The organism is Nitrospira sp. NS4 (genome assembly GCF_049546785.1).
GTDB lineage: Bacteria > Nitrospirota > Nitrospiria > Nitrospirales > Nitrospiraceae > Nitrospira_D.
The window spans coordinates 227,206-284,876 of record NZ_JBMWAN010000001.1 but is presented as its reverse complement, the minus strand read 5'-3'; the positions used below and the strand labels follow the sequence as shown (position 1 = coordinate 284,876).

Genomic DNA, 57,671 nt, shown 5'->3' with positions numbered 1-57,671 from the left:
CAGAGCTTCCTGGGCTTGCTTCAAGAGGCCTTTGTCGAAGACCGCGATCAGGTCAGCCGTGGTCCTGGCATCTTGATAATGCTGATGGATGGCTCTGGCCAGCTCGTTGCGGGTGCGCAACAGTTCCGCCTCTTCGCGGCGTTTCTCGCCCAGCGATGCGGCGATCTCTCCCTGCTTCCGGTACCACAGCGGCAGGGGAACCGACAGGCCTCCTTGCACCGCTTCCCGTCCGATCTCCCGCCAATAGCTGCCGTTCACGGTCACGCTGGGAATCCGCGATTGCCGCTCGAATTCGACCTTCCAGTCCGACTGCTCCACCGATTTCAGGAGGCGTTGAATGGTCGGATGCTGGGTCGCCATGCGGGCCATCAATCCTTCGATCTGCAGGTCTGTCATATTGCCCGCGAATTCGCCCCGGACGAGGTAGGCGGATTCCAGCGCGCCGCCGGTCAGCGTATTGACCACGACACGATTCACGCGGACCGCGTTGTCCGCCCGCGAGAGTTGCTGCCTGGCCTTCAGGACTTCGACTTCGGCCTTGATCGATTCGAATTGAGGCCCCTCGCCGGACTTGACCCGGGCCTTGACGATCCGGGCCACGCTTTCGACGATCTCCAGATTCTGCCGGGCGAGGGCGGCGTCCTGCTGGGCCAGGAGCAGGTCATAAAACGCCACTTTGACCTGTGTCGTCAGATTCAGTCGGGTCTCCGACATACCGGCGTTGGCCGTTGCCAGTCCCGCGTCCGCTACTTGCTGACGGGCGGCCCGCATCGCCGGCCATTCCAGCGGCTGTCCGAGGGTCACGTTGTATTCTGTGATGCTCTGCCGTTCGATCGTATCTGCGACATGGGCTCGACCGGCGTCCCGGATCTCACCATAGCCCAGGTAACCGGTGACGCTGGGGTTGGGATAGGCGCCGGCGGCGGTCTGCTGGCCGCGCTGCCGGTCAATGAGCCCTTCTGCGGACGACACCGCCGGATTCCTCGCCAACGCCAGGTCAAGAATCGAGTCGAGCGTATAGATGTTCGGGGGCGGTTCCTGCGCCAGGCCGGGCGACGAGAGGAAGGCTGCCCCCCACAGTGCGGCGCTGAGGCAGACGAGAGAAAGAGAGACACGAGTACGCATATACATCACTCCGATGACAGACCATCCCGCTGCGATGACCGTCTCTGTTGGTTGGTATGTTCTATACTAGTACGTTGGCCGGCTCCTGCGCCACCTTTCAATGGGCCGTTATCGGCTGGAATGCCGCCTCACTATAAATGGGTGGAACAGGTCGTTATCATTCGTTGGGTGTGGCTCATGGGGCGCCACGAGCGGCTGCGTATGTTGTCAGCCTCTGTGCGGTGCCGTTTGGCGCGAACCTGCAACGCGCCGGCTTCATGATGGTGCGATGCGGCGGCGGTCATCAGCGCTCGATGCCGGTCTGCACCGTTCAAGAGGAGACGTGTGGACACATCGGGCCGGTTTTCACGTTGTGTGAGGCAGCGCACATGGAATGGCATGGTGTGAGTGACTTGAGTAGGGAAAACCTTATTGAGTGAGCCGGATGAGTTTGGCCGAAACCGTGCCCCTTGCTCCGCGCATCCCTTTCGCGTTCATTGACATCGGGCCCCTATCTGAATCGCATTCCCGATTGTTCAGAATCACCGGATCGATCACGTCCCCGCAGTTGAGACAGAGCCAACCGTCAAAAGCCCACCATTGGTCGTCCCCAAACCGTGTCGCCACGCTCAGCCCGTGACATCGACGGCATTTCACGCTGCGGCATCCCTTCCTTATCAGGCAATGGATTACGAGGCTCCTGGCGTGCTCTCCCCAGGGTCAGATCAACCAGTGAACCGGGCATTCCGGCAGATCCCGCACACGGGGGTATCATGCAACGGGAGGTGCCGTCGGTTCCCGTTCACTGATCGATCTGACCGCGCTGGATACACACAATAGTCCGCCTCAGGTCCTCTGACGCAGAGTCGGCGAACACATAGTCGCATTTCATCTTCAATAATTCCGTATTGAACGGTTTGACGATATACTCCCGCGCCCACATTATGACCGCGCCGCGGAGCTTCTCGATATGGCGCGCTTCCGCCATGACAAGGACCGGAACGACGGGGTGACGGTCTTTCATTTCCTGGAGCACCGCCATCCCGCCAAGCACGGGCATGTCCAGCTCCAGCAGCATGCCGGCGAAGGGGCGGTCGGGTGTGGCTTGGGCGAGAAGCGCCAAACCTGACAGGGCGTTGGTTTCGCCGACCGCATCGAATCCCCACTGAGTCAGTCGATGGCAGGCCTCCAGTCTTGTCTGATCATCGTGATCGATGACCAGAATGCGGCGGGGCTTGGCCGTCGGCTCCACCGTTTCGGGGTTCTCTTGTGCGTGCGTGGTCTTTCGATCGAATGTTCCCCGTGTCATGGTGTGACTCGATGTCCTCCCTGGCAGTTGGTCCAATTTCAACGGTGGTCCCGGTGCATGACCGGTCCGGTGCCGTGCCGCGTGTGACGGGAAAGCGGCTGAGGCCTGGCCGCACGGTGAGACAGGATGACCGAGTCGCTGATATCTCCGCACATGAGACACCGCCATCCGGGGAAGGACAGATGGCCCCCGCCGGATCCCCAGTCGACAAACACTTCGGACACAGTCGGTCCCTGACAGCGCGCGCATCTCATCTGACCACCCTCACTGACGGCGGACGTCTGTACCTGCATCCTCACGCTCCCGTGGATGGTGTCCCTGCTTGCGGCGGGGGAGGCTCATTGAAACCCCGATCGGAGTGGATCCGTTCTCCGCGCCCGTAAGTGACCAGCTGCCGGTAAAACGTGTCGCATTCACTGCAATAGGTCTCTCTCAGCAAGACATCAGCAAGCGGCGGCGGCAGGGGCTGGTCCCGGGAAATGCCTGGCGCATCCTGCCCTACGGCTTCTGAGCCGCTTCCGCTGCATGGGGCGGTGATGCGCCGGCAGAACCCACAGTGTGTGACGATGGAGGCCATCGTTTCTTTCTCTCTCGCGCTGTCTTGCGGATGCCTGAACGGGACGAGCATTCCCCAATCGTTAACGGCCAAATTGTCCTCCTGCCGACGGAGGCCTGTGCTGTGACCGCAGCGAGGTGAGGCCCGGTCTCGCCAGAGGATTCTGAATGTTCTGGATCGTCGTTCTCAGAGAGCCTTGCAGATCGTTCGTTGTGCCTTTGACGAGGTAGCCTGCGGCGCCTGCCGCAAATGCCGCTTCAAGATAGGTGTGTTCGTCGTGGCCTGTCAGGAAAATGACGTGCGTGTCAGGTGCCACATGTTTCAAGAGTGGGAGCGCTTCCAGGCCGGTGACCTTGGGCATGTCGATGTCGGAAATAATCACGTCGGGTTGCAGCGAATGAGCCACTTTCAGTAATGCTTCCCCGTCGGCGACGGAGCCGACGACCTGAAATTCAGGCTCCAGGAGGATGCGGAGGAGTTCGCAGATCTGGGGGTGATCATCGGCCAACAAGATACGTGTCCGTGGCATGGTGAGCCTCCGTCCCGTGAATGTGCGCGATGGTCCTGAATCGATCCCCTGCATCACGCCCGCACTGTACAAGCCGGTGGACCGGGGAGGTACTAGGCATTTCCCTGGGTCGGGCGGGAGAAAACCCCGGTTCATTCGGAGGAAAGACCCGGAGACCGGTGAGGGACGTGCTACGAGGAGATCAATCCGTGCGTCAGCGCGTATCGGGTGAGTTCGGCTGTGGTATGAAGATCGAGTTGCTCCATGAGCTGGGTCTTGTGGAACTCGACGGTCTTCGGTGAAATGTCCAGTGCTGTGGCAATTTCTTTCACGGTGTTGCCCTCTGCCACGAGTTGCAGGACTTCGCGTTGGCGGGGCGTTAACGGTTGTCCGGTTGTGAGGGACGGTTTGCGCCCGGTCACCATGGACTGTACCAGGCTTTTGGCAATAAGCGGGGTGACGTAATTATGCCCGTTCATGACCGATTGAATGGCCTGAAGTAGTTCCGATCCCGCGGATCGTTTGAGCAGGTACCCGGTGGCTCCCGCTTTGAAGGCTTCGGTGAGGTACGCCTGGTCCGCATGCATGGTGACGAAAATAATCTTGGTCTCCGGGAGTTCCCTGTGCAGCTTGCGGGCCGCATCGATGCCGTTCAGCTGGGGCATGGAAATGTCGAGCGTCACAATGTCCGGCAGAAGCTGGTGTGCCATCTTCAGGAGGGTGCGGCCGTCCTCGGCGGTGCCGACGATGTCGCAGCAACCCTCCAGGATTTTCCGGTAGCCGTCTAAGACCAGCGTATGATCGTCGGCAAGGAGCACCCGCGGTTTCATCATATGTTCGTCTCCGCAAGGGGGATCATGGCCTGCACCCGCGTTCCCGTTCCGATGGCTGACTCGATCCTCAAGATCCCCCCGACCAGGCTCACGCGCTCTTTCATGCTCAAGAACCCCAGCCCTCCCGTGTCGCTGTGCGGAGGGTCGGCGTGAAACCCGACCCCGTTATCGGCGATGGATAAGGTGAGGCCCCTGCTCGAACGCCCCAGCTCCACCTCGACGCGCGAGGCCTTTGCATGCCGAATGATATTGACCAGACTTTCCTGTGCGACCCGATAGATGCAGGTCGCCACGTCTAGAGATAGCCTCTCCGGCAGCTGGTCGCAGTCGATGTGCGCTTCAATCTGGCTGCGGGCGGCGACATCTTCTACCAGCCGTTGCATTGCGATGGAGAGGCCGAGATCGTCCAGGATCGACGGGTGGTATTGATAGGCCAAATGGCGGACATCCTCGGAGAGTTCCCCCACGCGGTTCGACAGGGATCTGACGGCCTCTGTGTGGAGTGCGGGCAGGTGTTGCTCCAACCGCTCCAGTTCAATGGCGACCAGAGCCAGCCGCTGATTGATGTCATCGTGCAGGTCGCGTGAAATACGGCGGCGCTCCTCTTCCTGGATGCGAATGAGTTGTGAGGCCAGCCGCTTCAATTCCTGACGGCTGGATTCGAGCGACCGTTCGGTCTGCATGCGCTCCGTCACCTCGGTGACCAGCGCGTCGTTCACGTCGGCCAACTGCTGCGTGCGCTCCTTCACGCGTTGTTCGAGTTCGTCGTTCAGCCGCTGGAGGAGCCGCTCATGGTTGCGGCGCTGGGTGAAATACCAGACGGGCACCCACATGGCCCAGATGCTGAATGCGCGATTGGAAATAGGCACCCAGAGCGGCACATTATGCGGATTCTCGCTCAGAAGTCCTGCCACGACGATCAAGACTGTGACGGTCCCGGACACGATGAAGGGAAACCATTGCTGTGGCGACAGGAGCGACAGCAGGACAGGGGCGAGGTAGAGAATGTGGTTCGCCACTCCCAACGGGGTATGGAGATCGACCACAAGGAGGCCGGCCGTCAGCGCGGCGACACCGGATGAAACCGCCCATTGTTTCACTTGTGCATTCATAACAGGATGTGACGTGAATTATCCTCTCCACGCGCCGACCGTTCAAGCCACCCCCGGGGGCTGGTTGTGAAGGTCGCTGAGGTGCCAGCTGCTGGTGGGCGGGTGCCCTCCTACGGCTTATCCGTCGATAGTTTCTTGCCCAGCCGGCGTGCGAGACGGACCATCCCGGGAGAGCGATCGGCGGGATTCAGGAGCACGTTGAGCAGATGGACCTGTGAAGAGTCCGCGAGGGCTGCGGCCAGGCTGCGCTCGAATTCCCGTTGTGTCGTCACGCGCGAGCCGACGCCTCCGCCGATCACGTCGCAGAGACGTTCGTATTGCCACTCGTGGACGTCGTTGAACGGCCCTTCGAGAATCTCCCGTTCGGTGGAGTAGCCGCGGTTGTTTAAGACGATCACGATGGGCGACTGCCCGTAGCGGACACAGGTGGCAAGCTCGGTGCCGGTCATTTGAAAGGCGCCGTCACCGACCAGGACGATGGGGCGCAATGCGGGTTCCGCGAACGAGGCGCCGAGTGCCGCGGGAACGGCAAATCCCATGGAGGTGTAATAGGCCGGAGAGAGAAATTCGAACCGGCGGTGGACGCGCAGGTCGGCAGCGGCAAAGAGCGATTCTCCCACATCGGCGATGATCATGGTGTTTTCGGTCAGCACGCTGTCGAGGTGACCAAAGAGCCCCTGGAGCGTGACGGGGGCGTCCGGAGCGGGCGACGTTGTGACTGTGGCGGCCTGAGCGGGGAGGGTGCGGGAGGGACACGCGGGAAGCGGAGCGTCCACCAGCGCCCGGACGAAGTCCTGGAACCGGATGGCCTCATACCGGTGGTGCTTGATGGCCACGCGATCGGCTGTCGCGTGGATGGTGCGGCCTTCGGTCATGAGCGGCGACTGAGCATCCATATCTTCCACGTCGGAGAGAATGGAGCCGAGGATGAGCAGACAATCGGAGTCATTGATGAAGCGCTGCACCTCTTCGCGTCCGATGAGCCCTCCGTAGACGCCGACGTACAACGGATGATCCTCGCGAATGACGGATTTCCCCAGCAAGGTGGAGGCGATGGGAATGTTCAGCCGTTCGACGAGCCGTGTCAGGTGATCGTGCAGGCCGAACCGGGCCACTTCCGCTCCGACCAGCATCGCCGGTCGCCGGGCTGACGCGAGCATGGCTTTGACCTCGCCGATGGCTTCAGCCAGCGCGGCCGGGTCGCTCGGCTCATCTTCGATGGATGCCGGTTTCCCGGTGTGTGGCAGCGGCGTGTGGACCATGTCGCGGGGAATCTCGATATAAATCGGGCGGCGGTATCGGAGCAGGGCGGCAAAGGCCCGATCCATTTCCCGCTCGGCGGTCAGCGGATCCTCGAGTGCGACGGCGGCCACCGTCATACGCTCAAAGACTTCCCGTTGTGTCGAGAAGTCTCTGACCATGTGGTGCATGTACGGAGTGCGAGTCCGTTCCGAAAGCCCGGGCGATCCGGTGAGGAGGACCACGGGGGATCGTTCGGCATAGGCGCAGGCGATCGCATTGACGGTGTTCAGCCCGCCGACGCAATAGGTGACACAAACGGCGCCGATGCCGTTGATCCGGGCGTAGGCATCCGCCGCGAATCCTGCGCAGTCTTCACGCGTGGTGCCGATGTGCGTGATCGGAGAGGCTTCGATGAGTTGATACAGTGAGAGCACATAGTCGCCCGGGATGCCGAAGATGTGGCGGACGCCGAGTTGGTGAAGCCGGTCGAGTACGGTCGATCCGATTGTCGGGGTTCGGTTCATCGAGATGCTCCGGGCGAATCGGTCAGGATCACAACAGTATTGCCAGCAAACCACACTGGCCTAACACCGTCAAGCCTTGTCTTGCACGGAGGACCGCCTGTCGGGAGGCTGGGATTGTGCTTGACCTTTGGGGCTGCGCAATCGGATAAGAGTAGGATGACCACACACAGTGATATGCCGACAGCGCGAGTCACACTGACCCAGCCGCGAGGCTCAGACGGGCCCGGCCACCTCTGGGTCTATGCCGGTCATCTCGGAAACATTGACGGACAGCCGGTCGCAGGCGACCTGGTCGATGTCGTGACGCCGGCCGGCCGGTTGTGCGGGCGCGGCCTCTATAACCCGGAATCCAAGATCAGGGTTCGCTTCCTGACCTTCGGGGATGTTCCTATTAACGAGCAGTTTTGGCGGGAGCGCATCCGTCAGGCCCTGCGCCTGCGGAAGCGGATCGTGAAAGATGCCACCGCGTACCGGTTGATCCATGGCGAGGGGGATCGCCTTCCGGGGTTGATCGTCGATCGGTACGACCAGGTGCTCGTCATGCAGACCCTGTCGTTCGGCATGGACCGACGCAAGGACCTGCTTGCTGAGTGGCTGGCTGAAGAAACGGGGGTTCAGACGATTTACCTTCGGAACGACGCCAAGAGCCGGACGCTCGAAGGACTGCCGCTGGAGCGGGGATTCATCAAGGGGGCCGGGGCGACGACGGTGGAGATTGCCGAAGGGCGAGCGAGGTTTCTGGTCGATATCGAGCGCGGGCAAAAGACCGGCTGGTTTTGCGACCAGCGGGAGAATCGACGGGCTGCGGCCGCCTATACCGGCGGAGCCGATGTGCTGGAGGTGTTTTGTCACACGGGCGCCTTCGGCATTCATGCGGCGCTGGCCGGGGCCAAGTCGGTGGAGGGCCTCGATGTGAGCGAGGAGACGCTGGTGCTGGCTCGGGAGCATGCGAAGCGGAACAAGGTCGAGGCGCAGTGCCGCTACCGGGCGTGCGATGCCTTCAATGAGTTGCGGACGCTGGTAAAAGCGGGCAAGCGCTACGATGTCGTCATGCTCGATCCTCCGGCCTTTGCCCGGAGCCAGCAGGCGGTGCGGAAAGCCCTTAGCGGGTACAAAGACATCAATCTCCAGGGGATCAGGCTGACGAAGCCCGAGGGATTTCTGGTGACGAGTTCCTGCTCGCACCATATCTCGGAGGAAGATTTCTGGGGCTCCGTCAGGCTGGCGGCACGCGATGCCAAGCGCGAGCTTCGCCTGATTGAGCAGCGGGGGCAGAGCGGCGATCATCCGATCCTGGCCAGTATGCCTGAGACCCGGTATCTGAAGTGCCTGATCCTCCAGGTGCTGTAGCCGGATACTGTCAAATTCGGCTCTCGTCCATTGTGAAACGTCCCTCGCGAGCGACGAGATACGAGCGACGGACCACGGTGTTAGTCGCTGGGCGGCTCGAAGTGTCCCGATGGCCGTTGCAGCCACGGAACGGTCGCCTGGCGGGACTGTTTTACGAGGCTGCGCAAACTCATCTCCGCTGCTCTGAGTAATTTCGGATCTCCTGCCTGCATCAACGCCGTCAACATTACATAGAGCGAACGGTCCAGGCGTGAGCCCGCGAGGATCCGGTCCGTGACAGGATCGGTGTGTGACGGATCCGGTCGGTCGCCGTCATCGGATTGCTCGAACAGGTGTTCGAAGGATTTCGGGGAATCAAACAGCCAGGAGGGCGGAATGTTGAGCGCCGAGGCGAGCGATTCAATGGTCGCGGCAGAGGGATCTGCCTGATCGGTCTCGATCTCCTCCAGCAGGGCGGCCGAGATCCCTGCCGCATCGGAGAGCGCTTCCAGAGATTGGTTTCTGGACAGCCGCCACGCCTGTATCAGGGCACCGATTGCCATGCGGGGATGATACAGAAAACGGACGGGGGGCGCAACCGGCTCCACGGCGTGACGGCGCATGTTAGTCAAAGTAAATCAACATCTTATGGTTTGCCTGGCTTGGTGGAAGGTGAGGGGGGAAATCGGGTACAATGCGTTCTCCAGTGTGGTCGTTTCAGAAGGAGGCGGGATTATGTTGGGAACAGATATTCGCGGCATCATGGCGGAAGAAGAGGAAGTGACCAGGCGTCAGCAGGCGTTGAAGTCGCTGGTGACGATGCGGGCGCGGCAACTGCGCGAGTCTTTGGATGCCCGGATCAAGCGTGCACAAGGCACCGGCGATTGGACGCACTTGTCCAAAGCCGAATGTGCGGACCTGCATAAGCAGGAAAAGGCGCATCTGAAGTCTCAGTTGGAGAAACTGCAAACCGAACAGGACCGGACGCGCGGCAAGCTGACGGCGTTGAAGCGTGCCAAGGCGCGGGCGCAGCGGATTCGGGCTGCGGAGGCTGCCTCCGAGCGGAAGCGACGGTAGTGTTCTGACGGCCTTGTCTCACGATAGCGGTTTCGGACGGTAGGAGGAGTGTGAGCGTGTCCGGTGCCCTCCGTCCTCTCACCCGAGCCCAGGGGGCCTTGATCAGGCACCTGCTCCACGAGAAGAAAACACGACAGTCCGAGGGCGCCTTCGTCATCGAAGGCGCCCATGCCTGCCGCGATATCATCCAGTCCTATCCAGACCAGATTCTCAGCCTCATCGTCGCCCCACAATACCTTCAGAGTGAAGATACGGCCAGTCGCGCAGCCCGTGCTGTGCTCACTGCGAACCAGTTCACCTGCTCTGACCGCGATTTTGAGAAACTTTCCGACGTCGACATGCCGCAGGGCATCGTTGCCGTGGTTCGCCAGCCGGGATGGAGCGAAGCGGACCTGTGCGCGCAGGCACGGGTGTTAGGCGTGTACGGAGAGCGATTACAAGATCCGGCCAATGTAGGGACCATCATTCGGACAGCGGCGGCGCTCAATCTGACCGGGGTGTGGCTGAGCCAGGATTCCGTCGATTGCTTCCACCCCAAGGTCGTACGGGCTACCGCAGGGGCGATTCTCGCTCTTCCAGTGTTTCAAAGCGCGGCGCTCTCATCTTTTTCGAAAACCGGCTGCTCGGTCTATGCTGCGGTGGTGCCTTCTCCGGATGCGGTCCCGATCAGAGCCATCAAGACCGTTCCCGCACGTATGGTGATAGCCGTGGGCAACGAAAGCCAAGGCCTGGCTGACGAGTCCATAGCCGCCGCGCAAGTCAGATTCACCATCCCCCTGTCGCGGGGCGTGGAATCATTGAACGTGGCGGCCACTCTCGCCATGACGGCGTTTTACTTCAGTGAGCTTCCTGCGACAGCCTAGCCCCGCCCGCTTAATCCAGCACGAACGTGACCTTCATGTCCACGCGATACAAGGTAACCTTGTTGTTCTCAACCAGCACATGCTGTTCTTTAACCCATGCCGATTTCATGCCGTGCACGGTCTTGGCTGCCCGGGCGATGCCGTTCTGAATGGCATCTTCGAAGCTCTTGGGCGATTCGGCGCTGATCTCGATGATCTTGGCGACAGACATGGGATTCCTCCTTTGTGAGGCGCCGGAGGGCGCTGGTAGAGCGGGCCGTCCGTGGACGGTGTCTGTATTTCTGGAATGCAGAAAACGCTATGAATTGCAGCAATTGCTATGCCGTGAGAGGGCGGATCGTCGATTGTCGAGAGCCTTGATTGCACAGAGGGTTGCAGCCGGCGAATCAGAAGGACGGCCAATGGTTGAGGAAATCCGCTACATAGCTTCTCTCAGCGCTGTAGCGAAAGGGCGCAATGTCTCACAGGGGGCGCGCGACGGGGAATCGTGTTTCGTTGCGTGCAGAGGCTTCACGTCACCCGATCCCGTGAAAATTGTTCTCGAAATGGAGATTCCGGTGGGCGGAACCTGCTGGCGAGTAGAGTGCGGCACCGCGATTGCTCATTGTGTAGGTGGTGAGGAGCCGATGTCTGGCTTGGCCGGTAAGGGGGCATAGCGCACGGTCTCGGACTGCTGCTTTTAGCGCCCAGGGAGGGAGTCATGCCATGGACGTGATGGAAGCGATCTACAACCGCCGTGCCGTGCGGGCCTACACCGATCAGCCGGTTGAGAAAACCGCCATCGAGGCCCTGATCAACGCGGCGATCCAGGCTCCCAGCTCAATGAATGAACAGCCCTGGGCCTTTGCGGTGGTTCAGGACCAGCAACAGCTTGCCCGCTGGTCCGAGCGGATCAAGACCTATGTGCTCAGACGGCTCAAGCCGGATTCCCCCCTGGTGAAGTATCGGGATATGCTCGCGAGTTCCGACTATCACGTCTTCCATCGAGCGGGAACGCTCATCATTATCTGCTCGAGACCGGATACGCATAACGGTGCGGAAGACTGTTCCCTGGCTGCGCAGAACCTGATGCTTGCCGCCTGCTCGATGGGTTTGGGGACGTGCCCCATCGGGTTTGCGCGCCCCTGGTTGAGCCAGGCCAGGATCAAACGCAGTCTCGGCATTCCGGAGGCCTATGCGCCGGTATTCCCGGTTGTGGCGGGCTATCCGGGCGGCGAGACGCCGCCGGTTCCACGGCGGGCGCCGGAGATGCTTTTCCGGCAATAGGGAGAGGACGTCATCCATGAAGCCATTGCGTCTTGCCGTGGTAGGGTTCGGCAGGGTGGGACAAGTCTGCGCGGAACTCATCGTGCTGAGCCACGATCTGAGCCTGGCCGCCATTGTGCGGCGACCGGCCAGTGCAGGCGGGAAGCTTCCGGAGATGCTGCGATCCATTCCGGTGACCACCCACATCGGTCAGGCGAAGGATGTCGATGCCGCGCTCCTCTGTGTGCCAACCCACGCCGTTGTGGAGATTGCTGGTCAGATTCTTCAGCACGGCATTCCGATCATCGACTGTGTCACGCTCCATGGGGAGGCGCTTCATAGCCATAAGCAAGCGATCCACAAGGCGGCCCTTCATCATCGGGTTCCGGCCATCGTGGGGGCGGGCTGGGATCCAGGCGCGCTGTCGGTGTTCCGTTCATGGTTTGCCTTGCTGACGCCAGGAGGAGCGACGGAGACACGGCATCACAGCGGCCTCAGCCTTCGCCACACCACGATGGCTCAAAGTGTGAGGGGGGTGAAGGATGCCCTGTGCGCCGAAGTACGGGGTCCCGATGGAAGAGTGCAGCGGTACGTCTATGTGGAATTGGAGAAGCAGGCGGACGCGGACAGGGTCGCGCAAGCCATCCGTGCCGATCCCCTCTTTCTCGGGGAAGACACGCAGGTGTTTCCCGTCGAAAGTCTCGCGGAACTGGAAGAAGAAGGGCGGGGAGTGGTCCTTGATCGACGGGGCCCTCCGGGACGATTGGGACACCAGCATCTGCTGCTGGAAGCGCGCTGTGATGACACCCTGCTCACGGGGCAGGTCATGCTCGCCGCCGCTCGCGCCCTCCCGGAACTTGAGCCGGGCGCCTACGTGCTGCCCGGGATCCCGCTCGGGGCAATGTGGGGAGAACGGGCGGAGAAGGCGCAGCGGGACTGGCTGTAACGCACGGGAGGCAGGTCTCAGCCGGAGCCTCCACCGTTCCATAACGGTAGGACGAGGACGGCGGTTCACGTGATCGAGAAAATGCAGCACAGTCAGCCTGTCATCTGGGAATCGTTCCCCTCCTGGGCGCAGTTTAGCTGGCTCTATCTGTTGAGCGCCATGTCCCTGTTACGCGGCGCGCTGTTTTTCAGATTCGGCCTCGCCGGCTGGGAAATGTGGATCCTGGGGGCCGGGACCCTGCTCGCCTGTGCGGCGATCCTGAGACATTGGGTCCGCTACGACCTGACGAGGGATCAGATTACGGTGCGGAATGGCTATACCAGGCGCGAGATGCAATCTGTCCCGCTGAGCGACGTGGGAAGCGTCACCATACAGCAAGGGCGGATTGCGGATTTCTTTGGAATCGGCACGGTGCTGGTCCACGTTCGAAGCAGCGACCGGGTGCTGTCGCTGCGGGGCGTGCGTGATCCCGAAGCGGTGAAGATTCGCATCAACGCCTTAGCCTGGAGACAGGATCGTGCAGCGAACCATTATTCTGAGCATCCGGCAGGGAAGGAATGAGCGGTGAAGATTGCGCTGACGGGGGATGTGATGCTGGGACGGATGGTGGATCAGTATGTCATCCAGAACCGGTCCGTGCGCCCGGAAGCCCTGTGGGGTGATGTGCTGCCGGTCATGCTGGCCGCGGATTGCCGGCTGATCAACCTGGAATGTGTCATCAGCAGCCGGGGAGAAGAGTGGCATCCCGCGACCAAGGCCTTTCACTTTCGTGCCCATCCCCGTGCGCTGGAATTTCTCCAGGCGGCCGGGATCGACGGGGTAACCCTGGCGAACAATCACGTCTTGGACTTCGGCGCCGACGCGCTCCTCGACTGTCTGACATTGCTCGACCGGGCGGGGATCAAGCGAACCGGCGCCGGCGGGACTTTGCAGGAAGCGCTCACTCCGGCCCTGCTGGAATTGCCGCAGGGACGTGTCGCGGCGGTGGCCCTCACGGACAATGAGCCGGACTGGGAAGCAAGCGGCACGAAGCCCGGCGTCAACTACGTGGCCTATCAGGGCCGTGGGTTGCTGGAGCCCTACCGGTCGCGTATGGGCCAGGTGCTCTCCTCGGCCAGGAGGCAAGCGGACCTGGTGATCGTCAGCGCTCATGTGGGCCCCAACTGGGGCGCGCCGTCGCGAGCCATCCAAACCCTGGCCCGCGAACTCATTGATATGGGGGCCGATCTCTACTGGGGTCATTCCAACCATACTCCACAGGGGATTGAACTCTACAAAGGGAAGGCCATTCTCTACTCCACCGGCGATTTCGTGGACGACTATGCGGTCGATCGGGACGAGCGCAACGATCTCTCGTTTCTGTTTGTGTTGGAAGTTGAAAAGGCCCGCATCGGGCGAATCCGACTGTATCCGGTCCGGATCGAAGATCTCGGGGTGCGCGTGGCCAATGAGCAGGAGTGGCAGTTCCTCAAGCGAACCATGCAGGCCAAGTGCAAGGCATTCGGAACCATGATGGAGGGAGAGGGAAAGACGGGGACCGTCGAGGTCAGGTAACCGGCAGTGCCCATGACGGACACAGTCGGGAGGCTCGTCCTTCCGAAACCATGGAACCAATCTGGGAACATTTTCCGCACCAGTCCGATATCGGAGTGCGAGGGATCGGCCAGACGAAGGAAGCGGCATTTGAAGGGGCGGGGCTGGCCATGACCGCCGTGATCACCGATCCGGAGTCCGTGACCCCGACGCGATCGGTGTCGATCGCCTGTGAGGCGCCTGACGATGAATTGCTGCTGGTCGATTGGCTGAATGCGCTTGTCTATGAAATGGCCACGCGCAAGATGCTGTTCCGCCGCTTCGCCGTGCGCATCAACGACCATAGGTTAGAGGGGACGGCGTGGGGGGAGCCGATCGAGGTGGCGAAACATCAACCGGCGGTCGAAGTGAAAGGCGCGACCTACACCGGGTTGTCGGTAAAGCGGGATGAGCGAGGCCGGTGGATTGCCCAATGTGTAGTGGATGTGTAGAAAGCATTCACGCAAACAAGGCTAGGGGCTAGGGGTACGAGGCCAGAGGTCGGAAGGTCTTTCCCCCTTGCCTCTTGCCTCTCGCCCCGTGCCTTGCGCCTGAAGATGCATGGCCGCGGCAGCAGTGTTCAGGAATACTGTGGGTTAGATCGGATAAAAACATGAGGCGATGATGGATCTGAATCTCTTGAAACGACGAGGGCAGGATGAATGGCACATTTCTCCCCGCGGCAAGATGCTGGTGCCGGGGGTGATCTATGCCACCGAAGACTTGATTCGCGGTATGGATGAGAAAGTCTATGAGCAGGTGACGAACGTCGCCACGCTGCCGGGGATCGTCCGCGCCTCCTATGCCATGCCCGATGCCCATTGGGGCTACGGGTTTCCCATCGGCGGAGTCGCCGCCTTCGATCCCGATCTCGGCGGGGTGGTGTCTGCCGGCGGGGTGGGTTTTGACATTTCCTGTGGAGTCCGGGCGCTTCGCACCGGACTCACGGTCGAGGATCTGCAGCCGGTGAAAGAACTGCTGGCCGAGACCTTGTTCCGTCGGATTCCCGCCGGTGTGGGGAGTACGGGGCTGGTACACCTGGATAAGCATGAGATGGATGCCATGCTCGCCGGAGGGGCTCGCTGGGCGGTGGGGAAAGGGTACGGGGCACACGAGGATCTGGAGTTCATCGAAGAGCACGGCTGCATGGCCGGCGCCAAACCGGAGTGCGTGTCGGATTACGCCAAGAAGCGCCAGCAGGATGAAATGGGGACGCTCGGTTCGGGGAACCACTACCTCGAAGTGCAACAGGTCGTGACCGTGTTTGATGCGGGGGTGGCGTCGGTGTTCGGAATCCGCGAAGGCGACCTCGTCGTGAGCATTCATTGCGGCTCGCGCGGGCTCGGGCACCAGATCGGGACGGAGTTTCTCAAGCGCATGGCCGTGAGCGCGGCGCGCTACCACATCGAATTGCCGGACCGCGAATTGGCGTCCGCCCCGATCAATTCGGAGGTGGGGCAGGAGTATCTCGGCGCGATGCGAGCGGGGATCAACTGTGCCCTTGCCAACCGTCAGATGGTGACGCACCTCGTCCGGCAGGTCTTCGCCGACCTGTTGCCGCAGGCGACGCTCTCGCTCCTGTACGACGTCTCGCATAACACCTGCAAAGTCGAAGAGCATATGATCGACGGGACGCCCACGCGTCTCTTCGTCCATCGCAAGGGGGCCACGCGGGCTTTCGGTCCCGGCCATCCTGATATTCCTCCGTACCTCCGGGCCGTGGGGCAGCCGGTGCTGATCGGCGGTACGATGGGCACGGCGTCATACATGCTCGTGGGCACCAAAGAGAGCATGGAGCTCGCCTTCGGGTCCGCCTGTCACGGGGCGGGCCGCAGCATGAGCCGCCATCAGGCGCTCCGGCAGTGGCATGGCCGTGACGTGGTGAAGGACCTGGCCGCGCGCGGCATCCTGATCCGCAGCCCGTCATTTCGGGGCGTCGCCGAAGAAGCGCCCGGGGCCTACAAGGATGTCAGCGAAGTGGTCGATGCGGCGGACGACGCGAAGCTGGCGCGGAAGGTGGCCAGGCTGGAGCCGCTGGTGTGCGTCAAAGGGTAGCGAAGGATACGATCGGTTCAGTGGTGCAGGGAATTGGGTAGGGGGCTCCACAGGAAGAGGCGGTGCACGTGGCAAAAGAATACGTCATCTTTTCGGGCACAGCGAACCCTGATTTGGCGGCCGCAATCGCGGCAGATCTGGGAATGTTTCCTGGAGCCTGCGCGATCGAGCGATTCCCGGACGGAGAGACTTCTGTTCAGCTGTTGGAGTCGGTACGACGAAAAGAAGTCTTTCTCGTCCAGCCGCTCTCGCCTCCCGTGAACGACCATCTCGTCGAGTTGCTGGCCTTGGCGGATGCCTGTCGGCGGGCGGCGGCTGCGCGCATCACGGCGGTGGTGCCGTATCTCGGGTATGCACGGTCGGACAAGCGGCATGGACGGCGCGAGCCCATCTCGGGGAGGATGGTGGTCGATGTCCTCGAGGCTGTCGGGATTGACCATGTCGTCACCATGGATCTCCATGCGCCGCAGATCGAGGGATTCTTCCACATTCCGGTGGACAGCCTGACGGCGGTTCCCACGCTGTGCAACATCCTGCATGAGAAACTGCCTCCGGGGGTTGTTGTAGTGGCGCCGGATGCGGGTGCCCTTCGAATGGCGACGGACTATGCGCATCGCTTGAAGGGAACGGTCGCGGTCCTTCACAAGCGACGGGAGAGCGGCACGGGAACCCAGGTCACTCATCTGGTCGGCGATGTCGCCGACAAGCCCTGCCTCATCGTGGATGACATGATCTCGACCGGGGGCACCCTCGCGTCCGGCATTGAGGCGCTGCTCCGGGCAGGGGCTCGTCCGGAACTGACGATTGCGGCCACACACGGGCTGCTTCTTCCCGGAACTCGCCTGAAGCTTGAGCACGAAGCAGTGAAGAAGGTTTTGATCACCGATACCGTCGCCGGGGCCCCTAAAGATTGGGCCCGCTTGCAGGTTGTTTCGATCGCTCCGGTCATTGCCGGGGCGCTCAAACGGCTCCTGGAACATCGGTCGCTGGGTGATCTGTACTGAGCAGAAGGATCATTCCAAAAACCAGAAAACGTACCGGGAGTTATTGTTGTGCAAAGGCAAACAAAGCGGTCTGGCCCATTCAGTCTGCGCGACGCAGGTTTTTAATAGGCCGATTATCCTTCAGAGGAAGTGAAGCATGAAACTTGGGGTCATCATCTACTCAGCGGACTCGGAAACGGTCTGGAACGGATTTCGCCTAGGGGGCTTCGCGCTTAAACAGGGAGACCAAGTGAAGGCCTTTCTGCTGGCGAAAGGCGTTGAGTGTGAAAAGCTGGATACGGATCAATTTAAAGTCACAGAGCAGATGCAGACATTCGTGGATAACGGCGGGAAAATCCTCGCATGTGGGACATGCCTCAAGCTCCGGCATTCAGAAGGCTCGGAACTGTGCCCGCTCTCAACGATGAAGGATCTGTACGACATCATCAAGGAATCCGACAAGGTCGTGACCTTCTGTAGCGCCCGTCCTTTGGGGCGGGCGAGGATTGAAAGGCAGAAAATGTACCGGGAGTCTTTTTTGTGGCACGTCCCTGGTGCCTTTGATAACCGGGACTTTGTTTTCTCTAACAATCACTTGCCTCCTCCCTCGGAGCCTGGGTCCGCAGGTTTATTTCTGCTATCTCCGGAGCAAAGGTGTCTGCCCCCTTCAATCTAACTCTGGACCGCGCATCGTCGGACAACGACTCGCCCATGTCACCGTTCGGTTCTTCCAATGCCTGCCCGCCGAGGGCCGTCTCGATTCAAAGCCCACAACAGCCACTATCAACCAATGCCGCCCGCGGTTTGGATCCTATTTGATTCAACAAGCATTAGTTTTGATCCGCTGATAGGGATTGGTCCGGGCGCTGGAGCAATCCTGAGGGTCGGCAACTCATTCACGATCCTCTCTACTACTGCGGCGTTGTGCGAACCTACCGCCGTCACAGCCACGCGACGATTCTCTGGCCTGGAGCTTGCGCTTGCTTACGGCAGATGCCAGTGCCGGAAGGCGATAGGCGGATCACAACGGAAGGAGATCACCATGGAAGTCGGTATCATTCTCTTAGTCAGCAACACGCTCATGGCGATCTTTCTCTATGTTGTGGTGAAACTGATTTGGCATGGTTAGCCATGCGAGGGGATCGCGGCCGGCAGGATGGGCCATGGTTCGCCGTTCCGGTCACACAGGATGCACTGGCGCCGCAGCGTCCTCTTCATCCAAGGTTCGAGCGGCTCTCTCTGGCAGCAGTCTCTTGCATGTGGATTCAGAGGGCTGGCGCTCACTGGGAAGGACGACCGACTATCCACAGATTGCTGGCCACATTTTGCCCGGGAGGTTGTTATGGACAGCAAGACGTTCATAGGACTCAGCCTGGTGTGCAGTCTTCTGGTCCCGCCGTTTGTGTTTGTGCCTTCAGCGGCATGGGGGGGGTGTACCGCGCAGGAGCGCATTGAGCTGGGGAAGCAAGGGTATGACAGGGAACAAGTAGACAAGGCTTGTGCTGACGTTGAAGAGAATTTCTGGGAAAGCCTCGGGAGAGGGTTGGCGACAGAACTCGCGAATGGTCTCACGAAGGAACTAAACCGTGCGTTGGGCGGGCGGGAGAACAAACACACAAGCACGACCTCGGCTACTGCCGGCGCACGCGTATGCGTTACTGAGGGCGGAACCTGTCCGTTATCCGGCGGGCCGACGGGATATCCCTGCTATTGCCGCGCATGGAACGGCCTCACGTTTACCGGTTTTTCCCGATAACTGACTCAGTCTTCAGTGACACCCCCGTCCGGAAGGGCGGGGGTGTGAATCCTCCAGCGGCTCGCGCGCCATACCTGTTGATCGTGACGCGAACCCGAAGTCCTGTTGCTGAGGCAATTGGCGACAATGGCCGGGCTCTTCATGGCCTAATATACCCCGGCGGCCGTTCTCCTCCTGCGGGCTGACCATCCGGGTTAGATCTTAACCCGTTGTGATTCCATCCAGATTGACTTTTATGGATCTCTTCGCCATCGTGGCATTGTGAATGCTTCGGGTTTTATCTGTCGGCGGCTCATGAGAACGGTGCCGCTGTCCGGGGGACAACCTCCGACAACGATCAGAAGAGCCAGAGGGGGTCACATTAGATCGGGCGGATGAGCCCGGAGGTATCTGTATGAGGCTGGCTGGTGAGGGTCGTCATTCTCCCGATCATTCGCGGCCGGTGCGTTGTTTTCACTGCCGGAAGCTCGCGCCGGTCCTGGTGTTTGATTCGCCCGCTGTCGGGATGGTCTGTGAGGATTGTCATCGAAGCTGTACGGATTTGCGGAAAGAGGCCGCCTTGCTGCCCGGACACCTTCGTGCGCAATTGCTGGTCAGGACCAGACCGGTGCGATGCCATCGATGCCAGTCCCTGGCGTTTGTCGTCAATGTTGCGCCTCCAGTGGAAATACTGTGCCCACACTGTCACGAACGCGCCAGGAGCATGTAGGCGGAGTCTGTTGGGGATGCCTGAAGGTTTCCTCTGATGCGATGATCCGATACTCTGCACTCCAGCGCGAGGATGTCGCCGTGAAGCCGACAGGGGTCTTCCCTATGAACGCCAGTCGCTCATGGCGGATGCGCACGGGCACACACCGTTTGATGGGGGTGACGATGCGTTGACGTAAAGGAGTGCCCCATGACCACAACAAACCTCCTGTTTCTGAGGCAAATGGCGACAATGACCAGGCTCCCCATGGCCTAATATACCCCAGCATCCGTCCTCTTCCCTGATCTGTGACCATTCGGGTGAGATCTTAACCCGTTGTGATTCCATTCGTATTGGCTTTCACTGATCTCTTCGCCATCGTGGCATCGTGAATGCTCTGGCTTCTGTGAGCGGGCGGCAAGGGGGGCCCTGCCACCTGTCAGCCGCGAGGGCGCCGCAAACCTCTCACAATCAAGGTGCGAAGTCGCACAGGGCTCATCAACAGAAGGGAAAGGACATCATGCTGGCTTTACAGGACTTTCGGAGCAAGCTTCTGGCGCAACGGCGGGAGCTGTTTCGTCAGGCCGCGCAGACGGAAGAGGATCTGCTGTGGCTCGAGACGGATGTGGAGCGTGAAGCGGAAGAGCGGGGGCAAACGGAAACGATGGTACGGTTGCTCGATCGATTGGATGAACGGGCCAAGAGGGAAATCGAAGCCATCGACCTGGCCCTCACGAGAATCGAGGCCGGTTCGTATGGGCGCTGCGAGGGCTGCGGCAAGGACATTCCGGTCGCCCGACTGCAGGCCGTGCCTACGGCGACGACCTGCCTGGCCTGCGGCGAGGCAGGGGAGGCGTTGAAGAGATAAGGTGAGGGGCGGGCCCTGTCCTGTGCGGGGCCATGCGTGATCTGTATGAGAGCAGACCCGGGAGTGATCGTGCGAGTGGAGTGTGCTCAGGGGCAGGGAGGGGAAGAAGTGCCTCGCCTCTTTTTCCTGGGCGATCGTCGCATCGCGATTGTGGCAGTCCTCGATTGCTGGCCCGGCATGGACCACCGCTACTTCAAGGTTCGGGGTAATGACGGGGCACTCTACATCTTGCGGCACGATATGCCGTCCGGCGAGTGGGAGATCATCTTGTTCGAGCAACGATGAAACAAGGTGATTCGAGCACTGTCCCCCAGCGCAAGCCTCACGCGAGTGAATCCTCATGAGAATTGTCGGCCACCTCGATATGGACGCCTTCTTTGCGGCGATTGAGGAGCGTGAAAATCCGTCGCTGCGCGGGTTGCCGATTGTAGTGGGGGCCGATCCCCGTGGCGGGAAGGGGCGCGGCGTGGTGTCCACCGCCAACTACAAGGCCCGTGAGTACGGAATCCATTCGGCCCTGCCCATCTCAAAGGCCTGGCGGCTGTCGGAAGCCGCAAAGAGGCAGGGACGGCCTCCGGCCAGGTTTCTGCCCGTGCGCATGGAACGGTATGCCGAAGTCTCCGCCCATGTGATGGAGACCCTGCGGCGGTTCGTCTTTCTGGTTGAGCCGGCCAGCATCGACGAAGCCTATTTCGACCTGAGTTCGTGCGAATCCTATCGCCTCGCCGAAGAGGTCTGCCGCAAGATGAAATGCGCCATAGGGGATGAGGAGCATCTGACTGCCTCGGTCGGCATCGGCCCCAACAAGCTCGTCGCCAAAATCGCCTCCGGTCTGCGCAAGCCCGATGGCCTGACCGTCGTGAGAGAAGGAGAGGTTGCATCCTTCCTCGCCCCACTTCCTGTGCGGACCATCCCGGGGATCGGCCCCAAGACCGAAGCAGAACTCGCCAGAGTCGGCGTCAAGACCGTCAAAGACATGCGGTCGTTCTCGCAGCAAGAGTTGCGTGGAATGTTCGGAAAACGAGGGGGGGATCTCTATGAGAAAGTCCGCGGCAGGGACGAGTCTCCGGTCGAGGAAACGTATGAAGCCAAATCCGTCGGGGAGCAGGAGACCTTCGAACAGGACACCGGCGATTCCTCCTTCCTGACCGAACGACTCAGGGCCATGAGCGAGGATGTAATGCGCCGGGCCACCGCCGAAGGATTCACGCATTTTCGCACGGTGGTGCTTACGGTGCGCTTTGCCGATTTTGAAACGAAATCACGCAGTCACACCTTGTCCGTTCCCACGAACTCGCTCGCGGTCCTTCAACGGGAGGCGATGAATCTCCTGGCGCCTTTCCTGGACGATCGTGAAAACCCCCTGGGGAAATTGATCCGCCTCATCGGGGTCCGCGTAGAAAAATTGGAGCAGTTCGGCGTCCACCCGCAGGCGCTCCTCATTGAGTAAGTCGGCTGGCCCATCCGCTCCGCCTCCCGGCAGGGCGGAACGTGAACGGTGCTCCTTGGAGAGGCTCAGTGAGCCTTGAGGATGTCGAGCACCGCGCGATTCCATCCGCTCGGGCCGGGCCCCGGAGCGAACTCCAGCCGGGGGATTGCGATGCCGGGATCATATGATCCGTCGGGCTTTTGAACCGCAATCGGTCGATCCATCTCGGCCAGCATGGGCAGATCGTTGAGACTGTCCCCGATGCCGACGGTGACGACCCTGTCGCCTCTCATTGCGGCGGCTTGTCGGTACGTCGCGATGAGATGCCGGCAGGCCGCTCCCTTGTCCGTCGCTCCGCTGAGATGATAGAAGCGGCCGGCTCGCAGAAGACGGAGTCCCTTGGCTTGGACCAGGGGAGCGAGACGTTCGATGAGGTCCGGCGGGCCGTCGATCACCAACGGCTCGTCGTACTCCCTCTGCCTGGCCAGCGCGGCGGCTTCCACCGTGAGTCCCGTCAGATCGGCGATCTCTTGCCGGGACAGGTCGCCGAATCCTCGTAGGGGCGTTCCTGACTCTCGCACGAGGCTCTTGAGGGCCGCGCGGAGCGCTGCATAGGGGGCTCCGAGCTCGGTCACGTAATAGGCGCCTCGTTGAACGGAGTCTTTCGGGGGGACGCTGCAAGACTCCCTCGGCACAAAGACCGCTCCCCCGTTCTCCACGATAAACGGATCGTGATTCCCGAGTTGCGCGCGAAGCGGTTCCATTTCGGCTCGCGTCTTGCTGGAGGCGAGAATCAGCGGCGCTTCGCGGGCGCGCAGCAGGTCCAACGCCTCCTGCGCCGCTGCAAAGGAGTAGGAGCCGGCATCAAGGAGCGATCCATCGAGATCGGTAAACACGACCACACGGAGCATGCGCGGTTCTGTTCCTTCCTCTGTCCTGACTCAGCGAGACGAATGCTCATGGAAGCGCTGACGGATGCGCGCAGGCCTGTTCCCGGATGACTGAACCGGGACTGAGTCCGTTCGTCCGTCTCCGCTGCCGCGAGCGAAGTCCGCCCATGGGCGGAGAGGTCATCACGCATCGCGCTATGCGCCCGAGGATTTCACGCGACGCCTCTTTGTGCCATGGACTCGAACTGAATTACCAGCGGGAAGGAGATTAGGCTGACTTGATTGCAGGCATCGTGCTTGCCATACTCTTCATTGCTTGTGTAAGGAATAGGTTGGTGAATCATCCATCGACGAGGGAAGGACCGGCTTGTGAAACGGGGCTTGCGCTGAGGCAGGCCGGATTCGTCGAAGGGACCCGCGCTGCCACGGACGGGAGGTTGCGCATTGTCGGATTTTTTCCAGAACGGGGTCGTGACGGTGTTGCATCGGCTGGGACAGCCGAACATCGACCGGCTTGAGGCGGAGTTGGAGCGCCATGCCCGGGTGAATCCGATCGCGTTGGTCTTGCCGTCGCTGTATGCGGAGTTGGAACGGCCGGCCCTGCAGGGTATTCTCGATGAGCTCGGGCAGGTCGGTTATCTCAACGAGGTCGTGGTCGCGCTCGGCCGCGCCTCGGCGCTCGAATTCCGCCGGGCGAAAGAATATTTTCAGCGTCTGCCGCAGAACGTGCGGCTTGTCTGGGTCGACGGCCCGCGCATTCAAGAGATCCTCCGGGGACTGACGGGTTTGGGGATCGACGTGGGCCTGCCGGGGAAAGGCCAATCCTGCTGGCTGGCCTTCGGGTACGTGCTCGCCCGCGGGCGCAGCAACGTCATTGCGCTGCACGATGCGGACATCGTGAGTTATCGGCGGGAATATCTCGCGCGGCTCTGTTATCCGGTGGCGAACCCGAATCTCGGCTACGAGTTCTGCAAAGGCTACTACAGCCGGGTGACCGATCGTCTCCACGGGCGTGTGACCAGGTTGTTCATGACGCCGCTCATCCGCAGCCTGGGGCAGCTGGTCGGCCCCCAGCCGTTGCTGACGTTCCTGGACAGCTTCCGGTATCCCCTGGCCGGGGAGTTTGCGATGGTGCGCGATCTGGCCTGGATCAACCGCATCCCGGGTGATTGGGGCTTGGAAGTCGGCGTGCTGGCCGAAGTCTATCGCAATTGCGCGCTGCGCCGGGTCTGCCAGGCGGATCTCGCCGATGCCTACGAGCATAAACACCAGGCCTTGTCCGCCGATGATCCGGAGGGCGGTCTGTTGAAAATGTGCGTGGATATTTCCAAATCGCTGTTCCGGAACCTGGCCAGCCAGGGCGTCGTGCTCTCGGATGAGCTGCTCAAGACCCTCCGCGCCACCTATCTGCAGGCGGCGCACGAGGCGATTCGCCGGTACGAGGACGATGCCGCCATCAACAGCCTGCAGTTCGATCGCCATCAGGAACGGACCGCGGTCGAGGCGTTCCTCACCGGGATCAAGCTGGCGACGTCGGGATTCCTGGAGGATCCGCTCGGCGTGCCGATGATTTCAAACTGGAGCCGGGTGGTGCACGCGGCCCCGGACATCTTCGAGCGAATCGTCAGGGCGGTGGAAGAGGATCATGCGTGGGAGCCGGCGAGCGGACTGGGGGCGGAATCAAAGCCCTGACGGGCCGGTTCCGGCCGTCGGATACCGCCGGACACCCCGCCGCCCTCCGTAAACTCTACGGGTACAGGAGGTACGAATAGCCGTGCCGAACATCGGGACACCGCTGGCGTCCGAGACCGAGTCGGCGGTCCAGCGAATCGGAGAGGTCGACATCGTGGTCGGCATCCCGAGCTACAACAACGCCGACACGATCGGCCATGTGGTGCGGGCGGTCAGCGCCGGTCTCGCCAAATATTTCCCGGACCGGCGGGCCGCCTTGATCAACTCCGACGGGACCTCCACGGACGGGACCACGGAGATCGTCAGCCGGACGCTCGTGGATTTCGGGGCGCTCCTGATCAGCGACCGTCAGAGCCCATTGCACAAGATCGTCACGCCCTACCACGGGATTCCGGGGAAAGGCAGCGCGTTCAGGACGATCTTCGAGATCGCGCGCCGGCTGGGAGCCAAAGCCTGCGCCGTCGTGGATTCGGACCTGCGCAGCATCACTCCGGAATGGGTTGAACTGTTGATCAGGCCGGTGCTGGAGGAAGGCTACGATTACGTGGCGCCCTACTATCTGCGCCACAAGTACGACGGGACCATTACCAACAGCATTGTCTATCCCCTGACCCGCGCCCTGTACGGTCAGCGCATCCGCCAGCCGATCGGCGGGGATTTCGGGTTCTCGGGGCGGCTCACGGAACACTACCTGGATCAGCACGTCTGGGAGTCCGAAGTCGCGAAATTCGGAATCGATATCTGGATGACGACCGAGGCGATCGCGAGCGGCGCGCGGGTCTGTCAGAGTTTTCTTGGCGCCAAGATTCATAATCCGAAAGATCCGGCGGCGGACCTCTCGAGCATGCTCGTACAGGTGGTCGGCGCGGTCTTCGCCTTGATGGAAGAACATAACTCCATCTGGTCGACCGTGGAGTCGTCCAATCCCGTGAAGCTGTTCGGTTTTCAGTACGAAGTCGGCGTGGAGCCGGTCAACGTCAATGTCGACCGGATGATCGCGCATTTCCGGCAGGGCCTTACGGACCTGGGAGCCCTATGGAGGCAGATGCTGGCGGCGGACACGTATGAAGGCCTCTTGCCGCTCAAAGACTGTCCCTCCCAGCGTTTTTCCCTGCCGGACGAGTTGTGGGCGCAGCTGGTCTATGATGTGGCCGCCGCCTACCATCGGCGCGTCATGCCGCGCGACCATCTACTCAAGGCCATGACGCCGCTCTATTTGGGACGGACCGCCACGTTTGTCCTGGAGACGGAGGGATTAACCTCGAAAGAGGCCGAACAGCGGATTGAAAGGCTCTGCGAGGTCTTCGAACGCAGGAAGCCCTATCTGCTCGAGCGCTGGCGGTTCCCCGGAAGCGATTTGCCGTCACAGGGTGAGTCTGCCGGTCCGGAAGGAGGTCATGATGAGTGATTTTTTGGATAAGGCCGTGTTCAATCCGCTGGCGGTCTTGGGGCGGGACATCCTCGCGATCCTGCCGAACGTGTTTGCGATGTTCCTCATCGTCATGATAGGCCTGATCTCCGCCTGGTTGCTCGGCTATGCGGTGGAGCGGGTGTTGAGGATCATCCGTCTGGATCACCTCGCCGATCGGCTCGGCGTGACCGCGGCCCTGGCCCGCGGCGGCGTGAAGAAGAACCCCTCCTATCTCATTGGTCGCGCAGCCTATTGGATGGTCTTTCTCTTTGCGGCCCTGGCGGCGCTGGGCGCGCTGAACCTCAAACCCATCAATCAATTCGCCCAGTCCTTTCTGGCCTATCTGCCGCATCTCTTTCTCAGCACGGTGATTCTGGTGGCGGGGTATGTGGTCTCCAACTTCATCTCCCAGGGCGTACTCATCGCCGCCGTCAATGCCGGGCTTCCTCCGGCCCGGCTGGTCGCCGATGTCGCGCGCTGGGGAGTGCAACTCACGGCGATCGCCATGGCGCTGGAGCAACTGGGCATTGCCCAGCACGTCGTCGTCGCCGGGTTCGCCCTCACGTTCGGCGGGGTAGTGCTCGCGGGCGCGATCGCCTTTGGCCTCGGCGCGAAAGATCTGGCGAAGGACTATCTGGAAGGAAAACTGTCGAGTCGAACGAAGGATCGTCCGCCGGAGGATCTCAGACACCTATGAGCGCGGTTCCGTTGACACGCCGGTGGCCGCCGCCGATCTGTTCGGCGCTGACCTGTGCGTGCATGCTCCTCGCTTCCTGTCTCCCGGCCGCCGATCACTCTTCATCTCCGCCCCCGACCGTCGTCGTGTTCAAGCACGGTAAACTCTCGGGCGACCCGCAAGTCCTCTCCGGCCTGCTCCGCGAATTCGAACAGGCGCATCCCGGCGTGACCGTGCGGGAAGAGATCCTGCCGTCGTCGACCGACCAGCAGCATCAGTTTTACGCCATCAATCTCGAAGGCAAGAGCGTGCCGTTCGATCTTCTGGCGGTGGATGTCATCTGGGTGCAGGAGTTCGCCCGAGCCGGATGGATTCAGCCGGTGGACCAGGGGCTGCCGGATCCTGAGCGTAAGACCTTCGTGGCCGGCGCGCTCGAGTCTGCCACCTATGAAGCGCGGCTCTACGCGCTCCCGTGGTATGTGGACGCTGGGGTGCTCTACTACCGGCGGGATTTGCTGGAGCGTTACGGCTTTGCTCCGCCGAAGACCTGGCCTGAGCTCGCCCGCATCACCCGCGCGATTCTCGATCGGGAACAGGATCCCGATCTCAGAGGATTTCTCTGGCAGGGCAAACAATACGAGGGGTTGGTCTGTGTGGCGCTGGAATTTGTCCGGGGGCACGGAGGCGGGCTTCTGGGCGACCGCAATCCGGAGGGGGAAGCGGCGCTCGGGTACATGCGGACCCTGGTGGAGGAACGACTGTCCCCGTCCTTCGTGACGACGGCGGACGAAGAGGCGACGCGGCACCTGTTCGGCGCCGGACGCGCCGTCTTCATGCGGAACTGGCCCTATGCCTGGTCGCTGCTCCAGGCGGAAGGTTCTCCGGTCCGCGGCAAGATCGGGCTGGCCCCGGTCCCCTCGTTTCCCGGCCATGAGTCGGTCCCGACCCTGGGCGGCTGGATGCTGGCCGTGCCGGAGCGGGCGCCTCATCCCCTCGAGGCGAAGGATCTGCTCCGGTACCTTGCCTCTTCCGCGATTCAGAAACGGCTCGCGCTGGAACTGGGCTATCTGCCGGGACGATCGGATCTCTACCAGGACTCGTCCCTGCTCGAGGCCAAGCCCTGGCTCGCGGCGCTTTCGCCCGTCATTCTCAGGGCCAAACCCAGGCCGGTCACCCCGTACTATCTGATGATATCGCAGGTCCTGCAACCGGAACTCAGCGCCGTGGTCGTGGGGTTGAAAACTCCGGAGGCGGCGCTGGTATCGGCGCGGAGGCAGATCGACCGGATTCTGGGGGCGCCATGATCCACGGTCTCAGGCGGGTATTCTCCGGAAAGCTCCGGACTCCCGGACGGATTCTGACTGATGCTGCGTGGAGTGTCCTGTTTGTCGCGCCGGCGCTCACGCTCCTCGGCGCGTTCGCTCTGCTGCCGGTTCTTGCCGCCGGCTGGCTGGGGTTCCATCGGCGCCTGCCGATTTTCGGCATCGACGAGTTTGTCGGCCTGAGCAATTACATCCGGCTGGCCGGTGACGAACGGTTCCTGGCCGCTTGCCGGACGACGCTCTACTTCACGGGACTGTCGGTGACGGCCGAGGTGCTCCTCGGGCTCGCGCTGGCGCTGCTCCTCGCTCGCGGGATACAGGGAGGGGAGCGGGGCCCGGCATGGGGGCGCGTCCTGATTCTGATCCCCTGGGCGATCCCGACCGTAGTCTCGGCCCGCATGTGGGAATGGCTCTACCACGGCGAGTACGGATTGGTGAACTATCTGCTGCTGAGAACCGGCCTCATCGCCGAGCCGGTCAACTGGCTCGGTGATCCGGCCTGGGCGATCCACGGGGCGATCCTGATGGACGTGTGGAAGACGACCCCGTTCGCCGCCCTGCTCCTGCTGGCCGGTCTTCAGGCGATTCCACGGGAGCTGTCCCTCGCCGCGCAGGTCGACGGGGCGGGCCCCTGGACGATCTTCCGCCGGATTACACTGCCGCTGCTCCTGCCGGTCATCGTGATCGTGCTGATTTTCCGGACGATGGACGCGGTGCGCGTGTTCGACGCGGTCTATGTGTTGACCGGCGGCGGGCCCGGCAACAGCACCGAAACCCTGTCCATTTATGCCTACAAGACGCTGTTTCAGACGCTCCAGTTCGGCTATGGCTCGGCCCTCGCCACGACCATGTTTCTGCTGGGGCTGATGCTCACGCTCGGCTACGTGTTCCTGCTGCGGGGCTACCTGCGGGAGCTGTCGCGATGAGCGGGCCGGGGATCCGGTCGCGGCTTCGTGACGCCGGAGGGAGGCTCGGGCGGATCCTGCTGCTGACCGGCGCGGTCGTCTTCTGCATGGGACCGGTCACGTGGCAGGCCGTCACCTCTCTGAAGCCCGACTCCGATCTCGTTCGCCTCCCGCCGCTGTTTCCCGAACAGCCCACCGGTGATCATTATCGGGCGGTGCTCGCCCGATCCACGCTTGACCGTGAATTGCTCAACAGCGCCCTGGTGGCCGTTGCGAGCAGCGCCCTCGCCGTCGGGGTGGGGGGACTCTGCGCGTTCGCGCTGGCCCGTCTGCCGCTCGGCGGGAAGCCCTGGATTCTGGGGCTGGTGTTGGCCCTGTCCATGTTCCCGCCCATCGCCGTCGTCGGCCCGCTGTATCTGCTTGTCCGGGCGTTGGGCCTGCGCGATACCCTGGGCGCCTTGATCCTGACGCACGCGACCTACTCACTCCCGCTGGCCATCTGGATGCTCAGCAGTTTTTTCCGGCAACTTCCGGTGGACCTCTACCGGGCCGCGCGGGTCGACGGCTGTACTCCCTGGAGCGCGCTCGTTCGCGTGGTGGCGCCGCCGGCGCTCCCCGGCATTGCCGTTGCGGCCCTGCTCCTGTTTATCTATTCCTGGAATGAGTTCATGTTCGCCCTGACCTTGACGGCCACCGACGCCTCGCGCACCGTCCCTGTGGCGATTGCGTTATTCCCGGGGCTGCACGAGGTGCCCTGGGGGGATATGGCGGCGGCGTCGTTGATCGTGACCGGTCCCGTCGTGCTCCTGGCGCTGGTCTTCCAGCGGCACATCGTGGCGGGGCTGACGGCGGGAAGCGTGAAAGGATAGCAAGGCGAGGGGCAAGGGGCTGTGGGAAAGGCACATGCGCCCGGTACCGCTCGCCTCTTGCCTTCGGGGGAATATGGCGGAAGTACGGCTGGAAGGATTGCGGAAACGGTTCGACGGACCGGACATCGTCCGGGGGCTCACCGTGACGATCCGCGACGGGGAGTTCTTCGCCGTCGTCGGTCCGTCAGGCTGCGGCAAATCCACGCTGCTGCATCTGCTGGCCGGTCTGGAGTCGCCCACCGGCGGGCGGATCCTGTTCGACGGCCGGGACGTGACAGCGCTGGCCCCCCAGCACCGCGACGTGGCGCTGGTCTTCCAGAGTTACGCGCTGTATCCGCACATGACGGTGGAAGAGAACCTGGCGTTTCCGCTGCGGGTCGGGCCGCGGCGGGGTCGTCTCGATCGCGCCGGGATCGCCGGGGAAGTGCGCCGCATTGCGGAACTCCTGGGGCTGACGGACCTCCTGGACCGGCGTCCGCGCGAGCTGTCCGGAGGTCAACGACAACGGGTGGCGCTCGGACGGGCGCTGATCCGGAAACCGCAGGTCTTTCTCCTGGACGAGCCGCTGTCCAATCTGGACGCACGGCTCCGAACCGGGATGAGAACCGAGCTGCGCCGGCTGCACGACCAGCTGAAGATCACGATGATTTATGTCACCCACGACCAGACGGAGGCCATGACGCTGGCCGACCGCGTGGCTGTCTTGCACGACGGGACGCTCGAACAATTGGGGACGCCGAAAGAACTCTACGATGCGCCGGCCAACGTCTTCGTGGCCGGCTTCATCGGTCAGCCGGCGATGAACATGATCGATGCCGTCGTCCACGGCGGAATCCTTGCGGCGGACCCCTTCCGGATTCCCTTGCCGGCGGATTGGCCTCATCGTGTGGAGGGGAGCGCGCTCACGCTCGGGATTCGTCCGGAGCATATCCGCGTGAGCCGTCCCTCGGGAAGAGCCCGATCGGGGATGATCGCCGATGGGACGGTGCGGCTGGTCGAGCGGGGCAGCGGCCATCCGTGGGTGACTCTGGAGCCGGTCTCCGGTCGAGCGACCGGCCGCATGCTCGTGGCCTTGCTGGACTCGGGACAGGAGTTGCGCGCCGGCGACGCCGTGACGATCTCGATCGGGGACGCCGTCGTCCATTTCTTCAATCCGGTCACGGGGGCGCGGATCGGAGGCCGTCGCGTCGGCCCCGGTGAACGGCCCGGGTAACGTTACTCGCGCAGGCGGAGCACGGCCAGCGCGCGCGCGTTGAGCTCATACCGGTCCCCGCCTTTCAAAAGGAGGGCTTCCCTGGAAGGCTGGAGCTTCGTCGAGGTGTCGAACAGCCATTCCCAGCGGACGCCCCGCTTATGGGCCGGGAGCGTGAAGGTGAGCGGAAGGTGATGGGCATTGAGGAGGATGAGGAGCGTGTCGTCCGTGATCGGGCGCCCTTTTTCGTCCGTTTCGGCGATGGCGTCGCCGGCTAGGCGAAGCGCCAGCGACTTCGCGTAGCCGGCGTTCCAATCCTCATCGGTCATTTCTTTCCCGTCCGGCCGGAACCACGACACGTCTTTCACTTCGGAGCCTCGGAGGCGGCGCCCCTGAAAAAATCTCCGGCGCCGCAGCACCGGGTGCCGTTTTCGAAATGCGATCAATTGCTTCACGAACGCGAGAAAAGCGCGCTGGTTGCGATCGAGGGTCCAATTGAACCAGCTGAGTTCATTGTCCTGGCAGTAGGCATTGTTGTTGCCCTCTTGAGTCCGGCTCAACTCATCCCCCCCGCAGATCATGGGAACGCCTTGCGACAGGAACAAGATTGCCATGAAGTTCCGCTTCTGGCGTTCCCGCAGCTCGGCGATCGCCGGATCGTCCGTCGGTCCCTCCACGCCGCAATTCCAGCTGGCGTTGTCGTCTGTGCCGTCGCGGTTGTCCTCCCCGTTGGCCTTGTTATGCTTGTCGTTGTACGAGACGAGATCCTGAAGCGTGAAGCCGTCGTGGGCCGTGATGAAGTTGACGCTGGCGAAGGGGCGTCGCCCGCTCGTGCTGTACAGATCGCTGCTCCCGGTCAGGCGGTAGCCCAGTTCGGCGACTTGTCCGCCGTCGCCTTTCGCATAGCGACGGATGGTGTCCCGGTATTTGCCGTTCCATTCCGCCCAGCCCACCGGAAAGTTGCCGACCTGGTAGCCCCCCTCGCCGATGTCCCACGGCTCCGCGATCAACTTCACCTGGGACAGGATCGGATCTTGATGAAGAATGTCGAAAAAAGCGCTCAGCCGGTCGACGGCGTGGAACTCCCGCGCCAGCGCGGAGGCGAGATCGAAGCGAAACCCGTCCACATGCATCTCCGTCACCCAGTAGCGCAAGCTGTCCATAATGAGCTGCAAGGTCCTGGGATGGGTGACGTTGAGCGTGTTGCCGCATCCCGTGTAATCCACGTGATAGCGCTTGTTCTCCGGCGTGAGCCGATAGTACGAGGCATTGTCCACACCCCGAAACGACAGGGTCGGTCCGAGATGATTCCCTTCCGCCGTATGGTTGTAGACGACATCGAGAATGACTTCGATCCCTGCGCTGTGCAGCGTCTTGACCATGGTTTTGAATTCCCGCACATGGCGGCCGCGAACAGGGGAGGTCGCATACCGGATATCGGGCGCGAAAAAGCCGATGGTGTTGTACCCCCAATAGTTCGTCAGCCCGCGATCGTGCAGGTCCTTGTCGCGAACGAACTGGTGGATCGGCAGAAGCTCCACCGCGGTGACACCCAGGTCGAGCAGATGGTCGATGACGGCGGGCGTGGTGAGCGCAGAGTAGGTGCCTCGCATGTGTTCCGGCACGTCGGGGTGCCGGGCCGTAAATCCTTTGACATGCACTTCATAGATGATCGTCTTATCCCAGGAGGTTTTGAGCAGGTGGTCGCCTCCCCAGGTAAAGGCCTGGTCGATGACGACGCACTTGGGGATGTTGCCGGCATTGTCTCTCGTATCGAACGACAGATCGGCCTTGGGATCACCGATTCGATATCCGAACATGGCATCGGACCACTCGATGACGCCGGCGATGGATTTGGCGTAGGGATCGATCAGCAGTTTGTTCGGGTTGAAGCGATGTCCGGCCTCCGGCGCATAGGGGCCGTGCACGCGGTAGCCGTAATGTTGACCCGGCCACAGACCCGGGAGGTAGACGTGCCAGACTTGATCGGTCTGTTCCTCCATTCGAATGCGCGCCGATTCCCGCTGAGCGTCGGCCCTGTCGAAGAGGCACAACTCGACGGCGGTGGCGTTTTCAGAAAAAATCGCGAAGTTCACGCCCTCGCCGTCCCACGTTGCGCCAAGCGGATAAGGGCGTCCCGGCCACGTTCGCACTGTGGTTCCCTCCGTCATTCCATTCCGGCAGCGGCGACGCATGGTCTCTTGTCGCGGCCGCAAGCCGGGAGCAGAGTACCTATAGCTTCCTCTGCGCTCAGGCGCAAGTGCGACAACCGAAATTCGACGCAGTGATTGCACCCCTCTGGCATAGGGGCGCGCCTTCTGGCAGACTGGGCTCCCAAGGGACGGTGAGGGGAATGGCTTCGCGCAGAACCGGAGAATGGCGGCTGAGTCTTGGCGCCCGGCTTGACGGCCCATCGACAACGCACTTTCGCGTCTGGGCTCCTCGTGCCGACAGGGTTGCGGTTCATCTCGTCGAGCCGGACATGCCGCCGGTCCCGATGGAACCGCGGGAGTTCGGCTACTTCGAGGCGACCGTGCCCGGGGTGGGGGGCGGGGCGCGTTACCAGTTTCTGCTGGACGGCGAAAAGGCGCGACCGGACCCGGCAGCCCGGTTTCAACCTGAGGGCGTACACAAGCCTTCGGCCGTCGTCGATCCCCATGCATTTCACTGGACGGATGAGACATGGCGGGGACTGTCTCTCAAGGACTTCATCATTTACGAGCTTCACACCGGAACGTTCACTCCCGAAGGGACGTTTGACGCGATCATTCCGCGTCTGAAGTACCTCAGGCAGGAAGTGGGCATGACCGCCATCGAACTGATGCCGGTCGCGCAATTTCCGGGAAAGCGCAACTGGGGTTACGACGGGGTTCACCCGTTTGCGCCGCAAGCCAGTTATGGCGGGCCGGAGGGACTCAAGAGGCTCGTGGATGCCTGCCACCGGGAGGGGCTCGCGGTCATTCTCGACGTCGTCTACAACCACCTGGGTCCGGAGGGCAATTATCTCGGAGATTTCGGCCCGTATTTCACGGACCGGTATCGGACTCCATGGGGCGCCGCGATCAATTACGATGGGCCGGAAAGCGACGAAGTCCGGCACTTTGTGATCAGCAACGCCTTGTATTGGGTGACCGAGTACCATATCGACGCGCTGCGCTTGGACTCGATTCACGGCATTTTTGATTTCAGCGCCAGACATATTCTGCAGGAACTGGCGGACGCGGTCCATGGCGAGGCTGAGCGGGCCGGTCGCACGATCTCCGTGATAGCGGAAAGCGACCTGAATGACGCGCGGGTCATCTGTCCTCCCGCGATGGGAGGGTTCGGACTCGACGGACAGTGGAACGACGATTTCCATCACGCCTTGCGCGTCACGCTGACGGGGGAACGAAAGGGCTACTACCAGGACTTTGACGGACTCGTGGATCTGGCTGCCGCGCTCCGGGACGGATTTGTCTATCAAGGACGGCGGTCGGCCTATCGCCGCCGTCGACACGGCAATTCTTCGCGGGCCTGTTCCTCGTCGCAGTTCGTCGTGTTCGCCCAGAATCATGATCAGGTCGGAAACCGCGCGTTGGGAGATCGATTGAGCACGCAGATTCCGTTCGACGCCCTGAAGGTCGCTACCGCGCTCGTGCTGCTGTCCCCGAACATACCGCTCCTCTTCATGGGCGAGGAGTACGGTGAAACGGCTCCGTTTCAATACTTCATTGAACACGGGGACCCGCAGCTGATCGAGGCGGTCCGGCAGGGCCGGCGAAGGGAATTCTCGCACTTTGGGTGGAAAGAGGAAGACATTCCGGACCCTCAGGATGTCGCGACCTTCGAGCGGTCGCGCCTCCGGCCGGGAACCGGGGATGATCCGCAGCGGGCGGCGATGCTCCGCTGGACCAACATGCTGATCACACTCAGAAGGGGCATCGCCTCGCTTGGCGCCGAAGACTCCGGGAAGATGCGCCACCTGACCTGGCACGAGGAGGCGGAACAGGTGTTGATGATGCATCGTCAGGGGCCGGATGGGCCGGAGGCTCTCCTGGTACTGGGGTTCAATAACAGGCCGGTCACGGTCACCATTCACAAGCCGCAGGGGGAATGGAATCTTCGTCTGGATTCTACCTCAAGCGATTTCGCCGGGTCGGGGCAGGCAACGATGCCGCGCCGGTTGATCGTCGATGAGAGCGGGGTTGCGCTCTCTGTTCCTCAGTTCTCCGCATTCCTTTATCTACGATCGGCCTCCGGATTTGAATGAGGAGTAAGACCGGCCGATCCTGTTAGGGGAGTGGTGCTCAGCGGGGATTGGACGATGCGGAAATATTGCGTCGGCGTAGGGCCTCGACGCATGTGCCTCGGACAGGATATGGTCATGACTCATCGAGGAGAAGGGGCTGAGCGATGATTGAACCAAAATCCAGACAGCGGATTCTCGCCATCATCATGGCCGGGGGAAAAGGAGAGCGCCTGATGCCGTTGACCGAGCTGCGCAGCAAGCCGGCCGTCCCGTTCGGAGGCAAGTACCGCATCGTTGATTTCGTGCTGAGCAATTTTCTCAATTCCGGCATCATGGCCATGTACGTGCTGGTGCAATATCGGTCGCAATCGTTGATCGAGCATCTTCGTCGGGCCTGGCGGATCGGCGGGCGGATCAAAGAGAATTTCATTACGGTCGTTCCGCCCCAGATGAAGGCGCGCGGGGGCTGGTACGAGGGGACGGCGGACGCGGTGTATCACAACCTCAATTTGATTCAGGATTTTGCTCCAGATCTGGTGGCGGTCTTCGGGGCCGACCACATTTACCGCATGGATATCGGGCAGATGATCCAGTTTCATCTGGAGCACGCGGCTGATGTGACCGTGGCGGCCAGGCCCGTGCCTCTGCATGCGGCGAAGGGGTTCGGCATTATCGATGTCGATCGGGAAGGGCGGATCGTCGGATTCGATGAAAAGCCCAAGCAGCCTAAACCCATGCCTGACGATCCCGGGCAGGCCTTCTCCTCCATGGGCAATTACCTGTTCAAGACCGACGTGCTGTTGCGCTCGCTGGAGCAGGATGCTTCGCGGCCCGGTTCCCATGATTTCGGCCGCGAGATCATTCCTCGCCTGCTCGCAACGCATCGTGTCCAGGCATACAACTTTCTCGACAACCGGGTCCCCGGTTTGAAACACTATGAAGAACGTGGGTATTGGCGGGACGTGGGGACTTTGGATTCGTACTGGCAGTCCCATTTGGATCTTCTCGGAGAGGCGCCGGTTTTCGATTTGAGGAATCCGTCCTGGCCGATTCTGACCGATACCTTCGACGGTCCGACCGCCAGCATGGTCCGCTCCCGCATCGACGACGCGATGGTGGGGCAGGGGAGCCAGGTGATTGAAGCCGACATCCGGCGGTCCGTGATCGGACGGAACGTGTACATCGAGGCCGGGGCCCATATCGAGGAATGCGTGATCCTCGACGGCGTCCGGATCGGCTCCAAGGCGAAGCTCAAGCGCGTCATTGCCGATCGATTCAACGTGATTCCGGACGGGACGGAACTCGGGTGGGACCAGGCCGCCGACAGGAAGCGGTTCCAGGTCACCAGGAGCGGACTCGTGGTGCTCCCGCGAGGGCCATCGATCGGCGAACGCCCCATGCGCTCGCAGCCAGACGGGAGCGTCATGTGACTCGACCGGACAGTATGCCGCCCTGCCCCAGCGCAACCTATCGGGTGCAATTCAACCGGCAGTTCACGTTTGCCGATGCTGCCGGGATCGTTCCCTACCTGCACGCGTTGGGCGTGACGGACTGTTACGCCTCTCCCTATCTCCGGGCGGTGCCGGGCAGCATGCACGGCTACGACATCATCGATCCCACCGTCCTGAACCCGGAGTTGGGAACCGACGAAGAGTACCACGAGTTCGTCCGGACGCTCCAAGCGCATGACATGGGGCACATTCTCGATGTGGTGCCGAACCACATGGGCATCGGGCAATCGGCCAACGCATGGTGGCTGGACGTCCTGGAGAACGGCCCCGGTTCCCGCTTCGCCAACCTGTTCGATATCGACTGGCATCCGCTCAAACGGGAACTGGAGAACAAGGTCCTCCTGCCGATCCTCGGCGATCTCTACGGCACCGTGCTGGAGAAGCAGGAGATCGCTCTGGCCTATGAGGACGGCCGGTTCGTGATCCGGTACTATGACCACCGCCTTCCGGTCGCGCCGAAATCGTCGGCCATGGTGCTTGGTTACCGAATCGACGAACTCATCGATCGGGCCGGGACTCCGTCCCCGTCGGTGCAGGAACTGCAAAGCATCATTACGGCCCTGAGAAATCTTCCTTCCCGCACGGAGATCGAGCCCCCGCGGGTTGAGGAGCGGAACCGGGAAAAAGAAATCGTCCGGCAGCGGCTCGCGAGGCTGGTCCTGGACAGCCCGGTCATCGCCGGCTTTCTCGAGAACAATATCCGGGTTTTCAACGGAACCAAGGGAGAGCCGCGGAGTTTCGACCTGCTGGATGCCTTGCTGAACGACCAGGTGTACCGGCTGGCCTACTGGGGGGTGGCGGCGGAGGAAATCAATTACCGGCGGTTCTTCGACATCAACGAGCTGGCCGCGATTCGCATGGAAGACGATGCGGTGATGCAGGCCTCCCACACACTCGTGTTCCGGCTCGTGAAGGAAGGCTGTGTCACCGGGTTGCGCATCGATCACGTGGACGGACTGACCGACCCCGGTCGCTATCTCCGTCAGTGGCAGGTCTGGGCGCAACGGGAGTTGGGGCGGCCCCTGTTCCTCGTGGTCGAGAAGATCCTCGGAAAGCATGAACCGCTGCCCAGGACCTGGCCCGTCTCCGGCACGACGGGTTATGACTTCCTGAACCTGGTCAACGGCCTCTTTGTGCAAACGGCCAACGAGCGGGCGATGGATGATTTCTACGCCCGCTTCATCGGCCGGCGCATCTCCGTTGACGACCTGGTCTATGAGTCGAAGAAATTGATCATGCAGGCCTCGATGGCCAGCGAAATCAACGTCCTCGGGCACCAGTTGAATCTGCTCTCCGAGCGCGACCGCCGGTCGCGCGACTTCACGCTGAACAGCCTCACGAACGCCATTCGCGAGATCATCGCCTGCTTCCCGGTGTACCGGACCTATGTCACGGAAGATCCCGAGCCTCTGCTGGAGCGCGACCGCGCCTACATCCGTCTCGCCGTGGCCAGGGCCAAGCGCAGGAACCCCGCGTTGAGCGGGCTGGTTTTCGACTTCGTCCGGTCCTTGCTGCTGAAGGAATGGGATGAACGGACTCAGCAGGATCGTCGTGATCAGCTTCAGTTCGTAATGAAGTTCCAGCAGATGACGAGTCCCGTCATCGCCAAGGGGATCGAGGACACGACCTTCTACCGCTATTACCGGCTGACGTCGTTGAACGAGGTCGGGGGGGATCCCCAGCAATTCGGCGTGCCGCTTGCGGCCTTTCATGCCCGCATGCGGAAGCGCCAGGCCTCTTGGCCGTGCTCTCTCTCGGCGACGTCCACGCACGACACCAAACGGAGCGAGGATGCGCGGGCGCGGATCGATGTCCTGTCGGAAATTCCACGGGAGTGGAAGGCGCATGTGACTCGCTGGGCGAAACTGAACCAGAAGCAGAAAGTCGATGTGGAGGGGCAACTCGTCCCCGATCGGAACGAAGAGTATCTGCTGTATCAGACGCTCATCGGGATCTGGCCTCTGTCGCCGCTCGACGATGCGCAATATGACGCGTTCCGAAACCGGATCCAGGGGTACATGAGCAAGGCGTTGAAGGAAGCGAAGTTCCATACCAGTTGGGTCAATCAGGATCAGACCTATGAGGGAGGGGTGCGACAATTCGTCGAGGCGATCCTCGATCGCGCCAGACCCAATCCCTTTCTTGACGACTTTCTCCCGTTTCAAGAGCGGGTCGCCCGTGCCGGCTTATGGAATTCGCTCTCTCAGGTCCTGCTGAAGGCGACGGCTCCCGGCATCCCGGATTTCTATCAGGGCTCTGAACTGTGGGATTTCAGCGTCGTGGATCCGGATAACCGTCGCCCGGTCGACTATGAGAGGAGGGCGTCCATGCTGGCCGATCTCCGGCGCGCGCTCGCGGATGCCGGGCTGGACCTTCTGCCTCTGGTCCGTGCCCTCCTTGATCGACCCGCGGACGGAAGAATCAAGCTGTACACCACCATGATGGCCCTGCACTATCGGCGGGCGCACCGCCCCCTCTTTCAAAGCGGAGAGTACATCCCTCTCGACGGGCAGGGAAGCAGGCAGGAACATCTCTGCGCCTTCGCCCGCTTGCGTGAGGAGCAGGCCACCGTCACCGTCGTGCCGCGGCTTGTGGCCTCGCTGACGGAGGACTCGAGCAGGCCCCCGGTCGGTTCGACCACATGGGGGGACACCCTGGTGGTGGTCCCCTCCTGGCGGCCGGGTTCTCCGTACCGCAATCTCTTCACGGGCGAGACGTGGGAGTCCCGGACCGTCGGGGAACGGCAGATGCTGCCGGTGGCGGAAGTGTTGAAGGAATATCCTGTCGCTCTGCTGGAGCGCTTGACATGAAAGATCGAGACAAACGAGCCTCCTCCCCTTTCCGTTTCGTCAGTTGCATGGAACTCCGTGAGGTGTTGGGGAAGGAGGCGATGGACGAGCAACGTTTGCTGGAACTCATCGAAGAGGTACCAGGGGACAGCATCTACTACCACACTCACAGTTATTACCTCCGGCATCCCTATGCCCAGCGGCTGTTCCCGAACGACTTTGCGACGTGGGTCACGCTCTTTGCTCAGGATCGAAAGCTCGGTGAGCGTCTGGGCGTTCTGGACCCGTTTGAATTTGAAGACATCGAACAGCTTCGCGGCGAAATCGTCTCGATCATCGGGGATCATTTGAGCCAATTGGGTTTCGTGCCGCGTTCAGCCGCGAATGAACCCTTCGAGTTTGTACGGTCACACATCATCGAGTCGGACCTTGACTTGGAAGCCCGGACCCTGCGCGATTTTCGGAACGCCCTGGCGCAAGTTGAAGTGGGAGCGATTTATAACCATGTGTGCGAAGCGCGCATGAGAAAGGGGCGGCTGACGGGAGATTTTGCCTGTTGGCTGGCCGCGGACGAGGGGCTCGACATGCCGGATCTGGCGGCTCAGGTGGCAAAGGTCGGCCGGCTCGGACTCAATCTCGAAGGCATTCGGGAGCATATCGTTCGTCTCTGTGATCGAACCCTGGCGTCCTGATCGACGCCGTATTCGGAGGAAACGCCGTGGGAAGTCTGCTGGACCAGTACCGCGAGGTCGCCCCGCCGGGAACGGTCGAATTCTTGAAGCGTCTCGGCCGTTTGGTCGAAGGAAAGCGCATGCTGCACGTGAATTCGACGCGGTATGGCGGCGGCGTCGCCGAGATCCTCCATCGTTTAATCCCTCTGCTCGAGGAAATCGGGGTCCACGCACGCTGGGAGGTGATGACCGGCTCCGAGCCGTTCTACCGGACGACCAAGAGCTTCCATAATGCCTTGCAGGGGATGAAACAGCATCTCACTGCTGACATGTACGATGCATACCTAGAGTGCAATCGGGAGAACGCCAAACGGATAAACCTCGAGGCGGATGTCGCCATGATTCACGATCCGCAGCCGGCGGCGTTGATCGATGCGCGCCCCCGGGGTGCCAAGTGGATCTGGCGCTGTCATATCGACATCTCCACCCCGCAGCGGACGGTGTGGCAGTTCCTGCGCCCGTACGTGGTCCGGTACGACGCGGCGGTCGTTTCTTTGCCCAAGTTTTCCCAGCGACTGCCGATTCCTCAGTTTCTGGTCTATCCCTCCATCGATCCGCTGAGCGACAAGAACCGCGAGCTGACAAGGGAGGAAATCCATCAGATCCTTGATCGCTTGGGGGTGCCCCGAGACAAGCCGATTCTGCTCCAGGTCTCACGATTCGACCGGTTTAAGGATCCCGTGGGCGTCGTGCAAGCCTACCGCATGGTCAAAAAGAGTCATGATTGCCGGCTGGTGCTGGCCGGCGGCACCGCGACGGATGATCCGGAGGGAGCTCAAGTGCTCGCGGAGGTCCAGGAGGCGGTCGGGACTGATCCTGACGTGCACATCCTCCTCCTCCCGCCGACCGCACACATCGAGATCAATGCCCTTCAGCGCGCGGCGACGATCGTGTTACAGAAATCGATTCGGGAAGGGTTCGGTCTGACGGTGGCGGAAGCGCTCTGGAAGGGCAAGCCCGTGATCGGCGGGGCGACCGGTGGGATTATGATTCAGATCATTCCCGGCCAGACCGGCTACACGGTCTATTCACCGGAAGGCGCGGCCTTTTATATCAGGCGCCTTCTCAACGAGCCTGACAGACTTGCCGTTATGGGCCGGCAGGCCAAAGAGTATGCCCGGCACCGCTTCCTCATCACCAGGCACGTACAGGATTATCTGGGCTTGATCCTTCACCTGGCTCGTCAGGCCGCCTGACGGGCGCCGGAGAAAACGGCGGGCGGAGATTGGGTGCGGTCCATGCCGGGGGTGTCAGCAAGAGGGAAGGGAGCAATCAGTCTTACGCCGCTCGCCTCCTCATGATTTCCGCTTGTGGATGGTGATGTGGTTGCCGTCCTGGTCCTCGATCACCGCCATGCGGCAGACCGGTGTGTCGAACGGTTCCGTGACGAAGGATACAGCCCGTTCCTTCATCTTGTGCGCAAAGGCTTCGAAGTCCGAGACTTCAAACGCCACGATGGCGCCTTTGGCCCCCGGCGTATGACCCGTCTCCGTCGTTGTAATGGCGAAGGTCGCGCCGCCAAGGTCATATTCCACCCAGACATCCTGATAGTGGTAGCTCACATGCAGGCCGAGCACATGCTCGTAGAAAGCTCTCGCCCGTTCCATGTTCGAGACCGGATAGACGGTGAATGCGATGGACGTGATCATGAGAGGATTCCTTCCGTGAAATTGAGCCAGTTGCGTCTCATGCTGGTGTTACATGGTTTCTGGCTGCATGGTCGAGCACCTGTTGGATGTGCACGTCCACCTGCCTGAGCACGGAGGGGGACACGGCATAGCCGTCGCTCTCGTAGGTGAGTATGGGCATCCCTTGCTCGATGCTGAGCGGTTTGAGAATGGCTTCTGAAATCCGGTAGGGGAGACAGTTGAACGGCCCGATGACGAGCATGCCGTCGTATCCCTCGCGTGCCGCTTCCATCCCCCTGCCGACCGTCGGGAGGAGTTCCCCATAAATGGCCGGCGAGACATGTTCGGCGCCCTTTTCGAAAATCGTTGAGACCGCATTGGGACCGGCCACCAGCAGCCCGGTCTCGCGAAAGAGCGCGCGGTACTGTTCCTCTTCATGCTTCAAGGTCTGGTAGCTCATCCACTGCTGAATGTACTCTTTCCCCTCCGGCTGGAACATCCTCGTGCAGGCCTTGGCCAGGGCCATGCCGCCCGGTTTCATGCCCCAGGTACCGGCCGTTTCCACCATCGGGTGATAGGCGATATAGAGAAACAGCTCGCTCAGATCCACCGGCTTGAGGATGATACCCCGTTCGGCATAGAGGTCGCGTACGCCATCCATGAAAAAGGAACTGAAGCGGGTGAAGAAGTCGCCGGCCACGATGACGCGCGGGCAGGTGCGCGGGTCTTTGTTGCGCGGCAGGTGCGCCAGGCGCTCCACGAATGCAGGCAGCGTGGTTTGGAACTCGTCGAGCGAGCGGGCTTCCTGAGCGAACCGCTCCCATTCGTTCCGCAGTTGCTCGAGCGCGCCCGCTTCTCCGACGACGCGGAGCACATGATCCATCTCCACCAGAATGTCCGCGAGGATGATCGCCGGCGACATATGTTTCGCCAGCACCTCTTTATCGAAGCCGAGGAAGTCGTTATCCGGCTGGGGATTGAAGAGGAACAAATCAGTCAGCCGTTGTTCGGCGAGGAACCGTTCAAAATACCCCATGTAGGCGTCGCTGACGCAGGGCGCCCCGCCCTGGAGCATGTAGAACCCTGCGATTTCACCGGCCTGGCGATGTTCATGGATCTGGAGCAGTTGACCGATGCAGATCGGCAAGGGGAGGCATTCGCGACCCGAGGTATGTTGGAGCCCCTTGTCGAGCTGGGTTCGGTCCAGCGGGATGACCTGGCCGGGGTGGAGCCCGAGCCACCCGGCTCCCATGGCAAAGGCCCTGGTGTGGTAGGGGGAGAAGTTCGGAAAGTACACCTTGACCCGCGGGTCGGTGAGCGGCACCGACTCGCCGTTCGAGCGGAGGACCCGGCCCCCGGCAACGACCCGGCAGGGGGCAAAGGGGCGCGCGGCCACGGTTTGCACGTCCCGATAATTGTGGATGATGTCCAGAAACGCTTCCAGTCTGGTTTGGACGCCGGCATCGGCGGTATGTGCGTCGATCTCGAGGACGAGATAGGGTTTCGATCCCAACTCAGCGGCGAGCATGGAGTGGGTGAATGCGTCGATCGTGCAGCTGAAATTGCTGACGCTCAGCAGGAACAAGTTGGCATGCTGCTTCGCGATGCCGACCGCGTTCAAGATCATGTTGGCAAAGTGCCAGGATGTCGGCCCCTCACCACCCTGCATCAAACAGTCGGCCGGGATGACGGCCACTCCCATGCTGGAGAGTTTCTTGCCCACGGATTGCGAGGCCTCCGGAGTGAAGGCGTTATAGCTGTGGCCGGCGAGCAGGATGGCCGGCTTGCCCCCCGCGAGGGCCTCCTCAAGCGCCTGTTTGCCGAGCTCGCGGAGGGTCCGCTCGGCATCCGTCTGAGCCTGCACGGCGGCGTCCCACGCGCTGACGGCCACCTCGCGCCCGATACCCAGTTCCGCGACGGCCATATCGACCAGGGCGGTGCAGCTTTCGTAGCCGTTGATGAATTCCAGCACCGGGGAGAGCAAGCGGCGATCGGGAAACGCTTTCGCCAGGAAATAGGGCCCGGCCTGCGTGATCGGACAGAGGTACGAGTCTTTGCACTGGTTCGGATGGGGCATGCGCACCACGTGCGGGATGAAGATCAGGCCCACGTCTTTCTTGACCAGATCCAGGACGGCCCCGTGCGCAATCTGCGCGGGGAAGCAGAATCCCGAATAGGACGTGAGGTCGCCACGGGGATCCACATCGGACAGCACGACCTCCATGCCGAGCCGGGAAAAGAACGTCGAGTAGAGCGGAAACAGCGAGTGCGTCGTCAGGGCTCTGGGAATGCCGATGCGCGTGCCGCTTGCCACCGTTGTGCCGTTGGAACGGCCCAGGGACTCCCGCACAAACGCCTTCGCGCTTTCATAGGCTGGTCCCACGCCCCAGTGCTGGCGTTCCACCCGCTCATGCTTTGGCGTGGCGGCGGGCCTGGGCGGGGTGATCTGGAAAAGCACCTCGGCTCGTTTCTCAACCAGGTCGCGCGCCGCGGCGGTCCGGGCCTTTCGCTTCCAGACGTTCTCGTAGAGGCTGCAGCGGCCCCCGAAGGGAAACCGGCGTCCGGCGACCTCGAACCGGTCGATGCTGCAGTACATCTTGCAGGCGCCACAGGTGAAGCGGCCGACACGTTGCATCTCCGGTGCGCCGAGAGCGAGGAGTTCGACCGTGTGGCCGAGCACCGCATCAGACCGCTTCAGGGCAAGGAGTCCGACCCCCAGCGCGCCGAGCAATTCCGGGCTGGGCGGGATCACGACCTGGCGGCCGACGCTGTGGGCGAAGGCGTAGCCGACGGCGCGGTTCAGCGCGACGCCGCCTTGCAGAAACACTTTCTTTCCCACGTAGCGCGGTCCTTTGACGCGATTCAGATAGTTGCTCGCAATGGCATAGACCAGTCCCGCGATGATGTTGTCGCGGGGATGGCCCTGTTGCTGGGCGAGCCGGATATCGGAATTGATGAAGGCGGCGCAGGTCGCCTTGAAGTGCACCGGGGATGACGCGGCCAGCGCCTGGTCGGCGATGTCCGAGACGGTGATGCCGAGGTCGCTGTGGGCGCTCTCTTCCAGGAAGGAGCCCGTGCCGGCCGAACAGGCGTTATTCATCGCATAGTCGATGGGCACGCCGTTGCGCAGATAGATATACTTGGAGTCCTGCCCGCCGATCTCGAAAATCGTGTCCACGTCCGGATCGAAGTGGGTCGCGCCCGCCGCATGGGCCGAGATCTCGTTGTACACATGCTCGGTGCCAAGGTAGGCGCCGGCGAGCTCACGGGCCGATCCGGTGGTGCCGATCAACCCGATCGGGCGATTGCCGACCTGCTCGATGAGCGCCTGGAGGCACTCACGGGTGGCTGCCACGGGATTCCCTTTGGTGCGTCCGTAATAGGAGGCCACCACGGCCTGCGTTGCGGGGTCGAGCAAAATGGCTTTGGTCGTCGTGGATCCTGCATCCACTCCCAGGACCAGCGGTCCGGCAGGAGGAGCCTGTAGGGGCGGGGCGGCGATCACTTGCACCCGGTCGCCATAGAGATGGAGCGGGGGCAGGCGGCCCAGGCCCGGCTGCGCGGCAATTTTGGGAGAGGTTTCGCTGGGTGAGTCCTTGACGAGCAGGGCGGTGCCCCAGGCTTCAAACCAGGGACTTTCCGGCAGCACCACAAATTCCGTGGCCGGGAGTTTGGCGCGCAATGCCGCCAGCATCGCGTCATTGCGCGTCACGCCGCCGATCAAGAGGACTCGTTTCAGATCGCGCGAGCCTTTCTCCAGCAACGCAATCACTTTGTTGGACATGCTGTCGTGCAGTGTGTGGAGAATATCTTCGGGCGTGGCTTCGTTGCGGTTTAGTTTGTGGGTGATGTCGGATTTGCAATGCACGGAGCAGCGTGACGCCAGCGGCACGACTTTGCCGCTGAAGGACCGCTGGATCGCTTCCTCCATGCCCAGGCCCATTCGCCCGATCTGCTGCACGAAAAATTCGCCGCTGCCCGCCGCGCATTTATTGTGGGACACCACATTGGTGATTCTTCCGTCTATGAGGAGGTACACCAGGAAGGATTCCCCGCCGAGCGAGGCTACCGCATCAAACTTGCCCTCCACCTCTCGGAGCGCCCGTTGAACCGCAGCAACTTCTGATACATGTCCGAGCTGGCCGGACACGCCGAAATATTCCGCATCGGCGAACTCCGGACGGGCGAGCACCTCGTGGAGGATTTCCAGCGGCCGGCCTTGATGGGCCAGTAAGATGGCGCTCCGGCTTTCGCCCCTGAGAGACGCCACCTTGACTGTGAGAGCGCCGATATTCACGCCTACGTATGACATGAGAGATCCTCCAGGAACCGGAGTTGTGTCGCTGGCTGAGCTCGTTTCATCGCGAGAGCAGACGGCACGGGAAAACGATCACGTAGACGCTCGCCGGAAAGAGCGGAACGAGAGACCCATTCCTCAGACCGGCGGGATCTGGCTGAGTATGTCCCGCTCCGCTTCCAGCCAATCATCGAGCGAACACCCCTGTCGGTAGCCCCGCTCGCAGTAGAGCTCATAGGCCCGCTTTGCAATAAGCGCTTGCAGGTCCTCGCATGGCGACACCCGTTGAGGCCTGTGGACGGCGGTGGATGTCGCCGCCCGCGCAGGCTTGCTCGTGGCTGCTGTCTTGGCCGGCTTGCTTGCGGGTGCCTGCGGCTTGGTCTTTTTTGTCTGGCGTGAAGGTTCTACGTTCATGGCGTGGTCATCCTCCTGTAAGCGTTCGGCTGTGTGTTGCCCATTCCCTGAAGATTAAGTCCATGAAATGGGATTGTTGAGACCAGGTCACGATCAGGTGAAGGCTTTCAACCTCATCATGAGGATGGGCCCGTACTCATTCTTCTTCAGCCGGTGTATGAGCAATGATCATGCCTTGCTGTTGACTATCGAAGAGGCAGGAAAGAGGCCTGTTATGTTGAAAAATGTACCATCGAGCGACCACCACGTCGGCTTGTCACTGTCGCATTCTTACACAATCGGTTGAAGGTCGATGGGGCAATCCGCTTCGGACGAGGAGGCAGAGCCTTCACTGTGTGCAGGAGGAAAAACTCCGAATCACGCCAGATACGCGGCGACGATTCCGGAGAGGACGATTCCGTCGAACGTACCCGCTCCGCCGATGCTGGCGATGCCGGTCGAGATTTTTGACACGTCGCGAAGGTGGAGCAGATCCGCGCCGATGAGCGGGCCGAGGACGCCGGCGACGAAGGCGACCGGAGGGGCCTGGTCCGGCACCAAGAGCAAGGCGCTCATGGCAGCTATCAGCGGAGGAAGGAGACCGGGCATGGCAATGCCGATCCCTTCAATCGGCTTGGCCATCCGGTAGCACAGCACGGTGTTGAAGAAGATTGCCAGGAGCAATCCGGAGAGCGATTGCCAGCCGGCTGCCATCAGGTGGAATACTTCATAGCAAGCCAGCGCAACCGGAATCACGCAGCCTCCGACATTGACGGCGATGATCGTCTCCCGGCGTACGCGCATGGTCGAGGGCCACCAACCGGATAAGCCGAACACGGCCAGCGGGTCTGCCAGCATCGATTCCGTTCGGGGAATCCGCTTCACCGGGATGTTGATCGGGCTGCCGAGGAAGATCCCGATCACCAGGAGCAGGGCGGTCGTCGGAGCGAGGTTGAGTTTGATCAAGGCCACTGCAAACAGTTGACCGAACACAAACGGGAGCATCGCCAGCAAGACCAGGAAGAGCAGGAGCGGCAATACGATCGGGATGCCCGGCGGTGTCTTGTCGTTATTCATGGCTGCTGGTCCAAGGAGCGCTCCCTGATGGCGGTGAGACGGCGGTCGAGATTCTGCCAGTGGGTGCCGGGCCAAAAGACCCGGCGACAGCGGGGACACTGGAGAAACTCTTCATACTGCTGTGCGACGAAAGGAGGGACGATCGGGGCGGCGTCGGCATGTCGAATGGAGGTAAGGACAACATTGCAGCATGCACAGCGATACGCTCGTTGGTGAGTCAGGTCAAGGTCAATCTTGAGTTCCCGGTGCAGTTGGTGCAGTTGGCCTTCGACATCATCGCTGACGATGAGCGTGTGACGACTGCGGACGAGTTTGCGCAGCGCCAGGCGCCGATCGCGCGTGAGCAGCCACCGGTTTTCCCGCACGGTTTGCTCGATCAATGCCTCGTCCGTGATCACCTTCTCGTAGGCTGTGTCGTAGCCGAGGATGCGCAGCCAGCGGGCCAGGCGACCAAGCATGGCGTCGGCCATGAATCGAATGACCGGCGGATCGGGCTGGGGCATGTTCATAGAGAGGAGCGCCCTCCTAACTCCCTGTGCGATCACGATTTGGCCGGAAGGCGACCCCGTGAATCGTGAGCCGCTGGCCGTCGATGGTGACCTGAGCGCCAAGGAACAGCTCCGCCAGCCAGGCGCTGGTCAGGATGTGATCGGTCATGCCCGGTATGACGAGACGGCTTTCGCCTTCTGCCAGGGCCGCGAAGGGAATGATCTGGTCCGCGGCGAACCGGTCCACAGTCGCTCCGGTCGCGAGATCGTCAAGCAATTGTCCGGCGGCGTGTTTGCCGATGGACTCCGCGCTGCGTCGCAACGCACCGGCCCGGTCCGCTCCGAGTCGCACGGCCCCTTCTCGATCGGCAAAAATCGCCAGTGCGGCGCCCCGTTGAGGCGACAGGGTATCATGACGGATCTCGATCTCAGCCGCATAGCCGGATTCTTCGAGCCGCTCTTGTGCGGCCTCCGCCATCCGCCGGCTCACGTGGCGTTCCTCCAGATGCGAGGAGAGCGCGATCCCCCACAAGCGTCTCACCGGGCCTGCTTCCTCCCTGATGAGGGGCTTAAATGGCTTGCTGAGCGGTGAGACTGTGAGGCGGAGTATGCCGTCGCCGCGGGGCACGTAGCCGGGGCGCACGATCTCGACTCCCGCAGAGAGGCCCATGCTTCCAAGCATCGGGAGCAGCACATGCTGGAGATGAAAGACGGACGGAGCAAAATCCTGGAAGAGGCCGCCGCGCAATTCGACACAGACCGGTGCCCTCGCAAAAGCCAGCACCGGGAGGATGCCGAGGCCCAGCATGGTCGTCGAGCCGGCCGAGCCGATGTCCCAATGGTAGTGGCGTCCGGTTTTGAGTGGGCCGGGTTGGAACGTGAATTCCTGCGACCCTTGCGTGAGCCCCTCCGTCCGACCGTTGACGAGTTCGGCGATAGCTTCTACGACGCGGAGGTGCTGGGGACGCAACCCCGGCTTCTCCCGCTTCGCGCGGGCATTGATGACGTAAATGGCCCGGCCGGTCAGGGCGGAGAAGGCGACCGCCTGCCTGACGATCGAACCACTGCCGGAATAGCGGGAACCGTCAATCGTCAACATGGCTCGACCATTCAGGGAAAGAAGCGTTCACGCGGGATAGGATGTGATTGGTATAATGCTCGCACACCGCCGTGATCTCAAGGGAGCCTGTCATGATCTCAGCACAACCGTCGGCGAGCGTGCCGACGAAATATTGGCATCAACTGAAAGACGGACGCATCCAGTGCGATCTCTGTCCGCGCTATTGCGCGCTTCATGAAGGGCAACGGGGGTTCTGCTTTGTACGGGTGCGGCAGCAGGGTCAGATTGTGCTCACGACCTATGGGCGATCGAGCGGGTTTTGCGTCGATCCGATCGAAAAGAAACCGCTGAATCATTTTCTTCCCGGCACCTCGGTGCTTTCCTTCGGTACCGCAGGGTGCAACCTCTCCTGCAAGTTCTGTCAGAACTGGGATATGAGCAAGTCGCGGGAGATGGATACGCTGGCGGATGAAGCCTCGCCGGAGACGATTTCGCGCGCCGCTGTGGATTTGGGGTGCCGGTCAGTGGCCTACACCTACAATGATCCGGTCATCTTTCATGAGTATGCCATTGATGTGGCGCAGGCCTGCCGCCAGCATGGCATCAAATCCGTGGCCGTCACGGCTGGATATGTCTGCGATGAGCCCAGGGAAGAGTTTTATCGCCACATGGATGCGGCGAATGTGGATCTGAAGGGATTTACCGAGCGCTTCTACAAACAGGTCTGTGGCGGGAGCCTGCAACCGGTCCTGGACACGCTGGTCTACATCAAACATCACACGAAGGTGTGGCTGGAAATCACGACTCTGGTCATCCCGGGTGAAAACGACTCCGAGGCCGAGCTCGAACGGCTCACCCAGTGGGTGGTGGAGCATCTTGGCCCGGACGTGCCGATCCATTTCAGCGGCTTTCATCCGGACTATAAGCTGCTCAACGTCCCATCCACTCCGGCGAGCACGTTGACGAAGGCGCGCAGGATTGCCATGAAGAACGGCATCCGGTACGCCTATACCGGCAATGTGCAGGACGAAGAGGGGGGCAGCACCTATTGCCATCATTGCCGTGAACATCTGATCGGGCGGGATTGGTATGAGCTGAATGAGTGGAATGTGACGGCAGACGGGTGCTGTCGATTCTGTCTCAAGCCCTGCGCCGGTGTCTTCGAATCGCAACCAGGACGCTGGGGCGCCAGGCGGCGGCCTGTGTTGTTAAAGCAGGCTCACTGAGGAATGTCAGTGGGAGCCTCGCGCGGATGGTGAACGTGATCGCCTGCTCTGTTGCGCCTGCTCCGATGTAATCTCCGCCTGGGGGGCGAAGCTCCTCGGCAGTTGAAGGGATACCATCATATTTAGAAAGTGCCACTAATCGGCACAATACGTGTGTGCCTCGCTGAGAATACCCGCTGCAGGCGAAGCGGAGCTTTCCCTCATCGAGTCGTGTATCTCTCATGACCTGCGCCGATAAAGGACAAGGGCGCTGCCCGGCTTTCAGAGTGATGCCCGGCAAAGAAATTGCTCGTGAGCGACCGTGCCTACGACAGTGATGGGCTCGATGGAGACCCTAGGCACGATGGAGTGGACATGATTGTGTCGTCCTGGTTCCCTGGATATTCAAGAACCTAGATGGCCGTTCATTCCGCCGCTCTCAACGGCGAGGACTTCTTGCCTGGTTACAATGGAAGCAGTGTGTACTTGTCCGCTGTGAGTATTACCCAGCCAACTGTCGGGACCGTGTTTAACTCGCATTCATCACGATGTTGCTCAAGCGATTGCGAAATAGGTTCGAGCGTTCCCTGAAAAGCTTCCATGTGGGCGGCTACGTAGCATGGATCGTCTTCTGACGCATGGGGCAAACCACGTATTGCTCGTCTCCTGTATTGCGTATTCAATGGCACCTCAATCGATTCGTCGAAAGGGCTGCATTTAAAGCCGGATGGCAGAACCGGTAACTGCTCATTCCCGGTTCGAGGTAATCCTTTCACCTGGCATCCGTGAACGGAGGGGAGGTTTGTCTGTGTACACGTACCCACACCTTGTTGAGGTGCCCATGCTGTCCTGGTGATTCGGAAGATCGTCATCCCTCGCAAAGGAGATTCGTGATGAAGTGGAAGGTCTGCAGTGTCATCGTCGGACTGGCTCTGCTGCTCATCCCTCAACAGGGGCATGCGCTGTCGCTGGGGGTGGGCAGCGCCGCCTTCGACGTAGGGAACACGTTTTCTGTCGGGGTGTTTGTGACCGATGCTGTTGACCTCACCTCGTGGCAATTCGACCTGCGCTACGATCCCACCATCCTCCAGGCGAACTTCGTCACGGAAGGACCGTTCCTCTCGTCTGCCGGCGCCACACTCTTCGTCCCCGGCGTCATTGATAACACGACCGGCCTCATCAGTCTGGTGGCGGGGTCCTTCGTGGACCTCACGCCCCCATCCGGGAGCGGCGTGCTGGCCCGTGTCGAGTTCACTACCTTGAGCCTGGGAGTCTCGGCATTGGAACTCGACAACGCCTTTCTCAACTTCGGTGACAGCGGGTTTACCACGACGACCGGCCTCGTCACCGTCAGGACGGCCGGCGTGCCGGAGCCAAACACCGCTGTGTTGCTGAGCCTCGGAGGACTGCTGTTCTGGGCGGTGCAACGATGGAACCGAACCAGATGTGCGATCATCTAACGATCAGACGCCCGGCCGGCAGGAGGAACCGCCTCCTTGTGCTCCTGCTGCTCTGCCTGAGCGGGTGCGGCAGTCCCCCGTCGGATGGGCCGGCTGGAGGACAGGCGACCGGTGCGGCACAAAGCGCGGCGCCCTCGACCGTGAGCGGCATGCCTACGCCTGGAGAGGCCCAGCGGTCGGATCCGAGGCCGGGAAACTCTTTCCCGGCTCAACCCGCTCAAACCGTTTCTTCCAGGGCCCCCAACTCTCAGACAACGAATAATCCCACCTCCTTGCGTTCTCCTGACGACCGCGCTCAGGCCGAACAGGCAGCACGCCAGGCTCGTGAGTCCTGGTACGCCGAAGCCCGTGAACACCCGGATGCCACGGTGAGGCTCCAGGCGATCGAGCAGTGGGCTCAGCAGCCGGGCGAGTCGATCGATGTCCTCACTCAAGCACTGGTGGACGGCGACGAGCAAGTGCGCGCGCGAGCGCAAGAGCTGTGGGAGCAACAACTCGCGCGAGAGGTGGTAGCGGGGTTGCCCAGGCCAGACGACACGTCAGCCCAACAAGTAGAACGGTAGCCATTCACATTCTCACCATGAGGAGGTAACTCATGCGGAAAGAGATGCGATGCAGAGGATTCATCGTTGGACTCCTGTCACTGGGCTTGTTCTTTGTGGCGGCCCTGGCGGCTGGCTCGGCCCAGGCCCAAACTACCAGGCCAGGACCCTATTATGCCACGCCGTCGTGGGATCAGACGCTGCCTGCTGCCAGGCGGTTTATCATTCTCTCAAACTTCAATAGCGAGGCGGTCTTGGATCAGGAAACCGGCCTGGTCTGGGAGAGGTCTCCCAGGGACAGCTCTTATTCAGGAGTGGCGGGAGATGAATCGTGCACGGGGGGCCCGATCGCTGGGCGTTACGGCTGGCGGCTACCGTCGGTGCACGAACTGGCGAGCCTGCTAGACCCCGCCAACCATGATCCGGCCCTTCCCACGGGCCATCCGTTTATCAACGTCAAGCTGGCTCCCTACTGGTCGGCGACAAAGGATGTGTTTGTTCATACCGATGGGTGGGTCGTGGACTTCAGGAATGGCACAGTGAGCTCGGTGGCTCTACTTGAAGAAGCCCAGCATTGGTGTGTGCGCGGGGAGATCAATGCGGGCCAGTTTTGAGGTTTAGGGCCACACCATGCGAGTGGCGAGGCCCACAATGACGCGCTGGTAGCTGATTGCGAATGGCCTGACGGGCAACAGCTTCTAGCGGCTAGATCACCGTCATCAGCGGTGGGCAACTAACGAGACCGATGAGCTGAACATACACCACCCATGCCGTCCTTCGGGTCTCATCCCTTGGGACGCCCCACATGACCAGAGGAGGTCCCATCATGCAAAAGAGCATGCTCCGAAGAGGATGTATCCTCTCACTCCTATTACTAGGCTTGTTCCTTGTGGCAGCCCTGGCGGCCGGCCCAGCCCCAGCCCAGACCACCAAGCCGGGGCCCTATTACGCCATACCCTCGTGGGATCAGACGCTGCCGGAGCCCAGGCGGTTTATCATTCTCTCAAACTTTAACGGCGAAGCGGTCTTGGATCGGGAAACCGGCCTGGTCTGGGAGAAGACACCCATCTCCAGCTTGTTTCCCTTGAGAAACGCGCGGGCGGAGTGTACGAGCCACACAACCGGGGGACGGAAAGGCTGGCGGGTCCCGTCGGTGCACGAACTGGCAAGCCTAGTAGACCCCGCCAACCATGATCCGGCCTTGCCCACCGGCCATCCATTTACCAACGTCCAGCTAGATGTTGCCTACTGGTCGGGTACATTCCAACAGTTTTTAGGTAGTGTCGACGTGTGGGGTGTGTACTTCTCCGGTAGTGGCAGTGTACCCGGCTTCTTCGCTTATACCAGCCCGCTCCACGTGTGGTGTGTGCGCGGAGGCATGTACCGGGAAACATATTGAGGATTCGCTGAGTGGACGGATGTCCTCGCCCAAGCACTGGTGGACAGCAACGAGCAAGTGCGCGCCCGAGCGCAAGAGCTGTGGGAGCAACAACTCGCACGAGAGACGGCAGCGGCGGCATCCGGCCAAGGGGGCACATCAGAACAACAAGCAGAACGGTAGCCATTCATATTCTCACCATGAGGAGGGGACTCATGCGGAAAGAAATGTGATGCAGAAGATTTGTCGTCGGACTCCTATCACTGGGCTTGCTCGCCGAGGTGGCTATGACGCCCAGCCTCACGCAGGCCGAAACGATCGCGCCGGGACCCTATTATGCCATGCCGTCGTGGGATCAGACGCTGCCGGCGGCGACGCGGTTTATTGTCTTGTCGAACTTCAACAGCGAGGCGGTGTTGGATCGAGAGACTGGGCTGTTGTGGGAACGGTCGCCGAGTGGCACTACATCTTGGAGCGAAGCATTTACTGTTTGTGCCCAACGCGAGGTTGGCGGGCGCAAAGGCTGGCACTTGCCGATGATAGAGCAACTGTCCAGCTTGGTAGACTCAAGTGGCATCAATGGTCTACCTGTCGGTAACCCCTTCCAAAATATTACTATGAACGACTATTTGTCGGCGACCACTGTCGCATTTAATCAGGATGCCGCATGGGTGGTGGAGTTCTCAAATAAAGGCCATGTCTCCGCGGAGATCAAAGTCAACGGTGGAGCTGTTTGGTGTGTCCGTGGCGGTCAAAGCTTTGATGGTCTCACTCCCTAAGGCAGTATTGGTCGGCGACAAGGCGCGCGGACGATCCGACCCGCGTGTGGGGCGTGACATTCGAAAATGGCCAGATTACCTACCTTAAAAAGATCAACGCCCTCGCAAGTCTTTGGTGTGTGCGCGGCCCAATGAACGCGGATGCGTACTGAGGAGGTGGGCGCTCTGAGTGATTTGAGCAGTCAGGTTCCTCAACCTTTCATGATCAGGAGGTCCAGTATGCAGAACACAGTGCGAGTGCCAGGATTCATAAGGGGATTTCTGTCCCTGGGCTTACTCGCCGTGGTGGCCCTGGCAGCCAGTCCGGCTCAGGCGGCCACGTCGAACGGGCCGTACTATGCCGAACCGGCTTGGGACCAGAAGCTTGACGCGGCCACGCGGTTCGTCGTCTTGTCGAACTGGAATAGCCAAGCGGTCTTGGACCGGGAGACGGGGCTCGTGTGGGAACGCGAGCCGCATTCGATGGCAAATTCTTTTTGGAGCAGTGCGCTCGGGCTCTGCGCGAACCACACGACTGGCGGACGCAAGGGCTGGCGGCTCCCTTCGATATTTGAACTGGCGAGCCTGGTTGATCCCTCCGTCATATTCCCCTCCCTCCCGGCGAGCCATCCCTTTATCAACATCCAGCCGACCTTATATTGGTCGGCGACGACGGCCACAGACCTTTCGACCGACGCGTGGTTCGTGAACTTTGCCAATGGCCTCCTGAGCCATGAGGCTAAGGGCCTTGCCCACCCTTTCTGGTGCGTGCGCGGGGGCATGAACGCCGATGCATACTGAGGCGATGGGTGCTGGGAGTGTGTTGATCAGTCAGGTTTCTCATTCCTTCATGATCAGGAGGTGCCGCATGCAGATGATTAGGCGACGCAGAGGCTTCATCATTGGAGTTCTGTCTCTGGGCTTACTCGCTGGGGTAGCCCTGACGGCCAGCCCGGCCCAGGCGGTCACGTCGAACGGGCCGTACTATGCCGAACCGGCATGGGACCAGAAGCTGGACGCGGCCATGCGGTTCGTTGTCTTATCGAACTGGAACAACGAGGCGGTCTTGGACCGGGAAACAGGCCTCGTGTGGGAACAGGCGCCGAATCCGACCCAACAAATATGGGATAGATCCATTAACCAATGCCTCTTTAGTAGAGTCGGGGGGCGGATGGGCTGGCGCCTGCCGTCCATATCAGAACTGGCGAGTTTGATCGATCCCTCCGTGGCCTCTCCGGGTCCAACCCTCCCGGTGGGGCATCCATTTAGTAATGTCAGTGGACCGGCCAAGCTCTATTGGTCAGCGACGACACGTCCGGATGAACCTCTCGATGCGTTTGCCGCGAGCTTTGAAATTGGCGCTGTCTCCGCCGGTCTTAAGGCTTCCCTCACCTTACGCGCCTGGTGTGTGCGCGGTGGCATGAATGCGGATGCGTATTGAAGGATTAGGTGCTGTGAGTGATTGGGGCATTTGGGCGCCAGAAGTAAGGTAGGTGAGCACGGACCTGTTTCGTGAGAGACAGGTCCGCTATGCATGGTCTTGGGCCAGGCTCAGGGGCAGCGGTCACGTCCTTCATCTTCAAGTGGGTCGAGCGTCTTGTTGCATGGCCAGATCCATTGCTCTGTGGCTCCGCACTCGGGCAGCTAGAGACAAACGTCGGCGCAGGTGACACCCTAGTAATTCCAAATGAATGGGATGACGAGCTGATGAAGAATCCTCCGGCGGCCCACTCAGCACATCCCCTTCTACTGAGACCTATTGCAATCGTGGCATTCTGCGGCAGAGGAACACGGTCAGTGGGGAGTTAGTCTACAGAGTATATTTGCTCTCCGCTCGATCAACAGAGTCTCAATCACATCATCTCCTGAATCTTCAACGGGTTCGCGATACCGCGCGGCATGGCATTGCTGTTGCTGTGTCTGTGGTCGAGAGTCCGGTTCTTGAGGTTATAGAGAGGTACTACTGATGTCAGAGCGAGAGAGAGTCCTCAAAGAGGTCCGTGCCGAATTGGAGCGTGAGCCCCGCATTAATCTGCACAGGTTTCCTGTCAAGATGGAGTTCAGCGACGGTGTGCTCACACTGGAAGGAGAAGCGGAGCATATCGCCGCCAAGAAGCTGTCTATGGAATTAGCGATTGCCGTGTCCGGCGTGACCGGAATCGTGGATCGTCTCCACGTCATGCCCGCTACCCGCATGGGAGACGGGGCCGTCCTGGATGCGGTGCGCGATGCGTTGCTCCAGGAGTCCACACTGATGAATTGTTCGATCCATGTGATTCGCAAGGGGCAGCTTGAACCAGTGCGGGAGGTCACCCACGAACCTCGCGGGGCCATTCGGGTGTCTGTGAACGAGGGAGTCGTGTTACTCGATGACCATGTGACCGGGCTTACGCAGAAGCGCTTGGCCGGTGTTCTCGCCTGGTGGGTGCCTGGCAGTCGCGATGTGATCAACGGGATGGCCGTAGTCCCGGACCTGCCGGATTCGGACGAAGAACTGGCCAAAGCGGTGCGAATCGTTCTGAAGAAAGACCCCTTCGTGAACGGCGATCGTATCCGCGTAGCCGCTCGGCAGTCAGTGGTGACGCTCGAAGGCGATGCCCCCTCTGAACCGCAAAAGAACATGGCGGAATTCGATGCCTGGTATGTGTTTGGTGTCGACAAGGTTGTGAACCGCCTAGAGGTCCGCCCATGAAAGGTTGTGAACCGCCTAGAGGTTTGCACAGGAAATGAGCGAGGACCGAATCGCTCTGCCGAGCAGGGCGAGCCCCGACTGATGGGACGAAGCGATAGAACTGAAGAAAGTGTGGCCGGATGCCAAGAGACAGTAGGTCTCGCCACATACCATAACCCACCAAGGAGGAGAGACGATGACGAAAGCCACTACTGAGGAAAAGGAAGACAAAGCTGTCGCAACGAAGAAACCCAGCGAGGTGGTGTCGCGCGGAGAAGAGTTCGAACATTGGGTGGAGCGTTTTATGGAGGACATGTGGCGCCGTCCATTCCCGAGTCTCTTCGGGCGGGATCGGTGGTTGCCCGTTCGGCCCCTGGGAATCCGGATGCCGTCGCTCGATGTCTATGAGGAGAAAGACAGCGTGGTGGTCAAAGCCGAACTGCCGGGCATGAAAAAAGAAGAGATTGAGGTGAGTCTCACCGGGGAGAACCTGACGATC

52 protein-coding genes (2 of these 52 only partly in view) are annotated in these 57,671 nt (G+C 61.3%); 36 read left to right on the top strand and 16 right to left on the bottom strand.

All coding sequences use genetic code 11. The features are described 5' to 3' along the window. The 6 genes from ACO9S2_RS01310 to ACO9S2_RS01285 form a co-directional block, all read right to left on the bottom strand. Window positions 1-1,125 carry the 5' portion of a TolC family protein gene (locus ACO9S2_RS01310; RefSeq protein ID WP_423719955.1) on the bottom strand. It extends 162 nt beyond the left edge of the window, so 1,125 of the gene's 1,287 nt are visible here — the first part of the coding sequence; the start codon lies at window positions 1,123-1,125; its stop codon lies beyond the left edge, outside the window. Between the two features lie 781 nt (window positions 1,126-1,906). After that, window positions 1,907-2,413 (bottom strand): response regulator, encoded by a 507-nt coding sequence (locus ACO9S2_RS01305; protein WP_423719954.1) that lies wholly within the window; start codon window positions 2,411-2,413, stop codon window positions 1,907-1,909. A 638-nt stretch (window positions 2,414-3,051) separates the two neighbouring features. After that, a complete protein-coding gene (locus tag ACO9S2_RS01300; RefSeq protein WP_423719952.1) occupies window positions 3,052-3,498 on the bottom strand; it encodes a response regulator transcription factor in 447 nt (148 codons plus the stop codon). A 170-nt stretch (window positions 3,499-3,668) separates the two neighbouring features. After that, a complete protein-coding gene (locus tag ACO9S2_RS01295) occupies window positions 3,669-4,310 on the bottom strand; it encodes a response regulator (protein WP_423719951.1) in 642 nt (213 codons plus the stop codon). After that, on the bottom strand, window positions 4,307-5,422 hold the full coding sequence (locus ACO9S2_RS01290; protein WP_423719950.1) for an ATP-binding protein: 1,116 nt from the start codon (window positions 5,420-5,422) through the stop codon (window positions 4,307-4,309). Before ACO9S2_RS01290 ends, ACO9S2_RS01295 begins: the two co-directional genes overlap by 4 nt. Window positions 5,423-5,532: 110 nt before the next feature. Next, entirely contained in the window at window positions 5,533-7,188 is a 1,656-nt protein-coding gene (locus ACO9S2_RS01285) for an alpha-keto acid decarboxylase family protein (RefSeq protein ID WP_423719948.1), read from the bottom strand. A 156-nt stretch (window positions 7,189-7,344) separates the two neighbouring features. Here ACO9S2_RS01285 and ACO9S2_RS01280 point away from each other — a divergent pair, with 156 nt between their 5' ends. Then, the gene (locus tag ACO9S2_RS01280) at window positions 7,345-8,538 is read left to right on the top strand and encodes a class I SAM-dependent rRNA methyltransferase (RefSeq protein ID WP_423719947.1); all 1,194 of its coding nucleotides are present in this window, start codon (window positions 7,345-7,347) and stop codon (window positions 8,536-8,538) included. An 80-nt stretch (window positions 8,539-8,618) separates the two neighbouring features. Here ACO9S2_RS01280 and ACO9S2_RS01275 read toward each other — a convergent pair whose 3' ends face one another. Then, window positions 8,619-9,080 carry a helix-turn-helix domain-containing protein gene (locus ACO9S2_RS01275; protein WP_423719946.1) on the bottom strand — a complete coding sequence of 154 codons (462 nt, stop codon included), beginning with the start codon at window positions 9,078-9,080 and terminating at the stop codon, window positions 8,619-8,621. Between the two features lie 172 nt (window positions 9,081-9,252). Between ACO9S2_RS01275 and ACO9S2_RS01270 the strand changes: the two genes are divergently transcribed. Together ACO9S2_RS01270 and ACO9S2_RS01265 are read left to right on the top strand one after the other, a co-directional pair. Next, the gene (locus ACO9S2_RS01270) at window positions 9,253-9,594 is read left to right on the top strand and encodes a hypothetical protein (RefSeq protein ID WP_423719945.1); all 342 of its coding nucleotides are present in this window, start codon (window positions 9,253-9,255) and stop codon (window positions 9,592-9,594) included. Between the two features lie 56 nt (window positions 9,595-9,650). Next, window positions 9,651-10,457 carry a TrmH family RNA methyltransferase gene (locus tag ACO9S2_RS01265; RefSeq protein WP_423719944.1) on the top strand — a complete coding sequence of 269 codons (807 nt, stop codon included), beginning with the start codon at window positions 9,651-9,653 and terminating at the stop codon, window positions 10,455-10,457. Window positions 10,458-10,467: 10 nt separating this feature from the next. Here the strand turns inward: ACO9S2_RS01265 and ACO9S2_RS01260 are convergent, their stop codons facing one another. After that, on the bottom strand, window positions 10,468-10,668 hold the full coding sequence (locus ACO9S2_RS01260) for a dodecin family protein (RefSeq protein WP_423719943.1): 201 nt from the start codon (window positions 10,666-10,668) through the stop codon (window positions 10,468-10,470). A 494-nt stretch (window positions 10,669-11,162) separates the two neighbouring features. Here ACO9S2_RS01260 and ACO9S2_RS01255 point away from each other — a divergent pair, with 494 nt between their 5' ends. From ACO9S2_RS01255 to dinB, 11 genes are all read left to right on the top strand, one after another. Next, the gene (locus ACO9S2_RS01255; RefSeq protein WP_423719942.1) at window positions 11,163-11,723 is read left to right on the top strand and encodes a nitroreductase family protein; all 561 of its coding nucleotides are present in this window, start codon (window positions 11,163-11,165) and stop codon (window positions 11,721-11,723) included. A gap of 16 nt (window positions 11,724-11,739) precedes the next feature. Then, window positions 11,740-12,648, top strand: a complete 909-nt coding sequence (locus tag ACO9S2_RS01250) for a diaminopimelate dehydrogenase (protein WP_423719941.1) — start codon at window positions 11,740-11,742, stop codon at window positions 12,646-12,648. Window positions 12,649-12,717: 69 nt separating this feature from the next. After that, window positions 12,718-13,209 (top strand): PH domain-containing protein, encoded by a 492-nt coding sequence (locus tag ACO9S2_RS01245; RefSeq protein ID WP_423719940.1) that lies wholly within the window; start codon window positions 12,718-12,720, stop codon window positions 13,207-13,209. A 3-nt stretch (window positions 13,210-13,212) separates the two neighbouring features. Further along, a complete protein-coding gene (locus ACO9S2_RS01240; protein ID WP_423719939.1) occupies window positions 13,213-14,202 on the top strand; it encodes a CapA family protein in 990 nt (329 codons plus the stop codon). Window positions 14,203-14,252: 50 nt separating this feature from the next. Beyond that, window positions 14,253-14,672 carry an archease gene (locus ACO9S2_RS01235; protein WP_423719938.1) on the top strand — a complete coding sequence of 140 codons (420 nt, stop codon included), beginning with the start codon at window positions 14,253-14,255 and terminating at the stop codon, window positions 14,670-14,672. Between the two features lie 172 nt (window positions 14,673-14,844). After that, window positions 14,845-16,275, top strand: coding sequence for an RtcB family protein (locus tag ACO9S2_RS01230; RefSeq protein ID WP_423720690.1), 1,431 nt, complete (start codon window positions 14,845-14,847; stop codon window positions 16,273-16,275). Between the two features lie 68 nt (window positions 16,276-16,343). Continuing rightward, window positions 16,344-17,279, top strand: a complete 936-nt coding sequence (locus tag ACO9S2_RS01225; RefSeq protein WP_423719937.1) for a ribose-phosphate diphosphokinase — start codon at window positions 16,344-16,346, stop codon at window positions 17,277-17,279. A 136-nt stretch (window positions 17,280-17,415) separates the two neighbouring features. Then, window positions 17,416-17,934, top strand: a complete 519-nt coding sequence (locus ACO9S2_RS01220) for a DsrE family protein (protein WP_423719936.1) — start codon at window positions 17,416-17,418, stop codon at window positions 17,932-17,934. Window positions 17,935-20,222: 2,288 nt separating this feature from the next. After that, window positions 20,223-20,570 carry a TraR/DksA family transcriptional regulator gene (locus ACO9S2_RS01215; RefSeq protein ID WP_423719935.1) on the top strand — a complete coding sequence of 116 codons (348 nt, stop codon included), beginning with the start codon at window positions 20,223-20,225 and terminating at the stop codon, window positions 20,568-20,570. Window positions 20,571-20,615: 45 nt separating this feature from the next. Then, window positions 20,616-20,855 carry a hypothetical protein gene (locus ACO9S2_RS01210; RefSeq protein WP_423719934.1) on the top strand — a complete coding sequence of 80 codons (240 nt, stop codon included), beginning with the start codon at window positions 20,616-20,618 and terminating at the stop codon, window positions 20,853-20,855. A 55-nt stretch (window positions 20,856-20,910) separates the two neighbouring features. Then, the gene (gene dinB / locus ACO9S2_RS01205; RefSeq protein WP_423719933.1) at window positions 20,911-22,020 is read left to right on the top strand and encodes a DNA polymerase IV; all 1,110 of its coding nucleotides are present in this window, start codon (window positions 20,911-20,913) and stop codon (window positions 22,018-22,020) included. Between the two features lie 65 nt (window positions 22,021-22,085). Here dinB and ACO9S2_RS01200 read toward each other — a convergent pair whose 3' ends face one another. Next, window positions 22,086-22,910, bottom strand: coding sequence for an HAD-IIB family hydrolase (locus ACO9S2_RS01200; RefSeq protein ID WP_423719932.1), 825 nt, complete (start codon window positions 22,908-22,910; stop codon window positions 22,086-22,088). Between the two features lie 423 nt (window positions 22,911-23,333). Here ACO9S2_RS01200 and ACO9S2_RS01195 point away from each other — a divergent pair, with 423 nt between their 5' ends. The 7 genes from ACO9S2_RS01195 (at window position 23,334) to ACO9S2_RS01165 (ending at window position 30,977) form a co-directional block, all read left to right on the top strand. After that, window positions 23,334-24,581 (top strand): glycosyl transferase, encoded by a 1,248-nt coding sequence (locus tag ACO9S2_RS01195; protein WP_423719931.1) that lies wholly within the window; start codon window positions 23,334-23,336, stop codon window positions 24,579-24,581. Between the two features lie 82 nt (window positions 24,582-24,663). After that, window positions 24,664-25,989, top strand: a complete 1,326-nt coding sequence (locus ACO9S2_RS01190) for a glycosyltransferase (protein ID WP_423719930.1) — start codon at window positions 24,664-24,666, stop codon at window positions 25,987-25,989. Beyond that, entirely contained in the window at window positions 25,979-26,689 is a 711-nt protein-coding gene (locus ACO9S2_RS01185; RefSeq protein WP_423719929.1) for a mechanosensitive ion channel family protein, read from the top strand. Before ACO9S2_RS01190 ends, ACO9S2_RS01185 begins: the two co-directional genes overlap by 11 nt. Then, window positions 26,686-27,972, top strand: a complete 1,287-nt coding sequence (locus ACO9S2_RS01180; protein ID WP_423719928.1) for an ABC transporter substrate-binding protein — start codon at window positions 26,686-26,688, stop codon at window positions 27,970-27,972. Before ACO9S2_RS01185 ends, ACO9S2_RS01180 begins: the two co-directional genes overlap by 4 nt. Beyond that, on the top strand, window positions 27,969-28,916 hold the full coding sequence (locus tag ACO9S2_RS01175; RefSeq protein WP_423719927.1) for a carbohydrate ABC transporter permease: 948 nt from the start codon (window positions 27,969-27,971) through the stop codon (window positions 28,914-28,916). The genes ACO9S2_RS01180 and ACO9S2_RS01175 overlap by 4 nt, the downstream gene beginning before the upstream one ends. Then, on the top strand, window positions 28,913-29,764 hold the full coding sequence (locus ACO9S2_RS01170) for a carbohydrate ABC transporter permease (RefSeq protein WP_423719926.1): 852 nt from the start codon (window positions 28,913-28,915) through the stop codon (window positions 29,762-29,764). Before ACO9S2_RS01175 ends, ACO9S2_RS01170 begins: the two co-directional genes overlap by 4 nt. Before the next feature lie 73 nt (window positions 29,765-29,837). Further along, on the top strand, window positions 29,838-30,977 hold the full coding sequence (locus tag ACO9S2_RS01165) for an ABC transporter ATP-binding protein (protein WP_423719925.1): 1,140 nt from the start codon (window positions 29,838-29,840) through the stop codon (window positions 30,975-30,977). 2 nt (window positions 30,978-30,979) lie between these two features. Here the strand turns inward: ACO9S2_RS01165 and glgX are convergent, their stop codons facing one another. Beyond that, window positions 30,980-33,127 carry a glycogen debranching protein GlgX gene (gene glgX / locus ACO9S2_RS01160; protein WP_423719924.1) on the bottom strand — a complete coding sequence of 716 codons (2,148 nt, stop codon included), beginning with the start codon at window positions 33,125-33,127 and terminating at the stop codon, window positions 30,980-30,982. A gap of 182 nt (window positions 33,128-33,309) precedes the next feature. Here glgX and treZ point away from each other — a divergent pair, with 182 nt between their 5' ends. The 5 genes from treZ (at window position 33,310) to ACO9S2_RS01135 (ending at window position 41,411) form a co-directional block, all read left to right on the top strand. Beyond that, complete coding sequence (treZ, locus tag ACO9S2_RS01155) at window positions 33,310-35,205, top strand: malto-oligosyltrehalose trehalohydrolase (RefSeq protein WP_423719923.1); 1,896 nt, start codon at window positions 33,310-33,312, stop codon at window positions 35,203-35,205. Window positions 35,206-35,348: 143 nt separating this feature from the next. Next, the gene (glgC, locus tag ACO9S2_RS01150) at window positions 35,349-36,614 is read left to right on the top strand and encodes a glucose-1-phosphate adenylyltransferase (RefSeq protein ID WP_423719922.1); all 1,266 of its coding nucleotides are present in this window, start codon (window positions 35,349-35,351) and stop codon (window positions 36,612-36,614) included. Then, window positions 36,611-39,505, top strand: coding sequence for a malto-oligosyltrehalose synthase (gene treY, locus ACO9S2_RS01145; RefSeq protein WP_423719921.1), 2,895 nt, complete (start codon window positions 36,611-36,613; stop codon window positions 39,503-39,505). Before glgC ends, treY begins: the two co-directional genes overlap by 4 nt. Continuing rightward, a complete protein-coding gene (locus ACO9S2_RS01140) occupies window positions 39,502-40,176 on the top strand; it encodes a DUF5752 family protein (RefSeq protein WP_423719920.1) in 675 nt (224 codons plus the stop codon). The genes treY and ACO9S2_RS01140 overlap by 4 nt, the downstream gene beginning before the upstream one ends. A gap of 26 nt (window positions 40,177-40,202) precedes the next feature. After that, window positions 40,203-41,411, top strand: coding sequence for a glycosyltransferase (locus tag ACO9S2_RS01135; RefSeq protein WP_423719919.1), 1,209 nt, complete (start codon window positions 40,203-40,205; stop codon window positions 41,409-41,411). Window positions 41,412-41,510: 99 nt separating this feature from the next. On the opposite strand, the gene ACO9S2_RS01130 is transcribed toward ACO9S2_RS01135, so the two are convergent. From ACO9S2_RS01130 to rtcA, 6 genes are all read right to left on the bottom strand, one after another. Further along, window positions 41,511-41,864 carry a VOC family protein gene (locus ACO9S2_RS01130; protein WP_423719918.1) on the bottom strand — a complete coding sequence of 118 codons (354 nt, stop codon included), beginning with the start codon at window positions 41,862-41,864 and terminating at the stop codon, window positions 41,511-41,513. Between the two features lie 37 nt (window positions 41,865-41,901). Further along, entirely contained in the window at window positions 41,902-46,155 is a 4,254-nt protein-coding gene (locus ACO9S2_RS01125; protein WP_423719917.1) for an acyl-CoA dehydratase activase, read from the bottom strand. Window positions 46,156-46,278: 123 nt separating this feature from the next. Then, window positions 46,279-46,554, bottom strand: a complete 276-nt coding sequence (locus tag ACO9S2_RS01120; protein ID WP_423719916.1) for a DUF2934 domain-containing protein — start codon at window positions 46,552-46,554, stop codon at window positions 46,279-46,281. 357 nt (window positions 46,555-46,911) lie between these two features. After that, a complete protein-coding gene (locus ACO9S2_RS01115; RefSeq protein WP_423719915.1) occupies window positions 46,912-47,610 on the bottom strand; it encodes a DUF1614 domain-containing protein in 699 nt (232 codons plus the stop codon). After that, a complete protein-coding gene (locus tag ACO9S2_RS01110; protein ID WP_423719914.1) occupies window positions 47,607-48,119 on the bottom strand; it encodes a Mut7-C RNAse domain-containing protein in 513 nt (170 codons plus the stop codon). Before ACO9S2_RS01110 ends, ACO9S2_RS01115 begins: the two co-directional genes overlap by 4 nt. A 16-nt stretch (window positions 48,120-48,135) precedes the next feature. Next, the gene (gene rtcA, locus ACO9S2_RS01105) at window positions 48,136-49,197 is read right to left on the bottom strand and encodes an RNA 3'-terminal phosphate cyclase (protein ID WP_423719913.1); all 1,062 of its coding nucleotides are present in this window, start codon (window positions 49,195-49,197) and stop codon (window positions 48,136-48,138) included. Window positions 49,198-49,289: 92 nt separating this feature from the next. Between rtcA and amrS the strand changes: the two genes are divergently transcribed. From amrS to ACO9S2_RS01055, 10 genes are all read left to right on the top strand, one after another. Then, window positions 49,290-50,384 (top strand): AmmeMemoRadiSam system radical SAM enzyme, encoded by a 1,095-nt coding sequence (gene amrS / locus ACO9S2_RS01100; RefSeq protein ID WP_423719912.1) that lies wholly within the window; start codon window positions 49,290-49,292, stop codon window positions 50,382-50,384. Between the two features lie 872 nt (window positions 50,385-51,256). Further along, window positions 51,257-51,823: a cohesin domain-containing protein gene (locus tag ACO9S2_RS01095; RefSeq protein WP_423719911.1), complete on the top strand. Its 567-nt coding sequence runs from the start codon at window positions 51,257-51,259 to the stop codon at window positions 51,821-51,823. Between the two features lie 272 nt (window positions 51,824-52,095). Continuing rightward, complete coding sequence (locus tag ACO9S2_RS01090; protein WP_423719910.1) at window positions 52,096-52,386, top strand: hypothetical protein; 291 nt, start codon at window positions 52,096-52,098, stop codon at window positions 52,384-52,386. A 32-nt stretch (window positions 52,387-52,418) separates the two neighbouring features. Continuing rightward, window positions 52,419-52,979 (top strand): DUF1566 domain-containing protein, encoded by a 561-nt coding sequence (locus ACO9S2_RS01085; protein ID WP_423719909.1) that lies wholly within the window; start codon window positions 52,419-52,421, stop codon window positions 52,977-52,979. Window positions 52,980-53,191: 212 nt separating this feature from the next. Beyond that, on the top strand, window positions 53,192-53,764 hold the full coding sequence (locus tag ACO9S2_RS01080; protein WP_423719908.1) for a DUF1566 domain-containing protein: 573 nt from the start codon (window positions 53,192-53,194) through the stop codon (window positions 53,762-53,764). A gap of 266 nt (window positions 53,765-54,030) precedes the next feature. Continuing rightward, a complete protein-coding gene (locus tag ACO9S2_RS01075) occupies window positions 54,031-54,522 on the top strand; it encodes a DUF1566 domain-containing protein (protein WP_423719907.1) in 492 nt (163 codons plus the stop codon). Between the two features lie 219 nt (window positions 54,523-54,741). Beyond that, entirely contained in the window at window positions 54,742-55,302 is a 561-nt protein-coding gene (locus ACO9S2_RS01070) for a DUF1566 domain-containing protein (RefSeq protein ID WP_423719906.1), read from the top strand. Window positions 55,303-55,369: 67 nt separating this feature from the next. Next, complete coding sequence (locus ACO9S2_RS01065) at window positions 55,370-55,942, top strand: DUF1566 domain-containing protein (protein WP_423719905.1); 573 nt, start codon at window positions 55,370-55,372, stop codon at window positions 55,940-55,942. Between the two features lie 525 nt (window positions 55,943-56,467). After that, window positions 56,468-57,193: a BON domain-containing protein gene (locus ACO9S2_RS01060; protein ID WP_423719904.1), complete on the top strand. Its 726-nt coding sequence runs from the start codon at window positions 56,468-56,470 to the stop codon at window positions 57,191-57,193. A gap of 175 nt (window positions 57,194-57,368) precedes the next feature. Continuing rightward, a protein-coding gene (locus ACO9S2_RS01055; protein ID WP_423719903.1) for an Hsp20/alpha crystallin family protein crosses the window boundary here: on the top strand, window positions 57,369-57,671 show its 5' portion. Its footprint extends 210 nt past the window's final position; the window shows 303 of its 513 coding nt (coding positions 1-303); it begins with the start codon at window positions 57,369-57,371; its stop codon lies beyond the right edge, outside the window.

Excerpts from the sequence above, each read along its gene's own strand:
- ACO9S2_RS01250 (WP_423719941.1), top strand. The coding sequence starts at position 11,740 with ATGAAGCCATTGCGTCTTGCCGTGGTAGGGTTCGGCAGGGTGGGACAA.
- treZ (WP_423719923.1), top strand. The coding sequence starts at position 33,310 with ATGGCTTCGCGCAGAACCGGAGAATGGCGGCTGAGTCTTGGCGCCCGG.
- ACO9S2_RS01255 (WP_423719942.1), top strand. The coding sequence starts at position 11,163 with ATGGACGTGATGGAAGCGATCTACAACCGCCGTGCCGTGCGGGCCTAC.
- ACO9S2_RS01115 (WP_423719915.1), bottom strand. The coding sequence starts at position 47,610 with ATGAATAACGACAAGACACCGCCGGGCATCCCGATCGTATTGCCGCTC.
- ACO9S2_RS01095 (WP_423719911.1), top strand. The coding sequence starts at position 51,257 with ATGAAGTGGAAGGTCTGCAGTGTCATCGTCGGACTGGCTCTGCTGCTC.
- ACO9S2_RS01280 (WP_423719947.1), top strand. The coding sequence starts at position 7,345 with ATGACCACACACAGTGATATGCCGACAGCGCGAGTCACACTGACCCAG.
- ACO9S2_RS01125 (WP_423719917.1), bottom strand. The coding sequence starts at position 46,155 with ATGTCATACGTAGGCGTGAATATCGGCGCTCTCACAGTCAAGGTGGCG.
- ACO9S2_RS01235 (WP_423719938.1), top strand. The coding sequence starts at position 14,253 with ATGGAACCAATCTGGGAACATTTTCCGCACCAGTCCGATATCGGAGTG.
- ACO9S2_RS01185 (WP_423719929.1), top strand. The coding sequence starts at position 25,979 with ATGATGAGTGATTTTTTGGATAAGGCCGTGTTCAATCCGCTGGCGGTC.
- rtcA (WP_423719913.1), bottom strand. The coding sequence starts at position 49,197 with ATGTTGACGATTGACGGTTCCCGCTATTCCGGCAGTGGTTCGATCGTC.
- ACO9S2_RS01165 (WP_423719925.1), top strand. The coding sequence starts at position 29,838 with ATGGCGGAAGTACGGCTGGAAGGATTGCGGAAACGGTTCGACGGACCG.
- ACO9S2_RS01170 (WP_423719926.1), top strand. The coding sequence starts at position 28,913 with ATGAGCGGGCCGGGGATCCGGTCGCGGCTTCGTGACGCCGGAGGGAGG.
- ACO9S2_RS01085 (WP_423719909.1), top strand. The coding sequence starts at position 52,419 with ATGCGGAAAGAGATGCGATGCAGAGGATTCATCGTTGGACTCCTGTCA.
- ACO9S2_RS01300 (WP_423719952.1), bottom strand. The coding sequence starts at position 3,498 with ATGCCACGGACACGTATCTTGTTGGCCGATGATCACCCCCAGATCTGC.
- ACO9S2_RS01110 (WP_423719914.1), bottom strand. The coding sequence starts at position 48,119 with ATGAACATGCCCCAGCCCGATCCGCCGGTCATTCGATTCATGGCCGAC.
- ACO9S2_RS01200 (WP_423719932.1), bottom strand. The coding sequence starts at position 22,910 with ATGCTCCGTGTGGTCGTGTTTACCGATCTCGATGGATCGCTCCTTGAT.
- ACO9S2_RS01180 (WP_423719928.1), top strand. The coding sequence starts at position 26,686 with ATGAGCGCGGTTCCGTTGACACGCCGGTGGCCGCCGCCGATCTGTTCG.
- ACO9S2_RS01065 (WP_423719905.1), top strand. The coding sequence starts at position 55,370 with ATGCAGATGATTAGGCGACGCAGAGGCTTCATCATTGGAGTTCTGTCT.
- ACO9S2_RS01275 (WP_423719946.1), bottom strand. The coding sequence starts at position 9,080 with ATGGCAATCGGTGCCCTGATACAGGCGTGGCGGCTGTCCAGAAACCAA.
- ACO9S2_RS01140 (WP_423719920.1), top strand. The coding sequence starts at position 39,502 with ATGAAAGATCGAGACAAACGAGCCTCCTCCCCTTTCCGTTTCGTCAGT.
- ACO9S2_RS01175 (WP_423719927.1), top strand. The coding sequence starts at position 27,969 with ATGATCCACGGTCTCAGGCGGGTATTCTCCGGAAAGCTCCGGACTCCC.
- ACO9S2_RS01080 (WP_423719908.1), top strand. The coding sequence starts at position 53,192 with ATGCAAAAGAGCATGCTCCGAAGAGGATGTATCCTCTCACTCCTATTA.
- ACO9S2_RS01295 (WP_423719951.1), bottom strand. The coding sequence starts at position 4,310 with ATGATGAAACCGCGGGTGCTCCTTGCCGACGATCATACGCTGGTCTTA.
- ACO9S2_RS01305 (WP_423719954.1), bottom strand. The coding sequence starts at position 2,413 with ATGACACGGGGAACATTCGATCGAAAGACCACGCACGCACAAGAGAAC.
- glgX (WP_423719924.1), bottom strand. The coding sequence starts at position 33,127 with ATGACGGAGGGAACCACAGTGCGAACGTGGCCGGGACGCCCTTATCCG.
- ACO9S2_RS01070 (WP_423719906.1), top strand. The coding sequence starts at position 54,742 with ATGCAGAACACAGTGCGAGTGCCAGGATTCATAAGGGGATTTCTGTCC.
- ACO9S2_RS01075 (WP_423719907.1), top strand. The coding sequence starts at position 54,031 with ATGACGCCCAGCCTCACGCAGGCCGAAACGATCGCGCCGGGACCCTAT.
- ACO9S2_RS01220 (WP_423719936.1), top strand. The coding sequence starts at position 17,416 with ATGAAACTTGGGGTCATCATCTACTCAGCGGACTCGGAAACGGTCTGG.
- ACO9S2_RS01120 (WP_423719916.1), bottom strand. The coding sequence starts at position 46,554 with ATGAACGTAGAACCTTCACGCCAGACAAAAAAGACCAAGCCGCAGGCA.
- dinB (WP_423719933.1), top strand. The coding sequence starts at position 20,911 with ATGAGAATTGTCGGCCACCTCGATATGGACGCCTTCTTTGCGGCGATT.
- ACO9S2_RS01210 (WP_423719934.1), top strand. The coding sequence starts at position 20,616 with ATGAGAGCAGACCCGGGAGTGATCGTGCGAGTGGAGTGTGCTCAGGGG.
- amrS (WP_423719912.1), top strand. The coding sequence starts at position 49,290 with ATGATCTCAGCACAACCGTCGGCGAGCGTGCCGACGAAATATTGGCAT.
- ACO9S2_RS01290 (WP_423719950.1), bottom strand. The coding sequence starts at position 5,422 with ATGAATGCACAAGTGAAACAATGGGCGGTTTCATCCGGTGTCGCCGCG.
- ACO9S2_RS01130 (WP_423719918.1), bottom strand. The coding sequence starts at position 41,864 with ATGATCACGTCCATCGCATTCACCGTCTATCCGGTCTCGAACATGGAA.
- ACO9S2_RS01230 (WP_423720690.1), top strand. The coding sequence starts at position 14,845 with ATGGATCTGAATCTCTTGAAACGACGAGGGCAGGATGAATGGCACATT.
- glgC (WP_423719922.1), top strand. The coding sequence starts at position 35,349 with ATGATTGAACCAAAATCCAGACAGCGGATTCTCGCCATCATCATGGCC.
- ACO9S2_RS01285 (WP_423719948.1), bottom strand. The coding sequence starts at position 7,188 with ATGAACCGAACCCCGACAATCGGATCGACCGTACTCGACCGGCTTCAC.
- ACO9S2_RS01215 (WP_423719935.1), top strand. The coding sequence starts at position 20,223 with ATGCTGGCTTTACAGGACTTTCGGAGCAAGCTTCTGGCGCAACGGCGG.
- ACO9S2_RS01060 (WP_423719904.1), top strand. The coding sequence starts at position 56,468 with ATGTCAGAGCGAGAGAGAGTCCTCAAAGAGGTCCGTGCCGAATTGGAG.
- ACO9S2_RS01260 (WP_423719943.1), bottom strand. The coding sequence starts at position 10,668 with ATGTCTGTCGCCAAGATCATCGAGATCAGCGCCGAATCGCCCAAGAGC.
- ACO9S2_RS01270 (WP_423719945.1), top strand. The coding sequence starts at position 9,253 with ATGTTGGGAACAGATATTCGCGGCATCATGGCGGAAGAAGAGGAAGTG.